40 protein-coding genes and 1 rRNA gene are annotated in these 50,495 nt (G+C 47.8%); 24 read left to right on the top strand and 17 right to left on the bottom strand.

Annotated elements, in window-relative coordinates:
• A 5S ribosomal RNA gene (gene rrf / locus ACFQ3W_RS24615) occupies window positions 1-87 on the top strand; the annotation flags it as partial.
• Between the two features lie 420 nt (window positions 88-507).
• On the opposite strand, the gene ACFQ3W_RS24610 is transcribed toward rrf, so the two are convergent.
• The 3 genes from ACFQ3W_RS24610 to ACFQ3W_RS24600 all read right to left on the bottom strand — a co-directional run bounded on the left by ACFQ3W_RS24610 (window position 508) and on the right by ACFQ3W_RS24600 (window position 4,709).
• On the bottom strand, window positions 508-978 hold the full coding sequence (locus tag ACFQ3W_RS24610; RefSeq protein ID WP_379321881.1) for a GNAT family N-acetyltransferase: 471 nt from the start codon (window positions 976-978) through the stop codon (window positions 508-510).
• Between the two features lie 183 nt (window positions 979-1,161).
• The gene (locus ACFQ3W_RS24605) at window positions 1,162-2,490 is read right to left on the bottom strand and encodes an enhanced serine sensitivity protein SseB (RefSeq protein ID WP_379321880.1); all 1,329 of its coding nucleotides are present in this window, start codon (window positions 2,488-2,490) and stop codon (window positions 1,162-1,164) included.
• A gap of 245 nt (window positions 2,491-2,735) precedes the next feature.
• A complete protein-coding gene (locus tag ACFQ3W_RS24600) occupies window positions 2,736-4,709 on the bottom strand; it encodes a beta-galactosidase trimerization domain-containing protein (RefSeq protein WP_379321879.1) in 1,974 nt (657 codons plus the stop codon).
• Between the two features lie 142 nt (window positions 4,710-4,851).
• On the opposite strand from ACFQ3W_RS24600, the gene ACFQ3W_RS24595 reads away from it, so the two are divergent.
• Window positions 4,852-5,733: an AraC family transcriptional regulator gene (locus tag ACFQ3W_RS24595; RefSeq protein ID WP_379321878.1), complete on the top strand. Its 882-nt coding sequence runs from the start codon at window positions 4,852-4,854 to the stop codon at window positions 5,731-5,733.
• A gap of 19 nt (window positions 5,734-5,752) precedes the next feature.
• On the opposite strand, the gene ACFQ3W_RS24590 is transcribed toward ACFQ3W_RS24595, so the two are convergent.
• The 4 genes from ACFQ3W_RS24590 to ACFQ3W_RS24575 form a co-directional block, all read right to left on the bottom strand.
• Window positions 5,753-7,012, bottom strand: coding sequence for a hypothetical protein (locus ACFQ3W_RS24590; protein ID WP_379321877.1), 1,260 nt, complete (start codon window positions 7,010-7,012; stop codon window positions 5,753-5,755).
• Between the two features lie 97 nt (window positions 7,013-7,109).
• Window positions 7,110-7,421, bottom strand: coding sequence for a YbjQ family protein (locus ACFQ3W_RS24585; RefSeq protein ID WP_379321876.1), 312 nt, complete (start codon window positions 7,419-7,421; stop codon window positions 7,110-7,112).
• 105 nt (window positions 7,422-7,526) lie between these two features.
• A complete protein-coding gene (locus ACFQ3W_RS24580; RefSeq protein ID WP_379321875.1) occupies window positions 7,527-8,102 on the bottom strand; it encodes a hypothetical protein in 576 nt (191 codons plus the stop codon).
• A 197-nt stretch (window positions 8,103-8,299) separates the two neighbouring features.
• Entirely contained in the window at window positions 8,300-8,854 is a 555-nt protein-coding gene (locus tag ACFQ3W_RS24575) for an SMI1/KNR4 family protein (protein WP_379321874.1), read from the bottom strand.
• A gap of 112 nt (window positions 8,855-8,966) precedes the next feature.
• Between ACFQ3W_RS24575 and ACFQ3W_RS24570 the strand changes: the two genes are divergently transcribed.
• Together ACFQ3W_RS24570 and ACFQ3W_RS24565 are read left to right on the top strand one after the other, a co-directional pair.
• Window positions 8,967-9,413, top strand: coding sequence for a DMP19 family protein (locus tag ACFQ3W_RS24570; protein WP_379321873.1), 447 nt, complete (start codon window positions 8,967-8,969; stop codon window positions 9,411-9,413).
• A gap of 80 nt (window positions 9,414-9,493) precedes the next feature.
• Window positions 9,494-10,471, top strand: coding sequence for a hypothetical protein (locus ACFQ3W_RS24565; RefSeq protein WP_379321872.1), 978 nt, complete (start codon window positions 9,494-9,496; stop codon window positions 10,469-10,471).
• 13 nt (window positions 10,472-10,484) lie between these two features.
• Here ACFQ3W_RS24565 and ACFQ3W_RS24560 read toward each other — a convergent pair whose 3' ends face one another.
• Window positions 10,485-10,961: a GNAT family N-acetyltransferase gene (locus ACFQ3W_RS24560; RefSeq protein ID WP_379321871.1), complete on the bottom strand. Its 477-nt coding sequence runs from the start codon at window positions 10,959-10,961 to the stop codon at window positions 10,485-10,487.
• Window positions 10,962-11,248: 287 nt separating this feature from the next.
• Window positions 11,249-12,490: a tetratricopeptide repeat protein gene (locus tag ACFQ3W_RS24555; protein WP_379321870.1), complete on the bottom strand. Its 1,242-nt coding sequence runs from the start codon at window positions 12,488-12,490 to the stop codon at window positions 11,249-11,251.
• Window positions 12,491-13,100: 610 nt separating this feature from the next.
• Here ACFQ3W_RS24555 and ACFQ3W_RS24550 point away from each other — a divergent pair.
• On the top strand, window positions 13,101-14,336 hold the full coding sequence (locus tag ACFQ3W_RS24550; RefSeq protein WP_379321869.1) for a GGDEF domain-containing protein: 1,236 nt from the start codon (window positions 13,101-13,103) through the stop codon (window positions 14,334-14,336).
• A gap of 116 nt (window positions 14,337-14,452) precedes the next feature.
• Here ACFQ3W_RS24550 and ACFQ3W_RS24545 read toward each other — a convergent pair whose 3' ends face one another.
• From ACFQ3W_RS24545 to ACFQ3W_RS24525, 5 genes are all read right to left on the bottom strand, one after another.
• Entirely contained in the window at window positions 14,453-15,478 is a 1,026-nt protein-coding gene (locus ACFQ3W_RS24545; RefSeq protein WP_379321868.1) for a serine hydrolase domain-containing protein, read from the bottom strand.
• Window positions 15,479-15,522: 44 nt separating this feature from the next.
• Complete coding sequence (locus ACFQ3W_RS24540) at window positions 15,523-16,347, bottom strand: MerR family transcriptional regulator (RefSeq protein ID WP_379321883.1); 825 nt, start codon at window positions 16,345-16,347, stop codon at window positions 15,523-15,525.
• A gap of 220 nt (window positions 16,348-16,567) precedes the next feature.
• Entirely contained in the window at window positions 16,568-17,536 is a 969-nt protein-coding gene (locus ACFQ3W_RS24535) for a helix-turn-helix transcriptional regulator (protein WP_379321867.1), read from the bottom strand.
• Between the two features lie 199 nt (window positions 17,537-17,735).
• Window positions 17,736-18,560: an endonuclease VIII gene (locus ACFQ3W_RS24530; RefSeq protein WP_379321866.1), complete on the bottom strand. Its 825-nt coding sequence runs from the start codon at window positions 18,558-18,560 to the stop codon at window positions 17,736-17,738.
• 1 nt (window position 18,561) lies between these two features.
• Window positions 18,562-19,551, bottom strand: a complete 990-nt coding sequence (locus tag ACFQ3W_RS24525) for an effector binding domain-containing protein (RefSeq protein ID WP_379321865.1) — start codon at window positions 19,549-19,551, stop codon at window positions 18,562-18,564.
• Between the two features lie 229 nt (window positions 19,552-19,780).
• On the opposite strand from ACFQ3W_RS24525, the gene ACFQ3W_RS24520 reads away from it, so the two are divergent.
• From ACFQ3W_RS24520 to ACFQ3W_RS24475, 10 genes are all read left to right on the top strand, one after another.
• Entirely contained in the window at window positions 19,781-20,362 is a 582-nt protein-coding gene (locus ACFQ3W_RS24520) for a TetR/AcrR family transcriptional regulator (protein WP_379321864.1), read from the top strand.
• Complete coding sequence (locus ACFQ3W_RS24515; RefSeq protein ID WP_379321863.1) at window positions 20,359-20,970, top strand: GNAT family N-acetyltransferase; 612 nt, start codon at window positions 20,359-20,361, stop codon at window positions 20,968-20,970. Before ACFQ3W_RS24520 ends, ACFQ3W_RS24515 begins: the two co-directional genes overlap by 4 nt.
• 484 nt (window positions 20,971-21,454) lie before the next feature.
• The gene (locus tag ACFQ3W_RS24510) at window positions 21,455-23,464 is read left to right on the top strand and encodes a glycoside hydrolase family 127 protein (RefSeq protein WP_379321862.1); all 2,010 of its coding nucleotides are present in this window, start codon (window positions 21,455-21,457) and stop codon (window positions 23,462-23,464) included.
• 29 nt (window positions 23,465-23,493) lie between these two features.
• Entirely contained in the window at window positions 23,494-24,927 is a 1,434-nt protein-coding gene (locus ACFQ3W_RS24505; protein ID WP_379321861.1) for an ABC transporter substrate-binding protein, read from the top strand.
• A 7-nt stretch (window positions 24,928-24,934) separates the two neighbouring features.
• Complete coding sequence (locus ACFQ3W_RS24500) at window positions 24,935-25,852, top strand: carbohydrate ABC transporter permease (RefSeq protein ID WP_379321860.1); 918 nt, start codon at window positions 24,935-24,937, stop codon at window positions 25,850-25,852.
• Window positions 25,849-26,682 carry a carbohydrate ABC transporter permease gene (locus tag ACFQ3W_RS24495; protein ID WP_379321859.1) on the top strand — a complete coding sequence of 278 codons (834 nt, stop codon included), beginning with the start codon at window positions 25,849-25,851 and terminating at the stop codon, window positions 26,680-26,682. Before ACFQ3W_RS24500 ends, ACFQ3W_RS24495 begins: the two co-directional genes overlap by 4 nt.
• A gap of 116 nt (window positions 26,683-26,798) precedes the next feature.
• Window positions 26,799-28,367, top strand: a complete 1,569-nt coding sequence (locus tag ACFQ3W_RS24490) for a response regulator transcription factor (RefSeq protein WP_379321858.1) — start codon at window positions 26,799-26,801, stop codon at window positions 28,365-28,367.
• A gap of 8 nt (window positions 28,368-28,375) precedes the next feature.
• Window positions 28,376-30,214 (top strand): sensor histidine kinase, encoded by a 1,839-nt coding sequence (locus ACFQ3W_RS24485; RefSeq protein ID WP_379321857.1) that lies wholly within the window; start codon window positions 28,376-28,378, stop codon window positions 30,212-30,214.
• Window positions 30,215-30,315: 101 nt separating this feature from the next.
• Window positions 30,316-34,110, top strand: a complete 3,795-nt coding sequence (locus ACFQ3W_RS24480; RefSeq protein ID WP_379321856.1) for a DUF5695 domain-containing protein — start codon at window positions 30,316-30,318, stop codon at window positions 34,108-34,110.
• A gap of 493 nt (window positions 34,111-34,603) precedes the next feature.
• Entirely contained in the window at window positions 34,604-36,148 is a 1,545-nt protein-coding gene (locus ACFQ3W_RS24475) for an ABC-F family ATP-binding cassette domain-containing protein (RefSeq protein ID WP_379321855.1), read from the top strand.
• 92 nt (window positions 36,149-36,240) lie between these two features.
• Here the strand turns inward: ACFQ3W_RS24475 and ACFQ3W_RS24470 are convergent, their stop codons facing one another.
• The 3 genes from ACFQ3W_RS24470 to ACFQ3W_RS24460 are packed head-to-tail and all read right to left on the bottom strand — an operon-like array spanning window position 36,241 to window position 38,396.
• Window positions 36,241-37,422, bottom strand: a complete 1,182-nt coding sequence (locus ACFQ3W_RS24470; protein WP_379321854.1) for a MalY/PatB family protein — start codon at window positions 37,420-37,422, stop codon at window positions 36,241-36,243.
• 41 nt (window positions 37,423-37,463) lie between these two features.
• Window positions 37,464-38,027: a beta-class carbonic anhydrase gene (locus ACFQ3W_RS24465; RefSeq protein ID WP_379321853.1), complete on the bottom strand. Its 564-nt coding sequence runs from the start codon at window positions 38,025-38,027 to the stop codon at window positions 37,464-37,466.
• A gap of 39 nt (window positions 38,028-38,066) precedes the next feature.
• Window positions 38,067-38,396 (bottom strand): iron-sulfur cluster biosynthesis family protein, encoded by a 330-nt coding sequence (locus tag ACFQ3W_RS24460; RefSeq protein WP_379321852.1) that lies wholly within the window; start codon window positions 38,394-38,396, stop codon window positions 38,067-38,069.
• A gap of 157 nt (window positions 38,397-38,553) precedes the next feature.
• Here ACFQ3W_RS24460 and ACFQ3W_RS24455 point away from each other — a divergent pair, with 157 nt between their 5' ends.
• The 9 genes from ACFQ3W_RS24455 to mutL form a co-directional block, all read left to right on the top strand.
• Window positions 38,554-40,071, top strand: coding sequence for a carboxypeptidase M32 (locus ACFQ3W_RS24455; protein WP_379321851.1), 1,518 nt, complete (start codon window positions 38,554-38,556; stop codon window positions 40,069-40,071).
• Window positions 40,072-40,301: 230 nt separating this feature from the next.
• Complete coding sequence (locus ACFQ3W_RS24450; RefSeq protein ID WP_379321850.1) at window positions 40,302-41,309, top strand: ABC transporter substrate-binding protein; 1,008 nt, start codon at window positions 40,302-40,304, stop codon at window positions 41,307-41,309.
• Between the two features lie 41 nt (window positions 41,310-41,350).
• On the top strand, window positions 41,351-42,130 hold the full coding sequence (locus ACFQ3W_RS24445) for an ABC transporter ATP-binding protein (protein ID WP_379321849.1): 780 nt from the start codon (window positions 41,351-41,353) through the stop codon (window positions 42,128-42,130).
• An 84-nt stretch (window positions 42,131-42,214) separates the two neighbouring features.
• The gene (locus ACFQ3W_RS24440; RefSeq protein ID WP_379321882.1) at window positions 42,215-42,967 is read left to right on the top strand and encodes an ABC transporter permease; all 753 of its coding nucleotides are present in this window, start codon (window positions 42,215-42,217) and stop codon (window positions 42,965-42,967) included.
• A 255-nt stretch (window positions 42,968-43,222) separates the two neighbouring features.
• Window positions 43,223-44,218: an aromatic acid exporter family protein gene (locus tag ACFQ3W_RS24435; protein ID WP_379321848.1), complete on the top strand. Its 996-nt coding sequence runs from the start codon at window positions 43,223-43,225 to the stop codon at window positions 44,216-44,218.
• 64 nt (window positions 44,219-44,282) lie between these two features.
• Entirely contained in the window at window positions 44,283-44,828 is a 546-nt protein-coding gene (gene cotE, locus ACFQ3W_RS24430; protein WP_379321847.1) for an outer spore coat protein CotE, read from the top strand.
• Window positions 44,829-44,997: 169 nt separating this feature from the next.
• Window positions 44,998-46,455, top strand: coding sequence for a putative amidoligase domain-containing protein (locus ACFQ3W_RS24425; RefSeq protein WP_379321846.1), 1,458 nt, complete (start codon window positions 44,998-45,000; stop codon window positions 46,453-46,455).
• Window positions 46,456-46,515: 60 nt separating this feature from the next.
• Window positions 46,516-49,224, top strand: a complete 2,709-nt coding sequence (gene mutS, locus ACFQ3W_RS24420; RefSeq protein ID WP_379321845.1) for a DNA mismatch repair protein MutS — start codon at window positions 46,516-46,518, stop codon at window positions 49,222-49,224.
• 44 nt (window positions 49,225-49,268) lie between these two features.
• Window positions 49,269-50,495: DNA mismatch repair endonuclease MutL (mutL, locus tag ACFQ3W_RS24415; protein WP_379321844.1), on the top strand; the 1,227-nt coding region annotated here is incomplete at its 3' end.

Below are 50,495 nucleotides of genomic sequence, written 5' to 3'. Positions count from 1 at the left end.
GTACCCATCCCGAACACGACCGTTAAGCCCTCCAGCGCCGATGGTACTTGGACCGAAGGGTCCTGGGAGAGTAGGACGCCGCCAAGCAATAAAGAGCACTGCCGATCACACGGTGGTGCTCTTTTTTTACGATAAATGTTGCCGATATCGGCTGGTGCCACGTTAGAGCTAGGGATTAACTGTATTTCGTGCAGTTATTTTTCCGATTTTTGCAGAGTGAGAGAAAGTAAGTGTAAAAAGTGCAGCTAAATGAGCGGAAATGGCGGAGTAGGCGGTAGTGGCCCTGTTTTAAATGCACTTTTTACAACTAAAGTTCAAAAATGAGAGATACCGGTCAAATTAGATGTACTTTTTACATCTACATGTCGTACGTGCTGGCCATAGACAACCCAAAAGTGTCGTTAGGTTGAGGTGATGAATCCCTCTGACCACATTACGCGTTCACTTTGCATTGTTATGGCATGCATAAACTTGAGTACGTGTGTAAATCTTAATCCCGCATGGTTCCTAAGATTTCAGCTTCTCATACAAAAAGGCGAATTTGGTTTCGCTTTCCCCGATCTTTACATACCCTGCCTTTTCATAAAGATGCTGATTTCTAACGCTGTAATAAGGCGTGCCGAGCACCCATTTTTTTTTATCCGAAAAAAGCTTCTCCATTTCTATGAGTGCAGCATATCCATACCCGTGGTTTTGGAATTTTGGAGCGATGCAAAAATCCTCCAGTTCAACGACATCAGCTCCAATTTCGCGAAGCCAGAAGCAGCCGATCACTTCATGATCGACAACCATTTTGTAGCAGGGATACTGAGTAATTTGTTTTATGCTTTCATTTGGATCGCTATACCACTGTGGACCCCAATACTCGCTGATATCGTGGTCCGGGCCGAATCGTTCCATTTCATCGTCATAGGCATCTGTTTTGATGCGGGTAATAAGCTCAGCGTCCTCAATCGAGGCAGGTATTAACTTTAACATTCTCCAACACATCCTGTTTCTGGGATTTCGATAAGTTCCTCAATTCTAGCATTTCATATATTTCTTCACAAGGAAGAAATATGGACTAAACCAATACAAACTTCCAAAAGAAATAGAACTAAAAAGAGACCTGAGAAGCAATCTTCGCTCCTAGGTCTCTAAAATTTTACCTCGAATTAAAAATTAAAGTAGTCCAAACCGTTTCTTTTTATAAAAAGGGATGAGTTCCTTGACTTCGTTTTCCCAACCGTCCATTTCCATCATATTGAGAATCATGCCGTTCAGATGAGGTGTAGCGGCTCTGGAAATTCCGGCGAATACCTCATCTGGATTTCCTTCAAAATCGACGATGATTAGATAGCTTTGTTCACCATCTTTTATCATTAGCCGCAGGTAAGCCTTTTTAATGCCCTTCTGTTTCTTCATGTGCTCCTTGACCGCATCGATCATTTGATGGGGATATTCCTTGGGTTCGCCAAGCAATACTTGTGTATCTTCCTCAATTGTATGCTTCTCAATGCCCTCAGCGGGAGATTCCTGACGAGCTTTTCGGTATTCCTCAATCATCTTTTTATTGTTCTCATCCATACGAAGCGGAAGGCCATGGCAGTTAATGACGATGCCTTTCATGTTTTCTGAAAGGGCTAAAAGATCATCGTAGGTTCCAATATTGCTGCTCCATACCGTCTTATCATACGCTTTTTCGAATTCGTTCCAGTCGGTAAATGCCGGTAGCCAGTTCGTTTCATCCTGAGCACTCAATACGCCAAATTGAATGATGGTTCCTTTATTTACGGTTACAACACCTTGGTCATTAGGGACAGCTGGCTCCTCCTCTTTAAGTTGCATAGGAATCAAGTATTTAGCTTGAACGACTTCATCCAGCATTTGGTCTTCTAGCATATGGAGCAGTTGATTTCGATTTTCGTCGTTATTTTTAGCGTACAAGGTTTGAAAAAAACGGATTAGCGCATGCTGTAGACGAGGGTTAGTTACTGGAATGCTAATTTCTGGCGTCCCGGTCCAGTCCGGCGGTGGCAATAAATCGTCTCTTTCCAGTTCAACGGTGTATTGACCATTATCAATAAGTAGTTTTGAAATGCCCAGCATATGTAGCTCAGCCAACGTTTTGATGATATTTTCTTTGCTGATCTTCTTCATTTCAAGCATGAGGAGCTGCTGCATAAAATAATCCTCGGCGCTAGCCGCAAATTCCTCCTCTGAAAACAACCAGACCCGGTCGCTCGCATCCAAAAAAGGATAATTTGTATTTTTATCGTAAGCCATGTACAAGGCTTCAGAACTATTGACTTTTTCAAGTAGTACGTTATGAAAAAATTTAATCCGCTCATCAAAATCATCATTGATAAAAGCTTTATTTTCCTTAAAATGCTCTCCGGAATGTATTAAGAAAATGAGTTCTTGAATCTTTAGTTCGAGGCACTCTGCTTCAACTAAAGGACCGTTCAGCAGAAATTTACGGCCGATTTCATCTTTCCTTTGGTCATTCATGGACAACGCTCCTTACTCTATTTGTCTCATTATAGCTTTGAAGCCTGAAAAATAAAAGAAGAGTATAGTCCTATTCTGAGAAGGGCTAAATATTTCCCTGCATTCTCAATCGACAAGTTATATGTTTTAACTAATGCGTTTTTTTCTAGGCGATAACTGCATTTTTCGCGCGAAAAATCTCCTTAAGAAATCGATCGTTAAGTCTAGTAAAAAAGCAGGTGGCCTTGGGCCCCTGCTTTTTGTTATCAAAACTGAAGAACAATCATCTGATGACAAGACCATGTCGGAACAGTATAACTGACTCCCCCGTTTGCTTGCTGGAAGGGGAGGGGAGTCTGCTGTGGAGCCAGGTACACCTCACGCACAGGCTTTGCTGTAGCAATGGTAACCTCGGTATCATTTAGCTGCGGTAGATCTTCGATCACCTCGATATTTTGCCCCCGTCGAACGGGGGAGGCATACAGCAGATGTTGAATCCAGCGGTTCTCGGTTGATTGAACTTGCAGTGTAGTTACGCCTTGTGCTGGCAAATTAGTGCGTACCGTTTTATGGACCAGCAAAAGATCCAGCGCATGGCAAACTATTTCTTTAACAGGTAGGCTTCCCTTGAGCGCGTAATCCTCAAACATATTCCAGGAGATATAGACGCCATCCGGACCTTGAACCATGCCAGGGCCGGCGTCCTGCAAATCGGACGGTGTATGCTGATGCGAGCAGAAGGTGAACAGATCTCGGTTGAAGTAAGAATTCTCCCGGCTTCCGAGTTTGGTGCCGCTTGTCGTTAGCTTTATTTCTTGGCCCTCTGTATACATAATGAACGAAGCGGTGCGCAGCGATGGAAGCTCAAAGTCCGGTCTGAAGTAGGACGGTTTGAAGGAGGAGCTCCCCAGCCATTCTACGCCGAAATCCAACTCGAACTGTGTCCCGTCAGGTGAAAGGCCGGATCGACCCGTAGCGAGGAGCTTGCCTCCTTGAGCGACAAAGGCGGACAGCTTCGCTTTAAGCTGTTCGGTGATCAAAATGGCATCAGGTAAAATGACGACCTTATACTTACTGAAATCAGCTTCTGTATCTACAACATCAAAGAGATAGTGGCCTTCCAGCAAAATCCGGACGGCTCCCGAGTCCGAGGCTGGTCCATATTCGTTAAGCGGCCGTCCGTGTGCATAGACTGCTGCTTCTACGGACAGGAGAGCGATCTCGGCGATCGCTGTCGTTTCGCGGCACCACGCTTCTTTTGCTTCAACTTCACTATAGGCTTCTCCAATGAGCGCATAGGTAGCCGGGTCCATGAAACCGGTTGGGTGGAGTTGGTCGCCAATGGAGATATGAGCGCCGTTCGCAAGACTGAGCGAAGTCTCATATCGTAAAGCGTTTGGATGTTTGTATCCTCCGAACTCTCCCCAGAATGTATGGAATTTCCCCGTCATTCCGAGGAATTCCATGCCCAGCCCTTGGACATATCGTGCCGAAAGCGGAAAATGATCGTAGCCCCAGCCGCCCGTGGGGAGGGATTCCAGCTCCAAATGGGTGTTGATTTGCGCCAAATCGCGGCGCCCGCGGCCCACATGGCCGCTGTTATGAAAAATCGGCATACCTGGCTTGATCCGATGTACAGTTTCGTTGATTTTTTTGGCGTATTTTAAGAACGTTTCCTCCCATAAGGCTTTCATGTCCGCTTTGTTTCGCGGATCGGAGCCGCGTCTTCGAATTTCGGCAACGCAGTACTGGCAGTAGCACTCCCGTATACCTACGATATCGAGAAAGATGCCGTCAGCATCGTACCGACTCACCACTTCTTCTACCTGCGCGGCGAGGATATCCAGGTATGGTGTATTCATGCAAAATTGATGGTAGCCAGGCGTCATGAAATCGGAAGCCCAGTTTGTTTTTTCCTCAGCATTTCGGATGAGCCACTGTGGATGCCTGCGGGCGAGCTTCTCGTCCAGACCTGCGGAAATGTATACCGGTGTCTTAACGCCGATTTCATGCGCCGCTTCAATTTGCGCACCTAGTAAGTCGAAGGAGAGATGCGGGTGCATTTCATTCGCGGTGGATGGGTGGTAAGCCCAACCGTGATGGCATTTTGAGAAAACTGTAATAGAATCGACATGCCCGAGCTTCAGCATCTCCTGAAACTGCTCCTTGGAGAAGCGGCTGCCAATCCCTTCGATCGCTTCGGATGTGTGAAAATCGAGATGAACCTGACGAAATCTCATGTTCTTTGTCCTCCAGTTTGGGTAGTGGTAGAATCGAATCATATGATGACTACCATTCTAAAGAAACTAATCCTTTGATACAGTGGGTAATCACGACTTTTTATAGCACAATTTCTACATAATTGAACAGGAGTGAGGCCTAATGCTTGTGCTAGAACTTAAGGTTCCACCAGCTCCTTTACTGGCAGCAATCGGATATGCGATATGGAAGCCTGGTGTCGTTCATGCCCAGCGTCGGTTTGAGGCGTTTGATATGATTATTTGCACGAAGGGCGCTATTTATATGGAGGAGGAAGGGATTTCTTACGAGGTCAAGCAGGGAATGATGCTAGTATTAGAGCCAGGCAAGCTTCATCGGGGTTACCGGCCAACCGAGGTGGAAACCGAAGTGTACTGGATTCATTTTCAGTGTCCGCCGTCTGCGGAGGTTTCACTGGTGGACAAAACGAGCTGGCAGCAGCCCTTGCTGCCGGGAACAGACCAAGATACAAAGCCGCGTTCGGCCATGATCCACATTCCAAAATTCGCAGAAGTGGATCTTCAGACCATTCGGTCTTTGCTCGATGAGATGCTGGCTTTGCACCAAAGACTCACGTCGTATCGCGCCTTCGAGCTGCATATGCTGTTCGGGCAGTTTCTGCTGCAATTGCAAAACGGCATGCGTCGGAACAGTCCACAGGCACGCTCTTATTTTCTTAGTGAAAAGGTAGCGGCTTATGTAGCCAATCATTTGGAGTTCCCTTTCGACTCTGTGCAGATGGAACGGGACCTGCATTACCATTTTGATTACCTGGCGCGCTGCTTGAAGCAATACACAGGAATGAGCCCGCTGCAGTATCGGCACCATCTACAGATCGACCGTGCCAAACGGCTGCTGACCCATTCCGAGCTTTCACTGGGAAAGATCGGGGAGCAATGTGGCTTTCAGGATCACAATTACTTCACAAGGCTATTCAAGCGACAAACCAACCTGACACCGGGAGAGTATCGGAAGAAGTATCAAGTTTTTGGAACGGGAGAATGAATTTTGGCGACTAGCGAAACTATAAATATTTAGCGTAACCCTTGCAGCTGTAGATCCAGTCCTCGAAAAACTGCTCAACTACGGGCTTGTTCACCTCATCGGCAAGGTTAGCGTATTCCTGGCAAAAAACGTCCAGCGTAACGGGAACACTTTTGTATTTTTCAAGGAAAGTGGTTGTGATTTCGTCAAATCTGGCGGTTCCTATCAGCTCGCAAAGCTCGTGCAAGCAAAGCGCACCGATCGTGTAGCTTTGATCACCATAGCCACGTTGACCAAATTCACATATGGGGACGAGTTTGAATGATCCGCTACCAATGCGGTCTTTCCATAGGGATGCGTACAATGGGACCCGGCTTTCCTTTGTTAAGTATTCCATAACACGCATCTCAAAATAACTCGTAAAAGCTTCGTCAAAAAATCGGATGCTTTGCTGGCTTCGATCAGCGGGCACATTCCACCCTAAGTGAATAAATTCGTGAATAATTTCATTCATTGCATGGATCGATTTTAAGGTAGACTGCTGGACGTAAACGACACCAGCCTCAGAGCATGCAAATGAGCCGAAGCCGTCAGGAATCGCTGCATAAACTATATTAGAAGCAATGTCGCGTTCGCCAAAATGTTGATTTAAAAACCCATGAGCTTTTACCATCGTTTCGTTGATCAACGTGCTTGCGTCATTTGAATTCAATAAATAGAAGCTGCCGGTGGGCAGAGTGGATTTGTGATATTTCGCACATGAACAGTTGAAGAAATGGCTGTGATATTTAGTACCGGAGTAAACATATTGTTTTCGGCCATTTACGTCTCTGACATAAGTCAGTTTCTCGGAAGCAACGACATCGTATCCAGCCGGTACATCGATGACGATCTGAGATTCACCACCAGGCTTAAGCAGGTATTCAGCAAGCTGCTGCTTCGTATTTTCAGAAAATAAGGGATAGCAGAACGTTTCCCAGCGAATAAAAGTAAATTCTGGGGTAATTCGTTCCCGAACATACGGGTTGCAGCCGGTTTTGCCTGTTAACATACCACTATAATCGACTTGCAGATTCTCAAAATTCGCAGGTAGTGATATTTTGTGTACGATATACCCGTCAGAGTCGTCCAACTCGATTTTCTCTATGTATGGGGATACTTCACAACCATCCACTTTCAAGCTATCAATTCTAAAATCTCGGTTCAGCAAAAAGTGAGAAGTGGCGATATCTTCGGCGTTATAAACGCAGTGCCCGTACAATTCCCATTGATTTGGTTCGATTTTGATTCTGATTTCCATAGCGTTTCGCCTCTTTTTGATCTGGTAAGTTATGTCTTTATACTATCAAAAGGAGGCTGCGCAGCAGATTATATCTGGCAGGCAACCTCAAAAGAGATTAAATGATGACCGCGGTTCCACTTACAGAAACCATAAGCATTCCATCGCGAATTACCTCATAATCGATATCTACCCCAATAATCGCTGTTGCTCCCAAACGTGAGGCCTGCTGAGTCATTTCTGCGAATGCGGCATCCCTGGCTTCTTGCAATTTACTTTCGTAAGCTCCCGAACGTCCACCAACAAGGTCAGTAATCGATGCCATAAAGTCTCTAACGACATTGGCACCCATAATGACTTCGCCGGTTACAATGCCGACATATTCTCGTACAGGATACCCCTCAATGGTCGAAGTAGTGGTCATAATCATACGAATCGTCCTCCTATAAAGTAACGTTTATCTGTTTGTTACGTAAATGAAGACCATTTGGTTTCCAAAGTATATAAATTCACGCTTCTATCTATGCGCCTCTGCTTATGCAAAAAATGATTTTACAAAAAAGAACACTCCAGCTCCCATGAGGATAACCCCGCCAACCTTACTCATGAAGTAGTAAAAGTCGCTCGGCTCCGGATCGTTGACCCATAACCAGTGAAAGGAAAGGAGAAACTGGAAATCTTGAAATTTACGATAGCGAAATGAGCACCAGCCCAAAATCATAAAGAAGAAAGATAAGTAGAGTAAAAATAGGCTCCCCTGTTTGGTGTGATATTCTGGATACGCTGCGGTGACTAATTGGCTGGGACTATAAGGCGTCTCGGCGCCCCCAGGAATGATGGGCTTGCCGTTGACGTAAAGCGTGCCGTATTCCGTAACAAGCTCTCCCTTTTGATCAAAGCTCAGGAGAAAACCAGAGTTATCCTCAACCTTGTACTGATGTCCGTTAGGATAATTAACCTCATAATTGTTCAGGCTTTCCCCGCCGACATTTTTGATGAAATATTCGTTAGCTTGGATCGTGACTATTCGAAGCTCACCATCTTTTCGAACCTTAATCGAAGGACCGTTCTTAGCTTGATAAAGCACTTGACCGCTTTGTAGCTCACCCACCTTATACTTGTGCTGATACATATAAAAAACTTTTTCCGAAAAATAAGGCTTCGTGAGTACAATGGTGACTATGATGACAATCAGAAGGCCACTGATCTCCCAGGTTGCGGAGGACCTGACGAATTTGGATAAACGAACATGAAAAATAGCGCTTCATCCTTTCCTATTTTGATTGCATAAAGCCCACCCTTTGTCTACTATCCGTTAAGAATATCGTCAGCCGAAGTCGTTCCCTCGCATAGTTCCCTAAACGTGTCTGCGATAATAACGGCATCCTCGTAACCGAGATTTCCTGAATGAGACACTAAAATAGGGTATTCTCCATTTATCCATGGAATGCGCATATCCCAGATGTAATGATTTCCACAGCCATCCATGGCAAAGGGGACTGCACCTGGCATATATTCGGGGAATTCATACGCCAGGAGCATCTCTCTCAACTCGCCTGCACTAAAAAATTGGAAATATCGATTTCCGTTTTCAAATTCACCGCCATCGGCATAACGAAGAAAATCAAGATATGAAGGGGGCAGGGGGCGATCCGGAATAGTCCATTTGGCTGGATCAAACGGCTTATATAGCTGATGCAGCGGATTTGATTCGGGAAAAGGGTTACGCTGGCTTCGCATAATCTCCGCAATTTCCTGCTCTGTCAACGGCTTATTCCACTGGGTCAGGAACTGTTCCATATTTTCTTCCCGCAAACCGGAGTTTTTCCAGTAGCATACATCAAATACCTTCTCCCAATTCATCTCTTCATTCCTCCTAAAATCGTCTACCCGATTATCACTTAATAGGATAAGATTAAGCTAATATATACAGTTGGTGCAAATATCCAGTTAAGATGTGAGAGGGGCCAGCAACATGAGTGAGACGGATATCAATGATGTATGGTTTGATTATGCGGAAGCTTTTGTACAGAAAAAGATCGATGCCTCAGGTTGGGATGCTCTGAATGTGCATGAACAGGAGATCGCTGCTTTATGGCTCCTGGAAGCGGATGTTTATAACGGTGGGTTTGTACAGTTTTTTTGCAATTGGGGAGAGGAGGCATATATTTACGCACTGCGGGCTTTGAAAGCGATTGGAGCGGTCCATGCTCTTGAAATTATCCAGGACGGATACACCTGCATTGAACATTTTTCTCAGGACGATCGCCTCGAGGAGTTATGGGATATTCCAAAATATCTTACCGAACAAGAAGAGGAACGTTTGGATGCCCTGGATAATCAATTTTGGGAGGACAAGGATCACATCGCGAAAATCGCATATGATTACTACGTGCAGCAGCTAGGTATATCTGTGCCATAAAAATAGCCTCATAAAAAATACATATGATCAGGATAATCAGTATAAAGAAAATGATAGGAAGGAGAGCAGAAATGCAGGAGATGAATCGTAGCATATGGAACGGTCTGAGCAATGGGGAGAAGGATGCAGTAATGCGGTCGCTTTACAGTGAGCTGCCCGAGGGATTTACATATGAAGGTCTTCATACCTTTTCACGTTATGGTGTAACGCTGGAAACGGGGATTTTTGCATATCAAGGAAGCCTTTTCTCGTTTATTCCGGGTGATGAGGTAACTCTGGGCTGGGAAAGCTGGGCGACGGAAATGGATGAAGCTACCAAGGGGAATTTGTTGAAAACACTAGACGAATTGGATATCACGGATGTAGAGCTATTCCTTCGCGAGTGCATGTCACCGGTGAGAAAGGCTGCCATTGGGCCGTTCCTTGCCGAGCACCACACGCATCCAGCTGGCTGGCGGGAAATTCCGTTAGAAGATGCTAAAGGGTTGGGTATTGGGGAGCTGGAGGCCGATTTGGAAAAATTCAGAGCTTCTACGTATAAAGTTTTTGAGCGGGGCCAGTCTTATCGTTTGGAACGGCAGGGGCAGGGAATTATTGTTTATTTATTCAATGAAGATTTGACACCTGAAAACATGATGGCCGAACTGCGTAAAGAAGGCTTCAGTTTGCCTATCGAAGACGAATGGGAGTATTTGTTTGGCGGAGGCTGCCGAACAATGTTTCCATGGGGCGACAGCTTTGATTTTGGCATGAAGCTCAAGTATTTTGAAGATTCGGGTAAGGGTGAGTCAGAACGGGCCTATGATTTGGAACTGCCCAACGCCTTCGGCTTGCAATTTCTTGGAGATCCGTACCAATATGAATGGACGACCCTGGATGAGCGACTGATCCCCAAAGGAGGAGACGGAGGCTGCTCGATCTGCGGTGGTATGGGACTCATGGCCGGATATTTGCCGGCGACCGCCGTCTATTATCGCGATCCCTATGTACATGAATTAGACTGGGAGGATGTCCTCGATAATTTGCATTTTAGAAGAGTCGTAAGAATTGGGCTATAACTCGTTCCCTGAGTCAAAGCTTTAACACAGTTATTGGCTCGTTATTACAAATTTCACCGTTATCCCGAAAGCCAAAGCTTTCATACAGCTTTTTTGCGACGAGGTTATCGGGTTCGTAAGGTATCCAGCAATACTCAGCAGGTCCAGCCGGTAATGTGCGTATATAATCCAGAATTTTTTTCATAGCTTCCCTACCATAACCCTGCTTCTGAAATTGCTCACCAATCATCAGGCGCAATATGCAATAATTGTTATCCGCTATTTCCGGCACTTCGTACCCAGTAATGCCATAGACGATCATTACAAAGCCTACCATCTGTTCATCAGCATAAATGGCAAAAGGAAGCGGACATCCTCCATTGGTAGCAAGAACATAACAGGAAGCAACACTTGAAAGATTGGACGCGACAAAACGGCGCTGGTCCTCTGCAACTTCTAACCGAAACATCTCACGTCGGTTATCTAATGTGATTTTTCTTAGTGTGATCATTTAGAATATCTCCTCTCACAAATTAAGTAGATGGCAATGACATAGTGCTTCTAGCAAAGTTTCTAAAATGCATTTGTTAATTATACGCTTCAAGCAATAATAGCGGTAGGTCAGTGAAAAACTGATCTACCGCTATTATGGAATATGTAACTTTTAGTGTGTATTTAGTTTCTCTGAAAAATGAACCATTGCTTTTGCTATTTCCTACGTCTGTTCAAACCTAAATCTCTCCATGATGATCTAATAAAGAAATTATAATTGGAGAAAAAGTTACGAAGATTGAAAAACTAAGTAACAGGAGTGCTATCAATTTTCTTTTCATTTTTATACACCTCTGCTATTATTTTTTGGTAGGTTTGTATAGTTACTGAATCAAAATGATCTCTATATCTTTCAAACAAGCCTACACATCTTATTATACAGTTTTTTTCGTTAATAGATGCTGATTTTTCCAAACAGTTAATTAGGTAGCCAACTCCACTATTGCTCTCACCGTTAACTAGGTAATAGTGGGCTAATTCATAATAGAATCGGGTTAGGCGCTCTTTAATGGTCTTTTCAGAATAAACACTCTTAGAAAAATCCTGCTGAGTCACCGCTGGAATCTCGAAACGTTGAAGAACAGAATCTACGTTAAAATTATGTCGGTTAGCTGATTCAAGGATATTTAGAAGAGATAGCAAGACTTCATCCTCATTGTCTTCAATATAAAATGAATAAGAAGGAAGTACACTTAAATCCCCTGAAGATAACCTTGTTTCCAAGGCATTCATTTTAGCCCATTTCTGAAACTTTTCTTTCCAATACTCGCTATCTATATCGTCCTCCTTTACCCAGTCTAAGTTTGCGTATTTTTCAATATAATGCAGGGCCTTTTCGTAGTTTCTAGTGTTTTCATAAACATTTCCAAGAAGTAAATATGAGTAAGCTAGATATACGAAAAGTGGACGGGATGTCTGTCGATCATTGAAATATTTAGGCCCTTTTTGATACAGAACCTTGGCTACATAATTGAGTTTCCTGGTAACTTCCTCAACTTTGTCCCAGCACCTCAATGAGCGATATGTATTGGCTAGGTCTTTCAATGCATCTAACTGGTCGTATTCATTCAAACGATCGACAAAAAATTCAAACTGAAGGGCTGTCTGATAATTTTTGGATTGGTCATCACCAAGTTTGCACATAAACAAACGATATTGGCAAAGGGCCAAGCGTTCCGAATGCTGGCTTTTTTCACTTAGGGCGACATTCTCATATAGAATAATTGCGGCATTTTTTTTACCGTTGTTATAGAAATCTTCGGCTACTTCAAAGAGGAGTGGAGCATACATAAGATTGTCCAGCAAAAGCTGAACGGCTTTTTGAATACCATTTAAGTTACCTACTTCTTCACAGCCGTATAAAAAGGGCCTGATTCTGCGCCAATCCGGAGTGGATTCAGTCAAAACCTCTTCGTAGTACTGATCATAAAAATGACCTCTAGGTAACCCCATAGCCTCGGTAATTAGGTCTAGTTGATCGATACTCAAGGTTCGATTTCCGTTCAATATAGAGCTCAGCGTACCGGCATTTATACGCGATCTTTGTGCAAACTGAGTTAAATTTAACCGCTCCTGGTCCATAAAATCATTTAGTACGGTTCGGATCGTGGTTGATGAATTCAAAGTAACCACCAGCCTTCTAGTAAATATCTGTTAGTACTATAATAGCCATATATTGAGCAATGGTCAATTTTACCATAACAATTATATTCATCCATTTGTTACAAAACAGTGTCAGAGTAAACCTTAGTGGAAATCCGGGAAGTCATCATTCCATAAGGTGAAGTCTTTCTATTCTATCTAATTTTTGACAAACAGCAACTCACCTTTAGCAAACTGAATTTGAAGCTATAATAGGGAGCAGTTCACCTATAACGAAATATGTACTTTTTTACGAAGATCGCAATATCAAAAATAGTTGAGGACTTCGGTATAATACAAGATAGACTTAATTCATTAGGGGAGAGAAGGTCGCAAACGGCCGAAGCCATCGCAAAATTTATACTGGAGGGCAACTAAGCAAACATAAAGCCAAGGTTCCTTATAGCCGATAATAATAGAGTATCTGCAAAACCTCGCCATGGAGGAGTTCATTTTTTTGAAGACAATCATGAAAACGACATTTAAGCTCCTGCTGCCCTTTGCTTTTTTGGCAATGGCTTACTTCTTTTACACGAAGACAAACGCTTTGTCTCAGCCCCAAATGGATATGGTGAAGCTGGCCCCTTACGCCATATTTATCATTGGGGGCGTGATTTCCTGGAAGTTTAATCGCAGCCGGGAGTTCTTTATCATCTCGGTGATGGCTTTAAGTTTAGCGGCGCACATCTATTTACCTCACCTTCGAGGCGGTTTAGCGCATAGATCGGAAATCGATTTTCTCCTCACGCTGCTGCTACCATTTAACATCGCGTTATTTTCCTTCTTTCGGGAGCGGGGGATATTAAGCTTATGGGGAGCGCTGCGCATCGGTGCGATTGCAGTCCAGGTTTTGTTATGCTACTGGCTGCTGGAACCGGCGCAAAAAGACCTACTGCATACAATGGGTAAGGCCTGGTTACCAGTAAAACTTAATTTCGTTACGCCTCATTTATCACAAGCGTCGCTTTTCCTATTCCTAGCGGCCTTGGTCATACTGATTATTCGGCAGGTTACGCACCGTTCATCGCAGGACATCTCATTCATTGCCGTGCTTTGTGCCTTGTTCTATACCTTACATAGGACCGGTGATCCGGTGCTTTACGCGGTTTCCTTCGCGGCCTCGGGAATCATTCTGATCGTATCGATCATTCAGGATTCCTACTCCATGGCCTTTTCGGACGAGCTTACCGGGTTGCCTTCTCGGCGAGCTCTCAAGCAGGATATGATGAAGCTCGGAATGAATTATGCGATCGCGATGCTGGACATCGATCATTTCAAAAAATTTAACGATACCTACGGACATGACACGGGAGACGAGGTGCTTAAACTAGTAGCCTCCACGATCAGGGATGTCACGGGCGGTGGGAAAGCGTACCGGTACGGAGGCGAGGAATTTACCATTCTTTTTCCCGGAAAAAACATCAACGAGGTTATGCCATCTCTTGAAGAATTAAGAGAAAAGGTAGCCAAACGGGCTTTTACGCTGCGCAGAAGCGGTAGAGGCAAGGGGGGCAAGTCCGGACGGAAGGCCCGCGGTTCGAAGAATGCAAAGCAAAAGCAAATATACATAACGATCAGTATCGGGGTTTCCCAAAAAAGCGAAAAACATAAAAAGCCGGATGACGTGATGAAGTCCGCGGATACGGCACTGTATCGGGCTAAGAAAAAGGGAAGGAACTGCGTGAGTAAGTGAGCGGGGCGGACGGAAATTTCAGAGTGAGATAGAAAAAAACGGCTGGTCAAGGAACGTACCTTGTGCCAACCGTTTTTTTAAAATGTAAGCGGATAACGAATGCTTAGGGCCATGAGCTATTTTTCTAAAACTGCCGGAATAATATATTCTTTGATCAGGTCTCCTCGGTCACGAGCGTTGATCATGAATTCGGATGCAATGGCAACGACTAAATCTTTTTCCGGAATACAGCATATAACATTGCCGCCATCGCCCAGTGCCATGTAGGCAAAAATATCGTTTTCTTCGCCAATCCACCATAGATACCCGTAACGATTAGGGTTCATTGCTGTTGATTGCTCGATCCATGTCTCCGAAACAATTTGATGGTTGTCCCACTTGCCATGATTCAAATACAAAAAACCAAAGCGCGCCATATCGCGGGGAGTTAGCGTAAGCCCCCAGCCTCCGGTTGAGATGCCGCTCGGGTCATGAACCCAGCCCCGTACATTTTTGCCGAATAAATCGTCAAACCCGAATGCGTTCATTTCGTAATCCGGAATGACTTTCATGCCGATCGGTTTAAATAAGTGTTCGTTTGCAAACTCACGTGCGCTTTTTCCAGTGCTGCGAGTTAGGATGGCGGAGAGCAGATGAGCCCCTGCGGTGGAATATTTAAAAGCGCCTAAGCTCCCACCTTGTTCAAGCATATCTAACGTGTACTTTATCCAGTCGGGCTGCATACACATCTTGTCCAAAGGTTCATGCCAATCCTCAAACGGGTAGGGAGCGGTCATCGTAAGAAGGTGGCGGATAGTGATTTCTCGTTTCTGTCGATCAGCCGTATCCGGAATATATTCAGGAAAAAATTCCAGCACCTTCTGGTCCACGCCTTGAATAAAGCCCGCATTTATGGCAATCCCTATTAGGGCGGATAGAATGCTTTTTGTTACGGATGCCACATGGTGAGTATCATTCGGTCCATAGCCGTTAAAGTATTTTTCATAGGCGACGTACCCGTTTCTGACAACTAAAATCCCATTGATATTGTTGTACTCGGATTTAATGATCGGATCTAGCTTCGAAAGCTTGTCGCCGTCCATACCGAGGTCAACCGGGTCGGCATCGCGCCATTCGGCGGTTGGCCAGTAGTTTCTATGCATAATAAATACCTCCTAAAAAACGATAAAACGGCTCCTGCTTGCCGCTATTTTTTCTTTACGGGAAAATACACCTCGGTAATCAGATCCTCAGCACCCGTCACTTGGTATGGGTTGGTTACATAAACTTCATAGGGAGAACTCACCATTTCATAACCTTCATGTTCGATCCATTCTCTCAGCTTGGCATATACCGAAGTTAATTCGGAATAGGAGCCCTTTACAACAGACTTTGCACAAAGGCTTCCGGGCAAATCTCTCGTTCCCTTTACAGCTTCCTTAATTGGGATGGCAAATTCGGTATCATTTCCAGTAGGATTATATTCCGGGCTATGGTAGATCGTTATTGGCGTACCGAGTATGGTGAGTTTTTCAGTAGCAATCTTTTGAAATAGCCTGTTAAAAAACATTCCATATCCTAAGGCGTAGTCATCACGGCTCAGCATCTGACGCAAATAGAGGATATTCATGGACTTCGTTTGAACAAGCTCCACTTCAATCTCATCGAGGTAGGACATAATCGGTATTCCAGTTTCTAAATGCAAAATGTCTCTGCCCATTTGCTGAAGCGTATATTCCAGAGCGCTTAGCTTGTCTTGTACTTCCTTACTCTTCCGGAGCAGTGCAGAGCAAAGCTTCTCTTCGAACTGATCTTCATCCAATTCCAGAATGGCTTTAATTTCTTCCAGTGAAAATTGATAAGATTTCAGACGGTTGATCAGGAGCATCTTTTTGAGTTGACTGATGGAATAATACCTATATCCGTTTTCAGGATTAATTTCATCAGGGCGGATTAAGCCCATTTCATCATAGTACCGAAGCGTTTTGGTGGATACTTCGCAGATCTTCGAAAATTCTCCAATGGACAGCACGGGGTCACCTCCAATCTCAGCAAAATATTCAGACGATTGTTTAATCACTTTGTCTAGTTCTACAAATACACCTTGCCCTAAGGGCAAAGTCAACACGTGGTTTATTATTTCCTTAATCTGTTTTGACTGGCTTGGAGGTCATGATCTGTGAAGGAGGGGTGTCAGGATGTTATCATATGTAGTAAAGCACCTACCGCATTGGGCAGGTGCTTTTTAGTGATTATGACTTCCGAACTGGTCTGATATACTTAAAAACCCGTTCTGGATTATAATAAAAGTAAATGATTCGACCGGGGGAAGTATCAAAGCAGTAACCGGTGCTTGAAAAATCAAAAGTTGCCATTGCCTTTTCAATCTTTTCCTCCACACTACGATTTTCCTGCTCATAATCGAATGGGCCATGTTCAAAAACAATATACTCTGCTTCGGGAACATCAACCATAAACATTTGCGTTGGCACTTCCCCTATATAATCAAAAGGAAGTCGTACACCCCAACACTCTGTACGCGGAATACCCCAGTCGCAGAGCCTGCCATCCGGGTCGTTAATGTACGCCATAATCTGACCACTTCCGCAGTTAGGTTCGCTCCCGCCATCATCATCTAATTTGCCCTTAATACTATCAAGTAACCCGCAAATTGTTTCATAGTCCTGTCCCGGAATAAGGCTTTGCTTCTGCCAAAAATCCCAATACCCATTACTCTCATAGTTTTTAATGTGCAAAAATTTGTGTGCGGGAATGGTTACAAAATAAATTTTAACATCATCTGTGGATTTCATCATACCAATTTCCCCCAATCCAAAAAAGTAGCGGTCGAAAGGGTGTATTTTTGTACGAAGAACGACAGGTATAGGCTTTTTTCGGTATTCACTTGGAGTTATACCATATGTTCCCTTGAAAGCTCTGGTAAAAGCTTCATGGGATGAAAAACCATAATCAAAAGCAATATCCAAAAGGCTTTTTTCACTATCCCGAACTTCTTTTAGGGCAAAGGCTAGTTTTCTAAGCCGCAGATAATCCCTAAATTGCATACCTGATATTTCCTTGAATTTTCTCGTAGTATGAAATTCGGAATAACCCAACTTGTAAGAAAGAAACCGCAGCGTTATGGCTTCACCGTTACGATTTTTAATACACTCGTCAATTTCATCAACGATGATTTGGATTTGCTTGTGCCACTCGTACATTCGTCTGTTCACCTCGTTTCAACCACCCTATAGTCATTATAGAGTAATGGAAATCGCACTACTTGATTTTACTTGCGGAAAAGAGAGGATATGTTTTATTCCTTAACTCGTCTAATATAAATATGGATAATATCAACGTTATCATTCAATGACAATTCAAACGTTTTGGTGGATACTTCGCAAATCGAGAGGGAAATCATCATTTCTGACATTCATTGCAGTAATAAACACTGCCCCCAAGGTAGGCTTCTTTTCGGATGGGTCCGCCGCATTTTGGGCATGGCTGGGTATATGTATTTTTGCTCATGATGGTTTTATAGCCGCCGGGATTGCCATACAGATCGGTTTCGACATCTCTGCCGCCGTGCTCCGTCATCTCGGTAATGGTTTCTTTCACGGAATGAAAGAGCTGCTCAACTTCTGATGGACTCAGTGTTGCCATATCTCGTTTCGGATGAATTCCGGCGTTAAATAATACATCCTGGACAACGCCATTTCCGAGTCCCGGGATTCTTTGTTCGGTAGCAAGGAAAGCCTTGGCTGATAGCTTTGGCTTTTGAGCTGTAGTTAGTAGTTCCATGAAGTATTTCATATTGAAATCGTCCGACAAAACAGACGGTTTAGTTCTCGCAATATGATCATACTCATTATCTAATAGGCCCGTATAGCCATAAATACCGCCATACATTCGTACGGTACAAATGAAATAAGTCGCGTCGTCAAACTCAATAAGCAACTGATGCTTCTTCGGAAGTTGATTTTTATGGGTGCAATACCTAACGCTTATGCCTTCACAAAACATGAAGCCGCAGTCTTGATTAAGCTTAATATGTAGTTTCCCTCCGTACGAATAAGCCTGCTCGATTTCCTTATCGGCAAATATTTTTGAATAGTCCGCAGGATTTCCTTGGTACCAGGCAAATTTATGAGGCGAAGAATTTGCGACGACGCTAATGATTTGTTTCCCCTTAAGTTCACGGTCAATCTGTTCTGCTAATACGATTCCTTCTGGCAGTTCAATCATTTCACAGCACCATCTTTTCTTTAATCGGAAGCAGCAAGTCAATTTGTTGAGTAGAATCATCCGGACTCAGCGAATAGGTATTTATGTAATTCAAATGCTCCTCTAATAGTCCATAATAGATCTCCTGATCTCCCAAGTGCATCTCATACTTGGCGCTATTCATCGCCCAATCCGATAACAACCCCCATTCTTCAAACGCACCCATCGGAATCATATGTGCAGCGTAAAGACCTCCTTGAAAATGTTTCTTTAGAAAGGGCTTTTGCACTTCCATATGCTCGGGTATCGTAACCCATCTCTCATATCCGTGGTCGCTGCCGTCCGGTTTTTCACCTTCGGGATGGTTGAAGCCAAAATGGCGCAAATCCGGCTTTATTTGTGCCAAATGATGATCACGGACAAATTTCCCTAAAAGATTGCCGCTTTCAATTTCTGCCAGTCTCCCAACACAATGGATAGCTGCAACTGTAGCTGGTGGTAAATAGACGATCCTTACATCCGTGTCCCTGAGCTTTCTTAATCTGTGATTCGCTTGATTCAAATCCTCCATGGACCTTTCCTCCTTAAACTTTGCTTTGGTCACGGTTAGGGAGTTGACGATGTTTAAGATCGAAGCATCATCGAGTAAGTTAAGCTTGATGCCCACATGCATATTTTCATTAAGATGGGTGATAAATCTGTTTAGAATGCTCTTGATTGTGGAGAGGGCAGAGATTTCAGAATCAACCTCGGTTAGGTTTTGCTCGAATGCGGCTATGACTTCAGAAATGTTATCGCTTTCTAAAATCAGGACAATTTGTTTAAGGGGAATCCGGAGTTTCCTTAAAACAATAATCTGCTCTAAACGTCTGATTGCCGCCTCATCATAGGTCCGATAAGCATAATCGTCTTTTTTGACACTGTTGACAAGCCCAATCTGCTCATAATAGCGTAAGGTTCGTGTTGAGATGTTTAAGCCCTTGGATACTTGACTGATTGTTTGAAGCCCCATATCAACTCCTCCGTTCAAAGCTCAGTATAAAGTACGACACGACGTCAAAGTCAATGCGATTGATATTTCGTTCCCTCACGTTTATTATCGGATCACCAACGAAAGAGATAAAGTCACAATAAAGGGTCAAAGAACAATTTTGAAATTGGCTTAACGATGATTTATAATACAATCAAGTGATATAAACATCTATCAAATTGTACATATAGCTATCAAATGGAGGAGTACGATGAAAAAAGACATGACAGCAATGAAGCAAATAAAGCTTAATGCCATTCTGGATGAAGCTACTATGCTGCTCATTGAAAAACCAAACGCTTCCATGGCCGAAATTGCTGAATGGGCCGGAATCGGTATTGCCACATTGCATCGATATGTTGAAAGCAGGGAGCAATTAATGATTCACCTGGGGTTTCGAGCAATCGAGGTTGTGCGTGAGACGATGGAAGAAATTCCTTTGAACGAGGAGAACTGTGAAAATTACATCCCGGAGCTGATTGAGGCGCTAATTCCTTTGGGAGATAAAATTTATTTTCTCGCTCATGACGCTTCAGTCAACTATAACCCGGAAATTGAAGGGGCGGATCAGAAGCTGCGCGAACCCGTACTACATGTGATTGACTTACTACAGCAGAAAGGCTATTTTCGCCCTGAGGTGGATAAAGGTTGGATCATGAATGTTCTATATTCATTATTGTTTTTAACATGGCAGGAAGTAAAGAATGGGAATATTGCGAAAAATTCCGCTGCGGCATTAGTTATAGATACTTTATATCACGGCTTTAAAAATCCAGGGGGTGACCGGAAATGAAGGAAATCTCTATTGTGAAGGCGGATGCCAGATCAGTGATCGGTGCAAAATTGAATCAAATAGCTCTTGGTTACATGAGGTATCCTCTTGCAGGATCTAAAGAAGAAAGGATTGTTAATCGTACCTTTGTAAGATTGTGGAAATGGAGTGGAAATCGGTTTAGCCATCAGTATGCTTTCGAAGCCAAAATGGGGGAGCAAACATTAGGGATCATCACTTGCTATCCAATCCCGCTATTAAATCGCCTTGCTTGGCCTACCTTCAAGATACTGTTCTCGTATCGAAAGTTAGCTCTTATCGGTTATAACCTCCTTAATTTAAAAGATTTGTATTCGACCCTTACATTGAAGGAGGGGCATGACGATGAGTATCATATTGGTACGTTGGCTGCATTGCCGGAAAGTAGAGGTCTTGGCGTTGGTTCAATGCTCATGAAATTTGCTGAGGAACAAGCTTCTTTGCAAGGCTATCACAAATGTTCTTTAACGGTGAAAAAAGAAAACCATCGTGCATTGAAGCTGTATGAGAGATTAGGATACCAAATCACGGGTGAAATCAATAAGCCTGCTTTTTCATTGTTTAGAATGGCAAAGAAACTCGAAAAATAATCAATTGAGGGGCTGTCTGCTTTTTAGCGGACAGCTCTTTTTTTGGGTTGGGATTTTTAGTTGTTACCGTAAACTTAGTAAATGCATTTTGTGCAGTTAAACTTCGGCTTATTGCAAGTATTGAGCATTTAGATGCAGAAAGTACAGCTAAAAGAAACAAAATAACCCTGCAAATGCAAATTGATCCATTTTAGATGCATGTTTTGCAGCTAAAATCCCAAAAACCACTTTTTTCCCGGAAATAGTTGCACTAAATACATTTAGTTCTGGATGGTAAGAGCGGAGATATTCGAACGGTTTTCTTAATGAAAATACCGAGGCCCGAACGCCTCGTATGTTGCTTATGTGGAATTGGCTCTTATGGATATGAAAAAAGTCCACGATTCTAAGATATTTACAATTTTAAGTAGTAAGCGCTTTTATTATGATGAATTTGAGAGTACCGCTGCGGTGTGCAGTGAGGTTGAGGAGGAGGCGCTTGAGCATGGAGCAAATGCAATTCCAAAAGCTTACGGGAGGCCTCGGTTTGGACAGAGAGCAGACGAGGACGCTTCCCTTAAGTCAGGTAAAAATTGAGGATTCCTTCTGGTCGGAGTATGTTCGGCTCGTAAGGGAAGTGGTTGTCCCCTATCAGTGGGAAGCGCTAAATGATAGAGTGCCGGAAGCGGCGCCAAGCTATGCGATCCGAAATTTCCGGATTGCCACAGGACAGGAGCAGGGGGAGTTCGGGGGGATGGTGTTCCAAGACAGCGACCCGGCGAAATGGCTCGAGGCGGTCGGGTATTTGCTGCAATCGTCTCCCGATCCAGAGCTGGAAGCGCTGGCGGACGAATTGGTCGATCTGATCGCGGCGGCTCAGCATCCTGACGGGTACGTGAACAACTATTTTACGTTAAAAGAGCCGGACGGCCGTTGGACGAATTTGGCGGAATGCCACGAGCTGTATGTCGCGGGACATTTGATTGAGGGAGCCGTCGCTTATTTCCGGGCTACCGGGAAGAGAAAAATTCTGGACGTGGCATGCCGGCTTGCGGACTGCATTGATACGGCATTCGGAGAGGCGGAGGGAAAGCTCGAGGGCTTCGACGGCCACGAAGAAATCGAGCTTGCCCTCGTGAAGCTGTATCAAGTGACCGGGGAGCTAAAATACCTGGAGCTGAGCCAGTTTTTCTTGGACCAGCGGGGTACGAATCCAAACTTCTATGCTGAGGAGCTGGAGAAACGAGGGGGGCGCGTTCATTTTGGACACCTCGATATCGCCCATGACCTGGCCTACAGCCAGGCGCACTTGCCCATACGTGAACAGGCTACTGCTGAAGGCCATGCAGTGCGCCTGGTTTACCTGGCGACGGGCATGGCGGATGTCGCGGCGGAAACCGGCGATGAAAATTTGACTGAGGCTTGCCGCAAGCTGTGGAGCAACATCGTAACGAAACGGATGTACATCACTGGGGCGATCGGCTCTCAGGAGTATGGAGAATCGTTCACGTTCGATTACGATTTGCCTAATGACACGGTGTATGCCGAAACCTGCGCTTCCATCGGGCTCGTGTTTTTTGCACGGCGGATGCTGCGGCTTGAGCCAAGAGGGGAATACGCCGATGTTATGGAAAGAGCGCTGTACAATACGGTTGTGGCGGGAATGTCGCGGGACGGCAAAAGCTTTTTCTATGTAAATCCGTTGGAGGTTCGCCCGGGAGCCTGCAGCAAAAGCCGAATCCATGCCCATGTGAAGCCTGTCCGGCAGGGGTGGTTCGGATGCGCCTGCTGCCCGCCGAATATCGCAAGGCTGCTTGCCTCCCTGGGAGAGTATATGTATACCATTGGCCCCGAAACGATTTATACCCATCTGTATATCGGCGGTACTGTGGACTTGGACATCGCAGGCGCCAAGGTGAGCGTGGAGCAAATGTCCACGTACCACACGGACGGCCAGGTCACCCTGCTGCTGAACACTGACTTGGACGTTTCGTTTACGCTCGCCCTGCGCATTCCATCGTGGTCAGGGACAGTCGCGTTGACAATAAACGGTGTTGCACTTACGATTCGACCGGAGAATATAAAGGACGGGTATTTGCATCTAAAACGTGTATGGCAGACTGGCGATACATTGGATTTGAGGTTTGACATGCCGATTCTCAAGATGAGAAGCCATACAGCGGTGCCTCATACAGTCGGCAAAGTGGCCCTGCAGCGAGGTCCGTTCGTTTACTGTCTGGAGGAGGCGGACAACGGTCCAGCTCTACACCGCTTCTCATTACCGAAGGAAGGAACACTGAGTATTGTCGAAGGGCTTGGCGATCTGCCGGAAGGGGTCTGTGCCATTCGTGCGGAAGCCCAAATTATACAACTTGAGAGTGAAAACGAGCCATTGTACCAAAGCGAAGCTGCACACTTGGAGGAACAATCGGCAGAAGCGATATTTATCCCATACTTCTTCTGGGCGAACCGTGGTCAGGGAGAAATGAACGTTTGGGTGAGGGAGACGTTTTAAAATGAGTGATATAAGGGAGGAAAAACAAGATGGACAAAACTAGAAAAAGGCTGCTAAAGCTAAGCACAGTCATCCTCGCCGCAGTTATTGCGCTCGCGGGGTGTGGAGGCGGCGGCAACAGTGGTAATAGCGCCTCACCAAAAAACGAGCCGGCAAATAAGGAGACGTCGACGCCGGCTGGCGGGACGGAGAACAAGGAGCCAGTCACCTTGAAGTACACATTCTGGGGGAGCCCGCAGGAGAAAAAGGCCGTGGAGGAGGCGACCAAGAAGTTTACCGAGAAGTATCCATGGATCACCGTGAATGCGATTCACATTCCTGAAAGCGATTACGATGCCAAAATTACCGCGATGGTCGCAGCCAACGAAACGCCGGATGCCGGCTATGTGCATGGGGAGCTTGGTGAGGCTTGGCAAAAAGAAGGCAAGTTCATCAACTTTAACGACATGTTCGCTAAGGATACGGAGATGAAAAAAGAGGATTTCCTCGACTACATCTGGTTCAACGGCGATGACCCGAATTATACGTGGGGCATCAGCACAGCGGGCGAAACGTTCGGACTTTTTTACAATAAGGATCTGTTTGCGGCAGCGGGGGTAGAGACTCCTCCGGCCAAAGCGGAGGAAGCTTGGGACTGGGATCAGTTCGTTGAGGTCGCCAAGAAGCTGACGATCGACAAAAACGGCAAAAACGCCACAGACCCCGGGTTCGACAAGGACAACATCAAGCAATTCGGTGTTTCGTTTGAAAACTGGTACGGCCCGATCATGGCGCATGTGGTCAACAACGGCGGCGACCTTGTCTCGGCGGACGGAACGAAGTTTGCGTTGGACCAGCCGGAAGCGGTGGAGGCGGTTCAAAAGCTTGCCGACCTGATCAATGTGCACCATGTCGCACCGAATCCGGTTCAAGCGAAATCGATCCCGTCACAAGCGGTCGCGCTGCAATCCAAGCTCGTGGCAATGAGCATGCACGGGCAGTGGATCAACCTCGATCTCGGGGCGGCGAAGGTTAATTATGATGTCGGCGTGCTGCCGAAAATGAAGCGCACCGTTGCGATGGGCATCAGCGGAGTTAGCGCAATGTTCAAGGCGACGAAACATCCGGAGGAAACGTGGCTGCTGACGAAATATCTCGCTGATCCGTCCGGCGCGCTGAATCTGTACCGGGACGGCTTGTGGATGCCGACGCTGAAGAAATGGTACACCGATCCAGCGCTTGTCGCGCAGTGGGCGGAAAATAACCCGGCACATCCATCCGGCTTCAAGGACGCGTTCCTTAATAATTTATTGAACAACAACACGCCTTCACCGGTGTATTATGTGAAAAATTTCGGCAAGGTCAGCTCGATGGCATTCTCTGCGCTGGATCCCGTATGGCTGGGCAAGCAGACGGCTGAGCAGGCGATGAAGGGCGTCGTATCCAAAGTCCAGCCGGAAATCCAGGGGCGTTATGGTAAATAACACGGCCATGGATCCTGCACAAGGCATTCGAAAACGAAAAAGAACCGAGTTGAAGTACGGAGTGCTATTTGCCGCTCCCGTGCTGCTGGGATACCTCGTATTTGTCCTGGGACCGCTAGCTTTCACGTTCGCGCTCGGATTCACGGAATACAGCATGGTGGGCAGTCCGAAGTTCGTCGGCTTCGATAACTTCGTGCGGCTGTTTACAGGGAAGGAGCCGCTTTTCTACGATGCCGTAATCAGCACGCTGTATTACGTACTGGTAAGCGTGCCGCTCGGGATCGCCTTCTCCTTCGTGATGGCCATGCTGCTGAACAGCAAGATTAAAGGGAGAGCATTTTTTCGCGGCTTGTTCTATTTGCCTGTCATCATCCCTCTCGCAGCTTCCTCAGTTATTTGGCTGTGGATGCTGCAGCCGGATTTTGGCATCGTCAACTACTTGCTGGGTCTGCTCCATATACCCAAATACACCTGGCTTTCATCAGACACCTCTGTCATTCCGACCTTGATTATCTTTAGCTTGTGGCTGACAGGCAACACGATGGTCATTTTCCTTGCAGGTCTGCAGAACATACCAGCTCATCTCTATGAGGCGATCGAAGTGGACGGAGGCAATGCGCTGCACAAAGCATGGTACATTACGCTTCCGATGAGCTCCTCCATCATTTTTTTCAACACGGTCATCGGTTTCGTCAACGCCTTCCAGACCTTCGTGCAGCCGTCCGTGATGACGCAGGGGGGCCCGAACAACGCGAGCTATTTGATCGTCTACTATTTGTTCAAGGAGGGCTTTCAGTTTACCAAGTTCGGCACCGCCAGCGCCGCCGCATTTCTGCTGTTCCTGGTCATCCTGCTGTGCACCGCCGTTCTCTTCAAATTTTCAAATGATCTGGTCTACTATGAAGGGAAGGAGAGAGGAAGATGAATATACGCTCGTTCGTCAGCCGTTTGTGCTTGTATCTCATATTATCGCTGGGTGGACTGATGTTCGTCTTTCCTTTCTACTGGATGCTGCGGACCGCCTTCATGGGCATGGACGGCCTGTTTCAAATACCGCCTCAAATCTTGCCTACTTCGTTCAAGCTGGATAACTTTGTCGAGGCGCTGTCCAGCAACCCGTTTGGTCTTTACTTTTGGAACAGCACTGTTGTGACGGTGCTGTCCATTGCCGGGGTCGTTCTCTCCAGCTCAGTGTGCGCCTACAGCTTTTCCCGCATTTCGTGGGCCGGTCGGGATAAGGTGTTCGGGTTTATTTTGACCGGGTTGATGCTGCCCTTCTTCGTGGTGATGATTCCGCATTTTCTCGGCTGGAAGTACCTCCATTTGACGGATACGCTCGTTCCTTTGATCGCTCCGGCCTGGTTCGGAGGAGGGGTGTTCAACATATTCCTGCTCCGTCAGTTCTTTCTCACGATTCCCCGTGAAATGGATGAAGCGGCGAAGATGGATGGCGCCGGTCACTTCCGGATTTATTGGAACATCATCATGCCGATCAGCAAGCAGTCGCTCATTGTCATTGGCATGCTTACTTTCCTGGCGAACTGGAACGATTATCTCGCCCCCATGGTGTTCATTTCTTCGGAAAAAAATTATACCCTCATGCTCGGTCTGACCTTATTTCAAGGCACTTATTCGGCACAATGGCATCTTATGATGGCGGCAACTTCCATTATCGTGCTGCCTTCTCTAATCGTGTTCCTGATTGGACAGCGCTTCTTCGTCGAGGGCATTGCCATGAGCGGAGTGAAGGGCTAAACTTTCACGGACCTTCGACTCATTATTAGGAACAAAAAGATCTGCTTCGAGATGATTCCTTTTGGACCATTTTGTTGTACTTTTTCTATATAATGAGGCGTAAGGAGGGATGGCAAATGCTGCATTTATTAATCATTGACGATGAACCTGGACACGTGATCGGATTCAGCAGACTGCTAAGCCGGCTTCGACCGTGCGATACCGTGAGCTCTGCACGTAGTGGCGAGGAAGCGCTGCGGCTGTGCGAGAATCAGGCTTTTGACCTGATCTTTACGGATATCCAGATGCCGGAGATGAACGGACTGGAGTTTATGGAAAAGCTGAGTTCGCCTGCAAGGTCCAAAGTGGTTGTGCTTAGCGGGTACGATTTTTTTGAATATGCTCAGAAAGCGCTTACCTTTGGGGCTTTCGATTATTTATTGAAGCCGGTGGATGTCGACAGGCTGCAGGAGTTGTTCCGGCGGGCTGAGCAGACGAGTGAGCAGGAGCGGAATGACTGGACGAAGCAGCAGGAGCTGGCTGCCAAGATCACTCGAATGGAGCCGGTTTACAGCGGCAAGCTGCTTCAGGCCTGGATTGATGGGGTCCTTGAAGTGGACCAGTTGAACGAGGTAGAGTCGATTCTATGCTTTGGCGGAGCGGGAACGGCGATTTCCGTTCATAGGCGGTTTTCCTTCCAGAGAGAGGAGGCGGATAAACTTCAGTCCTTACTCTGCCTGTTCGGGAAAGCTGTTTGCATCATTAACGATCATGACAATGAAGAGATCATTTGCTTGCTCGAAGCCGGGGTTGACATGACTGAGGCCGAGCGGGTCTTTGAATCTTTTTCATGGCATAGCGAATCGAGCAAGGGGAGATGCGTGGTCGGAGTCGGAAGCGACAGGGTACATTTGCTGAAGGAAGCTTGCGTTAGCATTCGGGAAGCCAGGCTGGCCATGCTTGAGCATTTCTACGAAGAAGAGAAAGCCGTCTTTCTTTTCGGGCGCAGCAAGCTCGACCCTGAACGCGTTCCGGCGATGTCTGGCGCTGTAGTATCGCAGCTGGCCGAAGCGGTTCGTGGAGGGGACGATGCCGCGGCACGGGACGCGCTTGCGAGCATTTTTAGCTCGTGGCGGCGTGCTCCCTATGCGCTTCCGCACCGGTTAAGGACGAAGTGCAAGCTGCTCCTCGTCAAGCTCATCGAGGACATCGAACTGCTGCGGGAAGGCAGCATGCACGACGATTTTGTGAGAGAGATCGAGGCGTTTTCGGATCATGTTCCTACTTTTTCTCAGCTCGAGTCCGGAACGTTGGACATTCTGCTTCGTGCTTCCCGGGCGATCAAGGAATGGAAGGACCATTCCCGCAATCAGCTCGTCCAACGCTGTCTGGACTATATTGAAGAACAGTACCGGTACGACATTTCACTGGAGTCTACGGCGGAGCGGTTCGGGCTAAGCGCCGGCTACTTTAGCCAATATTTCAAAAATAAGCTGAACATTAATTTTACAGCCTACCTGAACCAGGTTCGTTTGTCCAAAGCGAAGGCCATCTTGGAGCTGGAAAACCTGCGTGTTTACGAGGTGGCGGAGGCGGTGGGCTACCAGGATGTTAAATATTTTAACCGAGTCTTTAAGAAAGAGTTCGGAATGACGCCGGAGGAATACCGCAAAACGATCCGCCTCCTGCAAAGAAAGCGGGGGTAGCAGCCGCCATGATCGCCGTCATTCGCCGACTAAATCGCCTCAAATTTCGCACCAAACTCATCATTTACTACGTTTTTCTCATCACGCTCCCCATGGTACTCATCAGCTACGCTTATTATACGACAAGCTCCGACGTCATCTTGAAAAATGCCAGCGACAGCATGCAAGAGGTTGTCAAGAAGAACAACCAGGTGACCGATATCGTATTGACCCGGGTCAAGGATCAATCGTTGTCCCTGCTCGCTGACCCGGATCTGTTTCACCTTTTTGACAGACCGCAGCCAACCGATCTGCTGGAACTGCTCCAGATGGACCGCAAAGTATCGGATATTTTGAACAAATATTACGCCTCGGAGCCTAGCATTGACAGCGTGCAGCTCGTTACAAGCTACTACAGCTTTGGCGGTATGGCCTCCCTGACGTCGAGGCCGACGTTCGTGTCGGTGAATCCCAGTAAGCTGCGATCCTCAGCGCTATATCAGGAAGCGCTTAAGGCGGACGGGAAAATGATTTGGTTTCCGACTTATGATTTCGCTAAACAGTTTGATCAAGGGGAGCTAAGGGACATGGACCCGCGTTACCGGTTCGTTTTTTCCGCAGCTCAGCTTCTCAAAAGCTCAATCGTACAGAATGGCGTCGTTAAGAGCTGGGGGAAACGCACGGAATACCCGATGCTGCTGATCAATTTCAATGAAAGCTTCTTCCGTTCCTTGAAAGGCAGCGATAGCACGACCGATGGCTCTTATATGTTCGTCGTTACTCCCCAAGGGCAGATCGTTGCCCATCCGGACCCTGCCAAATTAACAAGCATCGAAACCTCGGATTGGCTGGAAAACGCCATTAAGGCGAAGTCCGGAACAGCAATTTCCAAAGTAAATGATCAAAAAGTGCTCATTTGCTATGACACCTCCGATATGACGGGCTGGATTGGTGTGCTGGTCGTTCCCTACGAACACCTGCTCAGTGATCTTCCTTTGATTCACACGTACAGCCTGTATATCGCCGCGATCTTAATTGCGATTTCGATTGGAGTTGCATATATGATTTCCGGGTGGCTCACCCATCCCATCAAGAAGCTGCTGGTAGCGATTCAACTGACGGGCAGCGGCGTATTTTCCACCAAAATCCCCGAGCAAAACGATTTTGAATTCGGTATTCTGATCCGAAAGTTTAATCTCATGAACGAAAAAATCAGCGATCTGATCAATGAAAACTACAAAACGCAGCTACGGGAGAAGGAGGCCGAAATCATGGCGCTCAACCTGCAGCTGAATCCACACTTTCTGTACAATACACTGAATGTCATTAACTGGATGGCTTTGGAAAGAAATGAGGAAGCAATAAGCAAGATGCTCGTCTGCTTGTCCACCATGCTGCAGTACACGGTCAAAAACAAACAGGAGCTGGTGCGTTTTGAGGATGATCTGACCTGGCTGAAGAGCTATTTACATATCATGGAGCAGCGATATTACGGGGTGTTTGAAACGGAGCTTGTACTGGATGATATTCATCCGGACTGTAAAGTGCCGAAAATGTTCATGCAGCCGATTGTGGAAAATGCGATTATTCACGGCTTTTCCGCCAAATCCGGTGGGGGACTACTTCGAATTTCCGGCTGCGGGCGGGAGGGTCTGCTGGAGTTTACGATCACGGATAACGGAAAAGGAATCGATGAAGAGACGCTGCGATCTGTGCAAAGTCCAGATTCGGATACCTCCGGAGTCGGGGTGGCGAATGTGAAGAACCGGATCAAGCTGTTGTACGGGGAGCCTTACGGGATAGACATCAATACGACAATGGATGAAGGTACCCAGGTAACGATTCGAATTCCGATGGAGAGGGGGTGATGTACAGTAACAGCACAGGAAAGTCATAAAGAAGCTAGCATGGATTGGAGGAGAGAGCTGTTCTGACCATTTTTTTAATGAACACGAAGGAGGAGCGGTGAATGATAGGACACGAACGGATGTTGTCAAGACCCTGGAAGCTTGTTCTCGGCATATTTATCGCAAGTGTGCTGGCTGTAGTTGTCCCTCAGGCGGTTTCCGCCGAAACGGTCTCGAATGGCGTATTTACCGTTACAACCGGAGAGCATGGCGAAATCACGAACCTGCAAATCGTCGGAGATAGTTTCCCGACCAATTATGTGATGAACAAGACCAACGCCCCGCAGCAGAACACAACGGACCATCAATGGCTTGGGGAGCTGATGTTTACTTATCGGCTGAACAACGGAGCTTGGACAACGGCCTGGACGAACCGTTCCGCCGATGCACGGACGCAGAGCAAATCCGGCAGCACGATCAATGTCACGTATCAAAACTCCAGCAATGCCCAAGGAATTCGCAACTTTAGAGTCAATGAATCTTATGCTCTGGAGAACGATTACTTGCGCTGGTCGATTACCGTAACCAATACGAGCAGTCAGACGCTTGAGATCGGAGACTTTGGTTTACCGCTTCCCTTCAATGAATACTGGTCAGGTGGCAACAATGAGCAAATCTACGAAACCCGAGTGGTCACCCACTCCAATGTGGCCAATAACAATTCCTACATTACGGTTCAGCGGCCGAGCGGAATCGGAAATACTTTGATGATGGTACCGGATACCGCAACCGGCGCCGGATTCGAGTACACGGACAACTGGCGTATCGAAGAGCATCCGGGCAGCAAATGGGCAGCCGATCAAGGCGGCTGGCCCGAAGGCTTAACCGTGTACTATATTCACTCTAATGTCATCAAGAGCACAAATCGCGGGTATTTGCCGAATACGAGTCTGGTGCTGCAGCCTGGAGCCAGCAAAACGTACGCCTTCAAATTTTTCAAAGCGGGGAACGAGCAGGCGGTGAAGGACCGGCTGTATTCCGAAGGGATGGTCGATTTCACGGTGGTGCCGGGGATGATTGTACCGGTTGATCAGACGGCGAAATTTAGTCTGCGCACTTCGAAGCCAATCGCCTCGGTAACCGCGCAGTACCCTTCGCAAACGACGATCACTTCGCTCGGCACAGCTCAGGGAGGACATCATTTATATTCCTTAAGCATGAGTCATCTCGGACAAAACGATATCACCGTGAGCTATGGCAGCGGGGAAAAAACCGTGCTGCAGTTTTACGCCATAGAGCAGATTGGCGATGCGCTGCAGCGCCATGCGACCTTCATGGTCAATAAGCAGCAATGGAATGTGCCCGGCGATATCCGTGACAAAGTGTTCGACGATTGGATGATGGACAACAACTCCAAGCGGAATGTGTTTAACGGCTATTGGGGATGGGGCGATGATTGGGGGCTCACGCATGGGCAGTTCCTGGCGGAGAAAAACGTGCAGAAGCCCGTGGCCTCAGAAATCGCCGCTATGGACCAATACCTCGAAACGGCGATCTGGACCAACCTGATGAATGGACACCATTCCGACTATTTGATTCATGATTTTCTGATGCCGGAGCCGAATACGACGCCTACGTATCGCGGTTACGCCTACCCGCACGTGTACAACACGTATTTCAGCATGTATAAGATCGCGAAGCTGTACCCGGACCTGGTGAATTATACACATCCGCGGACGACATATTTGCTGCGGGCATATAACATTTTCAAAGCGCTCTATGATGGACCGGTATCCTATAACTGGAACACCGGCCTGATGGGCGAGCTGACAACCCCGGATATCATCAAAGCACTGCAAGATGAGGGGTATACAGCTCAAGCGAACGACATGATTAACAAAATGCGGACGAAATACAACAATTTCAAAAATACGACCTATCCTTACGGATCAGAGTATAATTACGACAATACCGGCGAGGAGTCCGTCTACACCTTGGCCAAGATGAATAATAACCAATCGATGATGAACAAAATCAACACAAAGGTGCGGGCGACGCGCGGCCATATGCCGCTATGGTATTTTTACTCCGTACCGGTGACGATTACGGGAGAGCCGTGGTGGAACTTCCAATATACCGTCGCCCTGCAAGGGTATGCGATGGATGACTGGGTGCGGAGTTATTCCGCCAATCCCGAAGTGGAGCAGCGGATGACCTACGCCTCGAAGCTTGGCAATCTCAGTGCGATCAACTCCGGGCAGATCAGCTCTGATCCGGCGGATGTCGGTGCGGTAGCCTGGACGTATCAGATGACGAAGGGCAATCACGGAGCGCTTGGCGTCGGGGATGGACCGCTCTTTAACGGCTGGCGCGGCATGTCCGGCGAAGCGGATCTTGGCCTGTGGGGAGCGATTAAAATTTTGAGCTGCGATGTTTCGGTCGATCCGTTGTTCGGACTTTATGGCTACGGCTGCGATGTGACCGAGGATGGAGCAAGCTATGTCGTAACTCCGAAGGATGGCGTGAATCAGAAGCTGAACCTGATTACCGAGAAATTCGGGATGGCGCTGGAGCGGGACACCTACACGGCCGCGACGGTGGCAAAAGCCAAGAACGAGCTTCGGTTTACGTTATCCAGCGCGACACCGGGAACCGCCCATACAACCAAGGTTACCTTAAATGGAATGGCGGCGGGCTCGTATAAGGTGCTGATTAACGACACTGCCGCCGGGAACTTCACTGCGGTGAATGGATCGCCTGCCGTGGTCTCGCTAAACATCGGCACAGGTTCCACCTACGACATCAAAATTCAACCGGGAAGTAATACGGGTCCCTCCGTTCCGGAAGTGATTGCAAGCTACGAAATGAATGAAACGAGCGGGACGACAGCAAACGATTCCTCGGGGAACAATCAACATATCCAGTTGGCTGGTGGAACGAGCTGGGTGGCCGGAAAGAACGGCGGCGCTTTATCCTTGAACGGAACGGATGCGTATGCCAGCCTTCCATCCGGAGTGGTCAGTGAGCTGAGCGATTTCACCTTCGCAGCATGGGTCAAAACCGAAGCCAATGCCGATTGGGCGAGAATATTCGATTTTGGCACGGGCACGGACAAATATATGTACTTGACGGCCGATGCCGCCGGGACGTCCGGTCTGCAGTTTGGCGTTACGACCGGGGGGAACGGGAGCGAACAGCGGATCAGCGTCAATACGCCGCTCGCCTCCGGTGAGTGGAAGCACGTCGCTGTGACGAAATCCGGCCAGACCGGGATCCTCTATGTGGACGGTGCCGAGGTGGCCCGAAGCACGGGGCTTACGCTGAGTCCATCCGACCTTGGCGTCACCACGCAGAACTGGATCGGGCGTTCGCAATTTGCCGGGGATGCTTATTTGAAGGGAGCGATCGATGATTTCCGCATTTACAGCCGGGCTCTAAGCGCAGCGGAAATCTCCTCATTATCCGGAACTGTACCTGTTACGGATATTGCCCTGCTTGCCACTGCATCGACGTCGTTCGTTTCCTCCTGGGAGAGTCTGGCAGGTCTGAATGACGGTTATACACCGCTCAATTCAAATGATCGGGGCCACCCTGTATATGGGAATTGGGACAATCCGAACACGACTCAATGGGTGCAGTATGAATGGGATAAGAGCTACAAGATCGATCGAGTAGACGTGTATTGGTTCGACGACAATCAGGGGATTGATCTTCCGGCTTCTTACACTATTCAGTACTGGGACGGCTCGGCATGGGTGAACGTCTCAGGTGCTTCGGGCTCGGGATATGGCCTTCTGCCCGATCAGTACAATACGACAACGTTCACGCCGGTAGCGACGAACAAGATTCGTCTGAATGTTGTGGCTAAACCCACGACCTCCACAGGAATCGAGAGCTGGAAGGTATACGGCTCGTGATGCAGCATTATTCAAATTAAAAGGAGGAGAGATGCTCTGGTCATCTTCGGAAGGCCGGGGCATCTCCCTTTGAGGGTTTCAAAGCTGTTCCTCATGTGGTAAGATAAAAATGTATTTCTTTGGTAAAGCAGGTGCAGCGTCATGTATATTCGATTAGTAAAACTCACTAGAGCAATCTGCTCCGTACAAATGATCCAGATGAAGCATTGTGCGGAGCTTAATCAGGAAACGTAAAGTTTCCTTTATTCATCGGTCTATAGCACGTGTTTAAAGTGTAGTTTTTTACTATGCTTATTTAGATGCGGCTATGTACCGGGTGAATATGTAGATTAAAGGGCCATGGACAATGCTTTGTCCGTGGCCCTTTGTATTTGGTGAGTGATTGCTGCACCTTAGGTACCAACAGCAACCAAACCGAAGAGCAGAGGGCTATCGTCTAGCGGCGAAAGTCTCTCTGCTCTTTTTAATTTTATCGAGGAAATGAGGAATTGATATGAGTTTATTGGAAGTTAGCGATTTAACACAGCGTTTTGCAGACAAGATTTTGTATGATAAAGCTTCTTTCGAATTGTATAAAGGCGAGCATATGGGGATTGTAGGTCAAAACGGAGCAGGCAAAAGCACGTTAATCAACATTTTGACGGGAGAAATCGTTCCTGATCATGGCTTTATGAAGTGGCAATCAGGTATTCGAATCGGGCATCTGGATCAGTATGCGGAAATCGATGGAGCCTGCAGGATCCTCGACTACTTGAAAACCGCCTTTGCGCATCTTTATGAGCTTGAGCAAAAAATGAATCTCATTTATGAGGAGATGGCTTCCACAGGGAATGTCGAGAAGCTGGAACTAGCGGCCAAATATCAGGAGCGGCTTGAACTTGGTGAATTTTATGGGATCGACAGCCAAATCGATAAAGTAGCCTATGGATTAGGGATCCAGGCGATCGGTCTTAATCGAACGGTCGAGCAGTTAAGCGGAGGACAGCGGGCTAAAGTCATTTTGGCGAAGCTGCTGCTGGAAAAACCCGATGTTCTGCTATTGGATGAGCCGACGAACTTTCTTGATCAGGAGCATGTAGACTGGTTATCCGGCTATTTGTCCACATTTAACGGGGCATACGTCGTGGTATCTCATGATTTTGACTTTTTGGAAAAGGTCACGTCCTGCATTTGCGACATCGAGTTCGGGACGATTAAGAAATACTCAGGGAAATACAGCGATTTCCTTCGCCAGAAGGAGCATTTGCGCAAGGATTATATCCGGCAATACGAGGCACAGCAGAAAAAGATCGAAAAAACAGAGGAGTATATCCGCAAAAATATAGCGGGCGTCAATACGAAAATCGCACAAGGACGCCGGAAGCAGCTCGAAAGAATGGAACGATTGGCTCCGCCTGCTTTTGTCCACAAGCCTTCCATACAGTTTCAGGAGACCTCCCTTTCCGCTCAGAAGGCTTTAGTTGTTCATGACCTGGAAATCGGGTATGACAACCCGCTTTTGCCAAAATTAAATTTTTCGGTCATGGGAGGACAAAAGCTCGTCATTACCGGCTTCAACGGGATTGGGAAATCGACGCTGCTGAAAACGCTGGTCCGGCATATTCCGGCGGTTTCGGGGCGATTTCGGTTCGCGGATCCTGTGAAAATCGGTTACTTTGAGCAGGACCTGAGCTGGGAAAACAATACGAAGACGCCGATGCAGATCATTTCGGATGCTTATCCGAACATGATTGAGAAGGAAATCCGGCGACAGCTGGCCTTGTGCGGCGTAAAGAGCACGCTAGCCACTCAGCCGATCGGAAGCTTAAGCGGGGGTGAGCAATCTAAAGTGAAATTGTGCCGGTTGCTGCTTTCGCCTTGTAATTTTTTGATTCTGGATGAACCAACGAATCACTTGGACACGGAATCGAAGGAGGCGCTAAAGCTGGCGCTAACGCAGTTTAACGGCAGCGTGCTGCTCGTTTCCCATGAGCCTTCGTTTTACCGGAAATGGGCGGACCGCTGCCTGAATATCGAAGAACGAAGAAAAGGAAGTTAAGACAACGTTAGACTAAGCAATGAAAGCCAGGCCGATGAGTGAATGCACTCTCAGCCTGGCTTTCATTGCATAAGTATCTTGATGCAGGGGTTCTAGCTGCCCAATTTTGCTGCTACAGCGCTGGAAAACCGGGATAAGGCTTCGGCCAGCAGCTGGCGGGGACAGGCTAGATTTATGCGAAGGAAGCCTTCGCCACCGGTTCCGTAAATCGAGCCCTCCGTGAAGGCGATCTTTGCTTCTTGGTACATCAGCTGTTTCATTTCGTTGGAACCAAGCCCGAGCGCACGGCAGTCTACCCATAGCAAATAAGTCCCTTCGGGACGAACCGGCTTCAGCTGAGGCATGTGCTCGGAGAAATAAGCGATGGCAAATTCTACGTTGCCGTGAACATATTCAAGCACAGAATCGAGCCATTCTGCCCCCTCTTGATAAGCGGCGATCGTTGCAACCGGACCGAAGAAATTGACCTCGCCTATGGCCAGTGTTTCCATACGGTTCACAAATTTGCGCCGAAGCTCAGGATTCGAGATCACCGTGAACGAGGTTTGCAGGCCTGGGATGTTGAAGGTTTTGGACGGTGCCAAACAAGTTACGGTGATGTCAGCAAACTGCTGTGAAATGGAGGCAAACGGAATGTGCCGGTTTTGGTGAAAAACAAGATCGCAGTGGATTTCGTCGGAAACAACCTTTACACCATATTTGATGCATAATGCTCCAAGGCGTTGCAGTTCTTCCTTCGTCCAAACGCGGCCTCCGGGATTATGCGGATTACAAAGCAGCAGCAGCTTGGCTCCATTTTTCATAAACATTTCCAGCTTCTCGTAGTCCATTTCGTAGCGACCGTTTTTTAACAGCAACGGGGACTCGGCCAGCTTGCGTCCGTTTTTAACGATAACATTGTAAAAAGGGTTGTAGACGGGGGACTGCAAAATAACTTCGTCACCCGGCTCAGTTAGCACCTCAACGGCGATGCTTAGAGATGGGACTACACCAGGACTATCCGTCAACCAAGAGGGAGCAATACTCCAGCCATGACGTTTTTGAAACCAGCCTATAATCGCGTCCACATATTCACGGCTACGAATCGTATAGCCGTAAATTCCTTGCTTTGCTCGTTCGGTTAAGGCTTCAATGACCGCAGGCGGGCATTTGAAATCCATATCGGCTACCCAAAGCGGCAGTACCTCTGAGTCTCCGAACAAGGCTTCCCCCTGATCCCACTTGAAAGATAGCGTTCCTCTGCGCGATACCTGTTCGTCCATGTTAAATTTCATCTCTTATGAATACTTCCTTTCAGCACCAACTTTTATGTTGTTTACTTCTCGTAGCCGTCGATAATAAGTTCTAACTCTCCGGTCGTTGAATCTATCAGCATGCCGTGAACCGGAATCCCCGGCGGGAGCAACGGATGCTTCTTAACAATTTCTACAGTATGAATGACGCCATCCTTCTCATTATCGAAACCTTTGAGCCACTTGTTTAGCTTAATCCCGGAGTTTTCAAGCGTGCTCAGAACGTCTTCGGATATGCCGCGCTCCTTCATAGAGTGAATCATCCGGTCGGAATTTAGTGCAGCCATGCCGCAGCCGGTATGACCGATGATGAACACCTCTTGCGCATGCAGTTCGTAAATGGCCACCAGCAAGCTGCGCATAACACTCCCGAAAGGCTGGGAAATGATGGCTCCGGCATTTTTGATCAGCTTAACATCGCCGTTACGAAGGTTCATCGCCTTAGGCAGCAGTTCTACGAGTCTTGTATCCATACAGGTTACAATCGCCATTTTTTTCTCTGGAAATTTGTCCGTCATATATTTCTCATATTCTTTATCATCCACGAATTTCCGGTTAAACTCCAGTATGGATTGAACTTGATTCATAAGTATATCCTCCTTTATCTGGAACTGTTCAGTACTGGGTCAGGCTTCCCTACGATCAATGAGAAAAATATTTGAAGTATAAAATTGCGAGGGTCCGTCTAGACGAAATGTTCGGGTGTTTTCTTCCCCCTGAAGAGACAGCTCATTTTCAAAGAAAACGGCTTGCATCTGGTCAATCCAGAACGGGTATGGGCTGTTCTCTATCGGTATATCGTAAGCCCCCGGCTTTGAAACAAGGTGCAGTGTAGGGACTCCGCTCATTCCGCAGCCGCAGTTCTCCGTATCATATACGAGTCTGAGCATGCCAGGTCTTCCAGCCATCACTTTCGAAATCATTTTTTCTGCCGCCGCGTCAAGAGTTATTTTCATAGGTTTGTAGACAGCTCCTTCATTTAGATTTGCGAAAAGATTCAGACTATTTTCAATAAAAGATAAAATTTTTCCTGTCTTAAAATTTGATTATACGTTTTGTTAAAAGTATCATCAAGAGTAGCTAGTAAATTCATAAGTGAAGGTGGGAATTGTCATGAAGCAGGAAACGGTTGAAAAATGGGAGCTATTCCGCGAGCTTCTGCAAAAAATCCATAGCTATCAAGAGGCTGTTGGGCTAATGTACTGGGATCTTCGCACCGGCGCTCCGCGAAAAGGAGCAGAAACTCGCTCGGTGGCGATTGGCCTGTTATCGACGGAAGCTTTCAAAATGCAAACCTCCACAGAAATGGGTGAATACCTGGCGTATCTAAACGATCCGTCCGTGATGGCCGAATTGGATGATACCCAACGCAGAATGGTACTGGATGTACATGAAGAGTACGAGCGCAGCGCGAAAATTCCTCCTGAGAAATACCGGGAATACACCGAGTTGACCGCACATGCCGAAACATTGTGGGTCGATTATAAAGAAGCCGGCGACTTTGCAGGCTTTGAACCTTACCTAACGAAGATTGTCGAGATGAACCAGCAATTTATCGACTATTGGGGTCCGAAGGCTACGCGTTATGATACACTCCTACATATGTATGAACCGGATTTAACAGTAGAAAAACTGGATCAAGTGTTCGGACAACTCCGCGATCGTCTGGTGCCGCTCGTGAACGCCGTTACATCCTCGCCAAACAAACCGGATACGTCGTTCTTAGATCAGCAATTTACTGAAGACAAGCAGGAGAAATTCAGCCTGTTCCTGCTGGAGCAAATGGGCTATGACTTTGAAGCTGGTCGGGTTGACGAAACCGTCCATCCGTTCCAAACGACGCTGAACCATGGAGATGTACGCATCACAACCAACTATAAACGGGACGATGTCGCTAGCGCGATGTTCAGTTCACTGCATGAAGGCGGCCATGCCCTTTATGAACAAAATATAGCTCCTGAACTAGGTGACACTCCGCTTGGTCAAGGCACGTCGATGGGTATTCATGAGTCGCAATCGCGTTTCTGGGAAAATATGATCGGCCGCAGCCTGCCGTTCTGGGAACGTTACTTCGGTGACCTTCAAAAGCATTTTCCAGGTCAATTCGATAATGTTACAGCGAAGCAATTTTTCCTGGCCGTGAACCATGTTGAGAACTCACTGATTCGTACCGAAGCCGACGAACTGACTTATAATTTGCACATTATCGTCCGTTATGAAATCGAAAAAATGCTGTTTAATGAGGGACTTCCCGTAAGCGAGCTTCCAAAGGTATGGAATGAGAAATACCAAAGCTATTTGGGCGTCACTCCGCCGAACGATGGGGTTGGCGTACTGCAGGATTCCCACTGGTCAGGCGGGCTCTTCGGTTATTTCCCATCCTATGCCCTAGGTAACATGTATGCGGCACAAATTGCGAATACGCTGCGTAAAGAATTGCCGCAGTTGGACAGCCTGATCGCTGAAGGTAACTTCCAGCCGATTAAGGAATGGCTGACGGATAAGATTTATAAATACGGGAAAAGTCGGAAACCGGCGGAAATCATTAAAGCGGTAACCGGAGAAGATCTGAACCCGGATTATCTGGCCGATTATCTGGAGCAAAAATTTAAGGCTATCTACGATCTATAAGCCAATCTACAAGAGCGCGAGCTAGTAGGGAATCTATCCCTCAGGCTCGCGTTTTTTATTCGTAAGCCAATCACTACAGGATCCTTAAGAAAGCCGGGCGTGAGCCTTTAACCTTTTCTCCACATCCGCATACTATTTAGTATGGTTATTTGACCAACAATTCGAAAGAAAGTTCAAAAGTGACGGAAGGGTCAGGCTTTTGAACCTGATGTAGAGGAGAGGTGAACGGCATGAATAAACGTCGTGCTGTGTTATGGCTAGCACTGGCTGTTCTTCTATCGGCTGCGCTTAGTGGATGCGGAGGCAGCGAAGGGAAAATGCAGAAGGTAAAGGTCGGAGAGGTGGCGCGTTCTGTTTTCTATGCTCCCCAGTATGTGGCCTATGAAAAAGGCTTTTTCAAGGAGGAGGGGCTTGATGTAGAGCTGCAAACGACGCCTGGCGGCGATAAAGCGATGACTGCCTTGCTTTCCGGTGCTGTGGATGTTGCGCTAATCGGAGCGGAAACCTCCATTTATGTTTACCAGCAAGGTTCGGAGGACCCCGTTATCAACTTTGCGCAGTTAACCCAAACGGACGGTACGTTTCTCGTAGCGAGAGAAGATCCCGGAACATTCGATTGGGACAAATTGAAGGGGAGCGTTTTTCTGGGGCAAAGAAAAGGTGGAATGCCGCAAATGGCGGGCGAGTTCACGCTGCGAAAGCACGACATCGATCCACAAAAGGATTTAAAGCTGATTCAAAATATCGATTTTGCGAACATAGCCTCCGCTTTTGCATCCGGGACCGGGCAATACGTGCAATTGTTTGAGCCTCAAGCCTCTATTTTTGAGCGTGAGGGGAAAGGGCATGTTGTCGCCTCGTTCGGTACAGAGAGCGGACGGCTGCCATACACCGTTTTTATGACGAAAAATAGCTATATGAAGGACCACCGCGAAATTGTGCAAAAGTTTACGAACGCCATTTACAAAGCGCAGCGATGGGTTCAGGAGCATTCTCCCGAAGAAACAGCTGAAACGATCTCTCCTTTCTTCAAGGATACGGACAAAGATATTTTGACAAGCGCGGTGAAGCGCTATTTGGAGCAGGGGACCTACGCTGAGCAACCGACGCTTGCACCTGACGCATGGAACAATTTGCTGGATGTGATGGAGGGAGCGGGAGAGCTGAAGGAGCGGGTAGCTCCAGAGAAGCTGGTGAACAACGATTTTGCCGAGACGGCAGTTAATAGCGTGAAATGAAGGGCCATCCCGATGATTGCGGGAAAGGAGCGTGATCTCATATGTCACCTGTTGTGGAGTTGAAGGACCTGGATCTCGTTTACGTGACCGACCGGGAAGCCGTGCTTGCCTTGCAAGGAATGAATCTATCCGTCGAACCTGGGGAATTTATTAGTTTGGTCGGCCCAAGCGGATGTGGAAAAACGACGCTTCTTTCCGTGATTGCAGGGCTGCTTTCTCCATCTCGGGGAGAGGCACTGCTTCATGGAAGACCGGTAGCTGGACCGACACCCAAAGTGGGCTATATGCTGCAGCAGGATTATTTGTTCCCTTGGCGGACCATTCTCGACAACGCCGTGCTAGGTTTAGAATTGACCGGACGCCTAACGAAGGAAACCACCAAGATGGCCCGGGAGCTTCTAGCCGAAATGAGACTGGGTGATACGGAGAACCAGTATCCAAGCCAGTTGTCCGGCGGGATGCGCCAACGCGTGGCACTCGTAAGGACACTGGCAACCGATCCGGAACTATTGCTGCTGGATGAGCCGTTTTCGGCTCTCGATTATCAAACGAAGCTGCAGCTTGAGGATCTTGTTTCAAGCACATTGAAGCAGCGAAACAAGACAGGGATTCTAGTCACACATGATTTGTCCGAAGCGATTGCCATGAGCGACCGGGTAATCGTGCTGGCCCCAAATCCGGGAAGGATCCGCAGTACGTTCGATATCCCGGAGAACATACGCTTAACCCAGCCTTTTTATGCTCGAGAGGCTGAAGGCTTCAATACATTGTTTCATGAAATTTGGCGTGACCTCGAACCTTCGGAAAGAGGGGAGGGATAGCCTTTGAAGCAGGTTGATACTAAGCCGTTGGCAAGCCGGGAACAATGGCTGCTGGAGAAATGGAACGAGCATCGTAAGCATAAAATGCAGATGAGCCGCCGTGTTCTGTCCGTGCAGTTACTCATTCTGCTCCTGTTCATCGGATGGTGGGAGCTGGCCGGGCAGTTACGATGGATTGATGTACTTATTTTCAGTTATCCATCCAAGGTTGGTAAGCAAATTATGCAGGACGCCATTACTGGAGAGCTATGGCCTCATTTGGGTATGACAGTTGGCGAAACCGCAGTAGGATTCCTATTGGGGACGCTACTAGGAACTCTGCTTGCTATTATGATCTGGTGGTCACCATTCCTGTCCCGAGTTCTTGATCCCTACATGGTAGTATTTAACAGCATGCCCAAGGTGGCTCTCGGCCCAATTTTCATCGTATTGTTCGGCGCTGGGTTTACGGCCATTGTCGTCACGACACTGTCCATCACCGTCATTGTTACGACGCTTGTTGTCTATAACAGCTTTAATGAAGTGGATGCTAACCTGGTCAAAGTTATTCGCACGTTTGGAGGGAGTCGACGTGATGTGTTTATCAAAGCCATCTTGCCGGCTTCGTTTGGGACGATTGTTTCGACGTTAAAGGTGAATGTTGGTATGGCTTGGGTCGGCGTGATTGTAGGCGAATTTTTGGTCGCCAAAATCGGTTTAGGCTACTTGATCGTTTACGGCTTTCAAGTTTTTAATTTCACGTTGGTATTATCGAGCTTAGTTATTATTGCAGTGGTTGCTACGGCGATGTACCAATTGGTTGTCTATCTGGAGCGGAAGCTGATTCGGCAGCGGTGACGCTCTTTTTTTTGCGGATTTGTGGAGGGGGTGGCAGGGATGGGCGGAATGGCGGGATCATCAAATGATCGACAAGTGCATTACTTGAAAGATCGCTTAATTTTTCAGGTTTAGCGGATTGTACGTACGAGCGAAATCAAGTACGATATTTCGTAAAGAATCGACAATACATAACAAGCGCTTTTTACAAGAGAACCGCTGTAATAGTGTTGACTATTGCCAGCTCTTGAAACAGCAGCCAAAGGTGGGAGAATCATGGGTTTTCGAGTCATTAAGACGGCGGCAGCGACGGTTTTAGCTATACTTATCGCCGATTTTGCGGGCATACATGGGGCTTTATCCGCCGGGTTGCTGGCGATTCTCGGAGTAGACGTCACGCGAAAACGGAGCTTAGCTACAGTATCGTCACGCTTTTTCGCCTCGGTTTTAGGGCTGCTGTTGGCCTTCACAATTTTTTATCTGCTCGGCTTTCATATTTGGGTGCTGGCTATTTACATTTTGACCGCGTTCCCGTTAATTGCCAAAGCCGGCTTTAAGGAAGGCATTGTCACGAGTTCTGTGGTGGTATTTCGGGTGTTCGGCGGGGAAGAGCTCACGTGGCAAGTGCTATTGACTCAAGTTGAACTCTTAATCATAGGCCTTGGCTCAGCGATGCTTGTCAATTTCCTCTACATGCCAAAAGCGGAGGACAAGCTGCTGGAAACGCGCCGGAAGGTGGACGGACTGTTTTCGATCATTTTTAGCGAGATTGCAATTTTTTTGCGGGATCCATATCATCTTTGGGATGGCAAAGAACTGACCGAAGCAGCACGGCTTGTGGATGAAGGCTTGTCCTCTGCCCGAAGAGCGCTGGAGAATCAGATGATTTACCCCAACGAGGCATGGACGGTGTACTTTTATATGCGAAAGCAGCAGCTCGACCGGATCGAGGGAATGCTGGAGCTGATTGCGCATGTTTATCAGCGGATGCCTCAGGGAGAAGTCGCCGCTCTGCTGTTTGACCAAATGAGCATCGACGTGAACCATGAGGAATATACCGGAGTTACCGAACAAATGCTGAAGGAGCTTGAACAGCAATTTAAAAAAATGGAGCTCCCGTCAACACGTGAAGAATTTGAAATTCGCTCCGCCATTCTGCAGATGTGCCGCGAACTTGCCTTGTATCTTGATATTTCCAAGAAGAGCAAGGCTCAGGCCATGCAGACGGGAGCGGTAAAGCTCAGGGAACGAAAAAAGGTGTTGATAAAATAGTTGTCACCCTAGACGAATGTCCTGCATACACTTTTATTGAATGATGTATGGAGGAGGTTCTAACATGTCATTGAAATATCAAAGTAGAGAGATTATCACGAAAGCGATCTGCGGAAAAGGTCGTAAGTTCTCTACCGTAACACATACCGTGACGCCGCCTCACAAACCGTCGAGCATCCTGGGGGCCTGGATTATCAACCACCAGTACGAAGCGGTTGCAGCGGGAGATGGGATTGAAGTTATTGGTACTTACGATGTTAACATCTGGTATTCCTACCAAAAGAATTCGCAGACGGATGTCGCTAAGGAGACGGTATCATATGTCGAGAGCGTTCCGCTGAGTTATCTGGATGCCAGACACCGTTCCTCAACGGTGGAGGTATCTGCGGAAGCAACGCAGGAACCAAGCACCGTTGAAGCCAGCGTAACGGGAGACGGCCGCGTCACGATCCGGGTTGAACGTGAATTTGCGGTCGAACTGGTAGCTGAAACGAAGCTCAATGTTCTTGTCGTGCCAGGTGGCGACCTGGAAGACAAGGATTATGATTTCGGTTCCGAGATCGGAGACTATGAGGATTTGGATCCGGATCTCCTCGACGACGAATTGTAATTTCTAGGTACCAAATTGTTGTTAAGAAGCAAGGTTATCGAGCTACAGTGTAGTATATGCAGCAGGGGCGTCGTCGAAGAGGGCGGCAGCCCTCTTTTTGTACATTTTTTCAAGTCGGCAAAGATTGGGAAGAGGGAGATTCGCTTTGACCATGAGTAAGAGCTTTGTCATGAAGATACGCACGGGGGCCGGCCCGATGAAAATGCGCTTGAAGCGGGCGTTAGAGCGACTTGGCGGCCCTTACCGGCCGCTCCAAGAGTCGGCCTCATCATTAAAAATCACCGCGCAGACAAAAGAAACAAAGGTGCGGAAATCAACTGATTCGTGGCTTTACTACGGAACGGAGCAGCCTTCCTATGGGACTTCGGTTCGCGAAGTCACTATCCATTGTTTGCCTGCCGGTGCTGAAACCCCCTTTAAGTTTACTCGGGATGTTCGAAAGCGGCTGGAAGCCGCCGGGCTTCCTACTTCGGATCGAGTGAGGGCTGCCAAAGGTAATGCAGCTCTGATTCGCAGGTACGCCGTAAAAGTGTTTCATCTACGGGCAATTGAAGCGAAGCCACTCGGATCTGTAGGGCAGGTGCTACCACTGCAAGGGGCCGAACCGGACAGGGATTCTTTGCTTTGGAGAAGGCTGGAGCAGGTGGCAGTAAGGGCTTTGTACGCTATGAATCTTGATCTGGGAGAAGTCATCGTCTCCGCGGGGGAAGAAGGAAAATATGTGATCGATAAAGTTTCCCCGCTAACCGAGGATACGAACGAACGCACGATTGAACTGTATGCCCGTGAAATCAAGGAAAGCTTGCTTGAATTGGAGCGGTCAAGCATAAGTACTAGCGACGTGCTTATCGGAATGGATCCAGAGTTTTTGCTGTTTGATCGCCGGAGCGGCAAAGTAATCCCTGCATCTCGTTATTTACAGCGGCGGGGCGAGGCGGGATGCGACGTGTTGCGGTACCGCGGGCGCCGAATGTTCCCGCTCGCCGAACTGCGGCCGCTGCCCGGACGAGAGCCTCGAGAGGTTCTCACCCACCTGCTCCGCGCCTTTCGTATAGCTAGTGAATCGATCTCTGATCGCGAGCTCATTTGGCAGGCTGGAGCGATGCCTCAGCGAGGTTTCCCGCTGGGGGGTCACTTGCACTTCAGCGGGGTGCCGCTCACAGCAGGGCTGCTTCGGACGCTTGACAGTTATCTGGCTCTGCCCCTTTCCTTACTGGAAGACGGACGCAGCTCTCGTCGCCGCCCGCGTTATGGATTCCTGGGGGATTTCAGACGACAGGATTATGGGGACTATAGCGGCTTCGAGTATCGTACACTGCCCAGTTTTTTAGTTTCCCCGCTGGCAACCAAGGGGGTAGTAGCCCTCGCTCGGCTCATCCTGGAAGATGCCGATCAACTGGAGGCTAGACCTCTTGAGAAAGATGAAATGTTCTTCGCATTTTACAAGAATCAGCAAGAGCCACTTCGTTCTGTACTTCCTCAGCTTATTTCAAACATTACAGCTTCCGCACATTATTCCCAATATGAGAGTTACATAGAGCCATTTCTCAAAGCTGTCTCCTCCGGGCGAACCTGGGACGAATCGACGGATATCCGAAGGTTGTGGAAAATGCAAAATCCCTCGTAACCCTTTCTTCCTTTCTGGTATAATAGAATTCTATGAAAGTTCTATGCTTGGAGGGGAATCATGGCTACCTACACGCCGATGATTGAACAATATTTGAGAGTCAAGGCGGAGGCTCAGGACGCTTTTCTGTTCTTCCGTCTGGGTGATTTTTATGAGATGTTTTTTGACGATGCCATATTGGCGGCGAAGGAACTCGAAATTACGCTGACCGGCCGGGATGGCGGAGCCTCGGAGAAAATTCCAATGTGCGGCGTGCCTTATCATTCGGCGGATTCTTATATTCAGCGATTGATTGAAAAGGGCTATAAAGTGGCAATTTGCGAACAGCTGGAGGACCCCGCACTTGCCAAGGGAGTCGTCCGCCGTGAAATCGTGCGGGTCGTTACTCCAGGTACCATCATGGAGGGAAAAACGGTCAGCGACAGGGTGAACAACTACATTGTCTGTGTGACCGAGCGGCAACGAATGATGGCGCTGTCCGCTTGTGATCTATCCACAGGGGAGCTTTATGCGACCTCGTCGCCATCCAGCAAAGAGTGGCTCCGCGATGAAATCGGATTATACGACCCGGCGGAGGTCATTGGTGACGAGGAGCTGATTGGCTATATCAAGGAGCAAGCCGCTCCGTTAGGCAAACCAGTGGTTTACACCGTTTGGACCAAGGGCAAAGAGGAAACCGGACGAACGCAATTCGGGGAAGCTGAATGGATCCGTTTGGAACCAGAACGACGAGATAATATCGCACTCTTAGTTGGTTATTTAGGCGAAACGCAAAAGAGATCGCTAGGTCAGTTGACTAAAATTTCTTCCTATGAGCCGGAGCATTTTATGATTCTAGACCCGTTCACACGGCGAAATTTAGAGTTAGTTGAGACGGTTCGGGAACGCTCGAAGAAAGGGTCTTTACTCTGGCTGTTGGACCGCACCGAGACCTCCATGGGTTCGCGGCTGCTGCGCCGCTGGATTGACAAACCGCTGCTGCAGCGAAGCCGCATCGAGGAACGGCTGGAGGCTGTCGATCATCTGCATGGCGCGTTCATTTTGCGTGAGGATTTAAAAGGTGCGCTGCAGGATATTTACGATCTGGAGCGGCTCGTTGGACGGGTTGCTTTTGGCAATGCTAACGGGCGCGATATGATCGCTCTTAAGACATCTCTGCGTCAGGTTCCTGCCATTAAGAAACTGTGCGACGAGTCGGCCTCTTTAACGCTAAAACGGATATCCGCTTCTATGGACGAGTGCGCCGATTTGGCGGACATGATTGAAACGGCAATACACGATGATCCACCTGTTTCCGTTAGAGATGGCGGGATTATCAAAACCGGGTATCATGCAAAATTGGACGAGCTTCGCGAGGCCGGAGTGAACGGCAAGCGGTGGATCGCCGAGCTCGAAGCCGCTGAGCGGCAGGCGACCGGCATTAAGTCACTTAAGATCGGCTACAACAAAGTGTTCGGTTATTATATCGAGGTCACCCGGGCGAATCTAGCGGCACTTCCAGAAGGACGGTACGAACGGAAGCAGACGCTAGCTAACGCGGAGCGCTATGTAACGCCGGAGCTTAAGGAGAAAGAAGCATTAATTCTCGAAGCCGAAGAGAAAATGGTCGATCTGGAATACGCGCTGTTCAATGAGATCAGAGAGCGCATTGCCGCGGACATTCCGCGCCTGCAAAAGCTTGCCGAGCAAATTGCCGAAATCGATGTGCTTCGCTCCCTGGCTGCTGTCGCTTCGGAGAACGGGTTTGCAAAGCCGGTATTAACCGACGGATACGACATAGTTGTAGAGCAGGGACGGCATCCTGTGGTGGAATCCGTCATGAACGATTCGGCGTTTATTTCTAACGGAACGACCTTGCGAAAAGACGAAGCCAGCATCCTGCTCATTACAGGCCCTAACATGGCCGGGAAGAGTACATATATGCGGCAGGTGGCGCTTATTTCGATATTGGCGCAAATCGGCAGCTTTGTACCGGCAGCAAAAGCGGAAATTCCAATGGTCGATCGTATTTTCACGCGGATTGGAGCCGCAGACGACCTGATCGGCGGTCAGAGCACCTTTATGGTGGAAATGGCCGACATTCAGATCATGACGGACAAGGCGACGCCCCGAAGCTTGATCATTATTGATGAATTAGGCCGGGGCACGTCAACCGGCGAGGGTATGGCCATCGCTCAGGCGGTGATTGAATACGTTCATAACAATATCGGCTGTAAAGCGCTCGTATCAACTCATTTCCATGAGCTGGCCCATCTGGAGCGTAGTCTGCCAAGCTTGCGTAATTATTGCATGGCTGTTCAGGAAAGCGGAGATAAGGTGCACTTCCTTCGCAAGCTGATCCCGGGTGCGGCTGACACAAGCTATGGCATTTACTGCGCGCGCCTTGCCGGTCTTCCAGATGAAATCATCGAGCGGGCTTACGATCTGCTGCCGGAGCAGGAGCAAACGGGTGCGGCGAGCAATTCTTTAAAAACTTCGGTCTCCAGTGCGGCCAAGGCTCACATGGATTCATCCACACAAGCTCGCTCGGAAACGCATGAAGCCGAGCCAGTATCCTCCATCAAGCAGGAGCATCAAGTGAAGGAGGAAGTGGTACAGCTGTCGATTTTCGGGGATGAGCCGCCACTCAAGAAAACGAAGACGGCTGCGGAGGACCACAGCACCCGGCAGATCATTCATCTAATTAAAGATGCTGATTTAATGAATATGACGCCGCTGCAAGCAATGCAGCTGCTGAACGATTTGAAAATGAAAGCCAAGGATATGTAAAGCCAAAGTATAGGAAATTGTCACAGGCGGGAGGGGAATAACAAGTGGCAAAAATCGTAGTATTGGACGAGCATATCGCCAACCAGATCGCAGCGGGTGAAGTAGTGGAGCGTCCGTCATCCGTCGTTAAGGAGCTTGTCGAGAACGCTGTTGATGCGGGAGCGACCAAGATCGAAGTCACGGTAGAGGAAGGCGGTTTGCAACTGATCCGGGTTACAGACAACGGCTCCGGCATCGAGCCGGAGGATTGCGAGATGGCGTTCTTTCGCCACGCCACGAGCAAAATAACAACCGGCCGCGATTTGTTCCAAATCCGTAGCCTAGGGTTTCGCGGTGAGGCGCTGCCGAGTATTGCCGCCGTCGCCAAGGTGAAGCTGGTGTCCTCGAGCAGCGATACCGGTCTGGGACGGCTGATTGTTATCGAAGGCGGAACGATCAAGCAGAATGAAGAAACGGCGGCCCCGCAAGGAACAGATATTTCGGTCAAGGAATTATTTTACAATACTCCGGCAAGGCTGAAATATATGAAAACGATCCAAACGGAGCTCGGGCACATTTCCGATTGTGTATACCGCCAGGCTTTGGCTCATCCTGGAGTAGCCTTTACCCTTCGCCACAATGGCAATACGCTGCTGCAAAGCCCGGGTGGTGGGGATTTGTTACAGGTAATCGCTTCGATTTATGGGGTTAACTCCTCAAAAGGAATGGTGGCGATCGAGGCAGAGGACCTGGATTACAAGTTGTCGGGGTATATCGGTCGTCCGGATCTTGCCCGCTCCAATCGCGGTGCCATGTCGACGATTATTAACGGCCGCTATATCCGCAATCCCGGGCTGCATCAGGCGATTCTACGTGCTTACCACACGCTGTTGCCGATAAACCGTTATCCGCTTGCTGTCATCATGCTTGAAATGCATCCTTCACTGGTGGACGTGAATGTGCATCCGGCCAAGCTGGAGGTTCGCTTTAGTAAGGAGCCCGAACTTAACGGATTTGTGGAGAACAGCATCAAGGCTGTCCTGTCGGGGCAGGTGCTGATTCCGCAAGTTATTCGGCAAAATATCGGCAAAGGCTCAAGCCAGGCCGTTATACAGGAGCAGTTTCATTTTCCGAAGGCCGGGGCGCCGGTAACGGAGGGCGCCCTGGGGCCAGCGGCGGCTGGCGGTGCGAAGCCGCTGGCTGACGTCGCCTTCGGCGGGGCAAACAGCGCCAGCGGGTTGTCCGCGCCGGGCAGCGCCGGGGCAGCCGGCCCCGGCGTAGAGGCACGCCGC

Source organism: Paenibacillus puldeungensis, assembly GCF_042678945.1.
Classification (GTDB): domain Bacteria; phylum Bacillota; class Bacilli; order Paenibacillales; family Paenibacillaceae; genus Fontibacillus; species Fontibacillus puldeungensis.
Note: the sequence above shows the minus strand (reverse complement) of the source record. Positions and strands in the feature narration are given on the sequence as shown.

Coding starts and splice junctions, on each gene's coding strand:
- ACFQ3W_RS24610 (WP_379321881.1), bottom strand. CDS start 978: ATGTTAAAGTTAATACCTGCCTCGATTGAGGACGCTGAGCTTATTACC.
- ACFQ3W_RS24605 (WP_379321880.1), bottom strand. CDS start 2,490: ATGAATGACCAAAGGAAAGATGAAATCGGCCGTAAATTTCTGCTGAAC.
- ACFQ3W_RS24600 (WP_379321879.1), bottom strand. CDS start 4,709: ATGAGATTTCGTCAGGTTCATCTCGATTTTCACACATCCGAAGCGATC.
- ACFQ3W_RS24595 (WP_379321878.1), top strand. CDS start 4,852: ATGCTTGTGCTAGAACTTAAGGTTCCACCAGCTCCTTTACTGGCAGCA.
- ACFQ3W_RS24590 (WP_379321877.1), bottom strand. CDS start 7,012: ATGGAAATCAGAATCAAAATCGAACCAAATCAATGGGAATTGTACGGG.
- ACFQ3W_RS24585 (WP_379321876.1), bottom strand. CDS start 7,421: ATGATTATGACCACTACTTCGACCATTGAGGGGTATCCTGTACGAGAA.
- ACFQ3W_RS24575 (WP_379321874.1), bottom strand. CDS start 8,854: ATGAATTGGGAGAAGGTATTTGATGTATGCTACTGGAAAAACTCCGGT.
- ACFQ3W_RS24570 (WP_379321873.1), top strand. CDS start 8,967: ATGAGTGAGACGGATATCAATGATGTATGGTTTGATTATGCGGAAGCT.
- ACFQ3W_RS24565 (WP_379321872.1), top strand. CDS start 9,494: ATGAATCGTAGCATATGGAACGGTCTGAGCAATGGGGAGAAGGATGCA.
- ACFQ3W_RS24560 (WP_379321871.1), bottom strand. CDS start 10,961: ATGATCACACTAAGAAAAATCACATTAGATAACCGACGTGAGATGTTT.
- ACFQ3W_RS24545 (WP_379321868.1), bottom strand. CDS start 15,478: ATGCATAGAAACTACTGGCCAACCGCCGAATGGCGCGATGCCGACCCG.
- ACFQ3W_RS24535 (WP_379321867.1), bottom strand. CDS start 17,536: ATGTACGAGTGGCACAAGCAAATCCAAATCATCGTTGATGAAATTGAC.
- ACFQ3W_RS24530 (WP_379321866.1), bottom strand. CDS start 18,560: ATGATTGAACTGCCAGAAGGAATCGTATTAGCAGAACAGATTGACCGT.
- ACFQ3W_RS24525 (WP_379321865.1), bottom strand. CDS start 19,551: ATGGGGCTTCAAACAATCAGTCAAGTATCCAAGGGCTTAAACATCTCA.
- ACFQ3W_RS24520 (WP_379321864.1), top strand. CDS start 19,781: ATGAAAAAAGACATGACAGCAATGAAGCAAATAAAGCTTAATGCCATT.
- ACFQ3W_RS24515 (WP_379321863.1), top strand. CDS start 20,359: ATGAAGGAAATCTCTATTGTGAAGGCGGATGCCAGATCAGTGATCGGT.
- ACFQ3W_RS24510 (WP_379321862.1), top strand. CDS start 21,455: ATGGAGCAAATGCAATTCCAAAAGCTTACGGGAGGCCTCGGTTTGGAC.
- ACFQ3W_RS24505 (WP_379321861.1), top strand. CDS start 23,494: ATGGACAAAACTAGAAAAAGGCTGCTAAAGCTAAGCACAGTCATCCTC.
- ACFQ3W_RS24500 (WP_379321860.1), top strand. CDS start 24,935: ATGGATCCTGCACAAGGCATTCGAAAACGAAAAAGAACCGAGTTGAAG.
- ACFQ3W_RS24495 (WP_379321859.1), top strand. CDS start 25,849: ATGAATATACGCTCGTTCGTCAGCCGTTTGTGCTTGTATCTCATATTA.
- ACFQ3W_RS24490 (WP_379321858.1), top strand. CDS start 26,799: ATGCTGCATTTATTAATCATTGACGATGAACCTGGACACGTGATCGGA.
- ACFQ3W_RS24485 (WP_379321857.1), top strand. CDS start 28,376: ATGATCGCCGTCATTCGCCGACTAAATCGCCTCAAATTTCGCACCAAA.
- ACFQ3W_RS24480 (WP_379321856.1), top strand. CDS start 30,316: ATGATAGGACACGAACGGATGTTGTCAAGACCCTGGAAGCTTGTTCTC.
- ACFQ3W_RS24475 (WP_379321855.1), top strand. CDS start 34,604: ATGAGTTTATTGGAAGTTAGCGATTTAACACAGCGTTTTGCAGACAAG.
- ACFQ3W_RS24470 (WP_379321854.1), bottom strand. CDS start 37,422: ATGAAATTTAACATGGACGAACAGGTATCGCGCAGAGGAACGCTATCT.
- ACFQ3W_RS24465 (WP_379321853.1), bottom strand. CDS start 38,027: ATGAATCAAGTTCAATCCATACTGGAGTTTAACCGGAAATTCGTGGAT.
- ACFQ3W_RS24460 (WP_379321852.1), bottom strand. CDS start 38,396: ATGAAAATAACTCTTGACGCGGCGGCAGAAAAAATGATTTCGAAAGTG.
- ACFQ3W_RS24455 (WP_379321851.1), top strand. CDS start 38,554: ATGAAGCAGGAAACGGTTGAAAAATGGGAGCTATTCCGCGAGCTTCTG.
- ACFQ3W_RS24450 (WP_379321850.1), top strand. CDS start 40,302: ATGAATAAACGTCGTGCTGTGTTATGGCTAGCACTGGCTGTTCTTCTA.
- ACFQ3W_RS24445 (WP_379321849.1), top strand. CDS start 41,351: ATGTCACCTGTTGTGGAGTTGAAGGACCTGGATCTCGTTTACGTGACC.
- ACFQ3W_RS24440 (WP_379321882.1), top strand. CDS start 42,215: ATGCAGATGAGCCGCCGTGTTCTGTCCGTGCAGTTACTCATTCTGCTC.
- ACFQ3W_RS24435 (WP_379321848.1), top strand. CDS start 43,223: ATGGGTTTTCGAGTCATTAAGACGGCGGCAGCGACGGTTTTAGCTATA.
- cotE (WP_379321847.1), top strand. CDS start 44,283: ATGTCATTGAAATATCAAAGTAGAGAGATTATCACGAAAGCGATCTGC.
- ACFQ3W_RS24425 (WP_379321846.1), top strand. CDS start 44,998: ATGAAGATACGCACGGGGGCCGGCCCGATGAAAATGCGCTTGAAGCGG.
- mutS (WP_379321845.1), top strand. CDS start 46,516: ATGGCTACCTACACGCCGATGATTGAACAATATTTGAGAGTCAAGGCG.